The organism is Bacillus sp. LH1 (genome assembly GCF_057924895.1).
In genome coordinates, this window is sequence record NZ_CM175007.1 from 90,001 (window position 1) to 146,736 (window position 56,736).

General features: G+C 39.6%; 69 protein-coding genes, 2 rRNA genes and 2 other annotated features (1 of these 73 only partly in view). All 71 genes read left to right on the forward strand.

Annotation, left to right across the window (positions count from 1 at the left end; all coding sequences use genetic code 11):
• Positions 1-2,263, forward strand: a 23S ribosomal RNA gene (locus ACX9TM_RS00500); it begins 659 nt to the left of the window's first position.
• 49 nt (positions 2,264-2,312) lie between these two features.
• A 5S ribosomal RNA gene (rrf, locus tag ACX9TM_RS00505) occupies positions 2,313-2,428 on the forward strand.
• 208 nt (positions 2,429-2,636) lie between these two features.
• Positions 2,637-3,098: a transcriptional regulator CtsR gene (gene ctsR / locus ACX9TM_RS00510; protein ID WP_001244565.1), complete on the forward strand. Its 462-nt coding sequence runs from the start codon at positions 2,637-2,639 to the stop codon at positions 3,096-3,098.
• A gap of 170 nt (positions 3,099-3,268) precedes the next feature.
• Entirely contained in the window at positions 3,269-3,817 is a 549-nt protein-coding gene (gene mcsA, locus ACX9TM_RS00515; RefSeq protein WP_000128399.1) for a protein-arginine kinase activator protein McsA, read from the forward strand.
• Positions 3,818-3,821: 4 nt separating this feature from the next.
• A complete protein-coding gene (mcsB, locus tag ACX9TM_RS00520) occupies positions 3,822-4,886 on the forward strand; it encodes a protein-arginine kinase McsB (protein WP_000050842.1) in 1,065 nt (354 codons plus the stop codon).
• A 22-nt stretch (positions 4,887-4,908) separates the two neighbouring features.
• Positions 4,909-7,344 carry an ATP-dependent protease ATP-binding subunit ClpC gene (clpC, locus tag ACX9TM_RS00525; RefSeq protein ID WP_000971183.1) on the forward strand — a complete coding sequence of 812 codons (2,436 nt, stop codon included), beginning with the start codon at positions 4,909-4,911 and terminating at the stop codon, positions 7,342-7,344.
• 95 nt (positions 7,345-7,439) lie between these two features.
• Entirely contained in the window at positions 7,440-8,816 is a 1,377-nt protein-coding gene (radA, locus tag ACX9TM_RS00530; protein ID WP_001085202.1) for a DNA repair protein RadA, read from the forward strand.
• Positions 8,817-8,819: 3 nt separating this feature from the next.
• Complete coding sequence (gene disA, locus ACX9TM_RS00535; RefSeq protein ID WP_000392163.1) at positions 8,820-9,893, forward strand: DNA integrity scanning diadenylate cyclase DisA; 1,074 nt, start codon at positions 8,820-8,822, stop codon at positions 9,891-9,893.
• A gap of 160 nt (positions 9,894-10,053) precedes the next feature.
• Positions 10,054-11,163: a PIN/TRAM domain-containing protein gene (locus ACX9TM_RS00540; RefSeq protein WP_000919677.1), complete on the forward strand. Its 1,110-nt coding sequence runs from the start codon at positions 10,054-10,056 to the stop codon at positions 11,161-11,163.
• A 16-nt stretch (positions 11,164-11,179) separates the two neighbouring features.
• Positions 11,180-11,860 carry a 2-C-methyl-D-erythritol 4-phosphate cytidylyltransferase gene (ispD, locus tag ACX9TM_RS00545; RefSeq protein WP_000288284.1) on the forward strand — a complete coding sequence of 227 codons (681 nt, stop codon included), beginning with the start codon at positions 11,180-11,182 and terminating at the stop codon, positions 11,858-11,860.
• Between the two features lie 116 nt (positions 11,861-11,976).
• Complete coding sequence (ispF, locus tag ACX9TM_RS00550; RefSeq protein ID WP_000488386.1) at positions 11,977-12,453, forward strand: 2-C-methyl-D-erythritol 2,4-cyclodiphosphate synthase; 477 nt, start codon at positions 11,977-11,979, stop codon at positions 12,451-12,453.
• Positions 12,454-12,542: 89 nt separating this feature from the next.
• Positions 12,543-14,000, forward strand: coding sequence for a glutamate--tRNA ligase (gene gltX / locus ACX9TM_RS00555; RefSeq protein ID WP_000415143.1), 1,458 nt, complete (start codon positions 12,543-12,545; stop codon positions 13,998-14,000).
• Between the two features lie 47 nt (positions 14,001-14,047).
• Positions 14,048-14,294: a binding site (T-box leader), on the forward strand.
• Between the two features lie 150 nt (positions 14,295-14,444).
• Positions 14,445-15,110, forward strand: coding sequence for a serine O-acetyltransferase (gene cysE / locus ACX9TM_RS00560; protein WP_000476497.1), 666 nt, complete (start codon positions 14,445-14,447; stop codon positions 15,108-15,110).
• Positions 15,091-16,488, forward strand: coding sequence for a cysteine--tRNA ligase (gene cysS, locus ACX9TM_RS00565; protein ID WP_000152276.1), 1,398 nt, complete (start codon positions 15,091-15,093; stop codon positions 16,486-16,488). Before cysE ends, cysS begins: the two co-directional genes overlap by 20 nt.
• A 2-nt stretch (positions 16,489-16,490) precedes the next feature.
• Positions 16,491-16,898 carry a Mini-ribonuclease 3 gene (locus ACX9TM_RS00570; protein WP_000564261.1) on the forward strand — a complete coding sequence of 136 codons (408 nt, stop codon included), beginning with the start codon at positions 16,491-16,493 and terminating at the stop codon, positions 16,896-16,898.
• A complete protein-coding gene (rlmB, locus tag ACX9TM_RS00575) occupies positions 16,895-17,638 on the forward strand; it encodes a 23S rRNA (guanosine(2251)-2'-O)-methyltransferase RlmB (RefSeq protein WP_000200237.1) in 744 nt (247 codons plus the stop codon). The genes ACX9TM_RS00570 and rlmB overlap by 4 nt, the downstream gene beginning before the upstream one ends.
• Positions 17,639-17,641: 3 nt before the next feature.
• A complete protein-coding gene (locus ACX9TM_RS00580) occupies positions 17,642-18,154 on the forward strand; it encodes an NYN domain-containing protein (protein ID WP_000997886.1) in 513 nt (170 codons plus the stop codon).
• Positions 18,155-18,221: 67 nt separating this feature from the next.
• Positions 18,222-18,881 carry an RNA polymerase factor sigma-70 gene (locus tag ACX9TM_RS00585; protein WP_000387193.1) on the forward strand — a complete coding sequence of 220 codons (660 nt, stop codon included), beginning with the start codon at positions 18,222-18,224 and terminating at the stop codon, positions 18,879-18,881.
• Between the two features lie 136 nt (positions 18,882-19,017).
• On the forward strand, positions 19,018-19,164 hold the full coding sequence (gene rpmG / locus ACX9TM_RS00590; protein WP_014481927.1) for a 50S ribosomal protein L33: 147 nt from the start codon (positions 19,018-19,020) through the stop codon (positions 19,162-19,164).
• A gap of 32 nt (positions 19,165-19,196) precedes the next feature.
• On the forward strand, positions 19,197-19,376 hold the full coding sequence (gene secE, locus ACX9TM_RS00595; RefSeq protein ID WP_001241323.1) for a preprotein translocase subunit SecE: 180 nt from the start codon (positions 19,197-19,199) through the stop codon (positions 19,374-19,376).
• Between the two features lie 131 nt (positions 19,377-19,507).
• Positions 19,508-20,041, forward strand: coding sequence for a transcription termination/antitermination protein NusG (gene nusG / locus ACX9TM_RS00600; protein WP_000415794.1), 534 nt, complete (start codon positions 19,508-19,510; stop codon positions 20,039-20,041).
• 167 nt (positions 20,042-20,208) lie between these two features.
• On the forward strand, positions 20,209-20,634 hold the full coding sequence (rplK, locus tag ACX9TM_RS00605) for a 50S ribosomal protein L11 (RefSeq protein WP_001085872.1): 426 nt from the start codon (positions 20,209-20,211) through the stop codon (positions 20,632-20,634).
• A gap of 175 nt (positions 20,635-20,809) precedes the next feature.
• On the forward strand, positions 20,810-21,502 hold the full coding sequence (rplA, locus tag ACX9TM_RS00610; protein ID WP_001987630.1) for a 50S ribosomal protein L1: 693 nt from the start codon (positions 20,810-20,812) through the stop codon (positions 21,500-21,502).
• 49 nt (positions 21,503-21,551) lie between these two features.
• Positions 21,552-21,696: a sequence feature (ribosomal protein L10 leader region), on the forward strand.
• A gap of 39 nt (positions 21,697-21,735) precedes the next feature.
• Positions 21,736-22,236, forward strand: a complete 501-nt coding sequence (rplJ, locus tag ACX9TM_RS00615) for a 50S ribosomal protein L10 (RefSeq protein ID WP_000048716.1) — start codon at positions 21,736-21,738, stop codon at positions 22,234-22,236.
• 67 nt (positions 22,237-22,303) lie between these two features.
• Complete coding sequence (gene rplL / locus ACX9TM_RS00620; RefSeq protein WP_000159736.1) at positions 22,304-22,663, forward strand: 50S ribosomal protein L7/L12; 360 nt, start codon at positions 22,304-22,306, stop codon at positions 22,661-22,663.
• Positions 22,664-22,739: 76 nt separating this feature from the next.
• On the forward strand, positions 22,740-23,339 hold the full coding sequence (locus tag ACX9TM_RS00625; protein WP_000763268.1) for a class I SAM-dependent methyltransferase: 600 nt from the start codon (positions 22,740-22,742) through the stop codon (positions 23,337-23,339).
• Between the two features lie 291 nt (positions 23,340-23,630).
• Positions 23,631-27,164 carry a DNA-directed RNA polymerase subunit beta gene (gene rpoB, locus ACX9TM_RS00630; RefSeq protein WP_000147552.1) on the forward strand — a complete coding sequence of 1,178 codons (3,534 nt, stop codon included), beginning with the start codon at positions 23,631-23,633 and terminating at the stop codon, positions 27,162-27,164.
• 37 nt (positions 27,165-27,201) lie between these two features.
• Entirely contained in the window at positions 27,202-30,813 is a 3,612-nt protein-coding gene (gene rpoC, locus ACX9TM_RS00635; protein ID WP_000567939.1) for a DNA-directed RNA polymerase subunit beta', read from the forward strand.
• A 113-nt stretch (positions 30,814-30,926) separates the two neighbouring features.
• Positions 30,927-31,175: a 50S ribosomal protein L7ae-like protein gene (locus ACX9TM_RS00640; RefSeq protein ID WP_000121836.1), complete on the forward strand. Its 249-nt coding sequence runs from the start codon at positions 30,927-30,929 to the stop codon at positions 31,173-31,175.
• A gap of 114 nt (positions 31,176-31,289) precedes the next feature.
• Positions 31,290-31,712: a 30S ribosomal protein S12 gene (rpsL, locus tag ACX9TM_RS00645; RefSeq protein WP_001142341.1), complete on the forward strand. Its 423-nt coding sequence runs from the start codon at positions 31,290-31,292 to the stop codon at positions 31,710-31,712.
• A 29-nt stretch (positions 31,713-31,741) separates the two neighbouring features.
• Positions 31,742-32,212, forward strand: coding sequence for a 30S ribosomal protein S7 (rpsG, locus tag ACX9TM_RS00650; protein WP_001137491.1), 471 nt, complete (start codon positions 31,742-31,744; stop codon positions 32,210-32,212).
• 208 nt (positions 32,213-32,420) lie between these two features.
• Positions 32,421-34,499 carry an elongation factor G gene (fusA, locus tag ACX9TM_RS00655; RefSeq protein WP_000090370.1) on the forward strand — a complete coding sequence of 693 codons (2,079 nt, stop codon included), beginning with the start codon at positions 32,421-32,423 and terminating at the stop codon, positions 34,497-34,499.
• Between the two features lie 117 nt (positions 34,500-34,616).
• Positions 34,617-35,804 carry an elongation factor Tu gene (gene tuf / locus ACX9TM_RS00660; RefSeq protein ID WP_001029614.1) on the forward strand — a complete coding sequence of 396 codons (1,188 nt, stop codon included), beginning with the start codon at positions 34,617-34,619 and terminating at the stop codon, positions 35,802-35,804.
• Positions 35,805-36,202: 398 nt separating this feature from the next.
• Positions 36,203-36,511: a 30S ribosomal protein S10 gene (rpsJ, locus tag ACX9TM_RS00665; protein ID WP_001040596.1), complete on the forward strand. Its 309-nt coding sequence runs from the start codon at positions 36,203-36,205 to the stop codon at positions 36,509-36,511.
• 34 nt (positions 36,512-36,545) lie between these two features.
• A complete protein-coding gene (rplC, locus tag ACX9TM_RS00670) occupies positions 36,546-37,178 on the forward strand; it encodes a 50S ribosomal protein L3 (protein ID WP_000160207.1) in 633 nt (210 codons plus the stop codon).
• Between the two features lie 25 nt (positions 37,179-37,203).
• Complete coding sequence (rplD, locus tag ACX9TM_RS00675) at positions 37,204-37,827, forward strand: 50S ribosomal protein L4 (protein ID WP_001127258.1); 624 nt, start codon at positions 37,204-37,206, stop codon at positions 37,825-37,827.
• Complete coding sequence (rplW, locus tag ACX9TM_RS00680) at positions 37,827-38,117, forward strand: 50S ribosomal protein L23 (protein ID WP_001205558.1); 291 nt, start codon at positions 37,827-37,829, stop codon at positions 38,115-38,117. Before rplD ends, rplW begins: the two co-directional genes overlap by 1 nt.
• Before the next feature lie 28 nt (positions 38,118-38,145).
• A complete protein-coding gene (gene rplB, locus ACX9TM_RS00685; protein WP_000511583.1) occupies positions 38,146-38,976 on the forward strand; it encodes a 50S ribosomal protein L2 in 831 nt (276 codons plus the stop codon).
• A gap of 60 nt (positions 38,977-39,036) precedes the next feature.
• Positions 39,037-39,315, forward strand: coding sequence for a 30S ribosomal protein S19 (gene rpsS / locus ACX9TM_RS00690; RefSeq protein WP_000124454.1), 279 nt, complete (start codon positions 39,037-39,039; stop codon positions 39,313-39,315).
• 17 nt (positions 39,316-39,332) lie between these two features.
• Complete coding sequence (rplV, locus tag ACX9TM_RS00695) at positions 39,333-39,674, forward strand: 50S ribosomal protein L22 (RefSeq protein ID WP_001148024.1); 342 nt, start codon at positions 39,333-39,335, stop codon at positions 39,672-39,674.
• 3 nt (positions 39,675-39,677) lie between these two features.
• A complete protein-coding gene (rpsC, locus tag ACX9TM_RS00700) occupies positions 39,678-40,337 on the forward strand; it encodes a 30S ribosomal protein S3 (RefSeq protein WP_000529956.1) in 660 nt (219 codons plus the stop codon).
• Position 40,338: 1 nt separating this feature from the next.
• Complete coding sequence (gene rplP / locus ACX9TM_RS00705; protein ID WP_000928969.1) at positions 40,339-40,773, forward strand: 50S ribosomal protein L16; 435 nt, start codon at positions 40,339-40,341, stop codon at positions 40,771-40,773.
• Entirely contained in the window at positions 40,763-40,963 is a 201-nt protein-coding gene (rpmC, locus tag ACX9TM_RS00710) for a 50S ribosomal protein L29 (protein ID WP_000855718.1), read from the forward strand. Before rplP ends, rpmC begins: the two co-directional genes overlap by 11 nt.
• A gap of 20 nt (positions 40,964-40,983) precedes the next feature.
• On the forward strand, positions 40,984-41,247 hold the full coding sequence (gene rpsQ / locus ACX9TM_RS00715; RefSeq protein ID WP_000004106.1) for a 30S ribosomal protein S17: 264 nt from the start codon (positions 40,984-40,986) through the stop codon (positions 41,245-41,247).
• A gap of 43 nt (positions 41,248-41,290) precedes the next feature.
• The gene (gene rplN, locus ACX9TM_RS00720) at positions 41,291-41,659 is read left to right on the forward strand and encodes a 50S ribosomal protein L14 (RefSeq protein WP_000615912.1); all 369 of its coding nucleotides are present in this window, start codon (positions 41,291-41,293) and stop codon (positions 41,657-41,659) included.
• A gap of 38 nt (positions 41,660-41,697) precedes the next feature.
• Positions 41,698-42,009 (forward strand): 50S ribosomal protein L24, encoded by a 312-nt coding sequence (gene rplX, locus ACX9TM_RS00725; protein WP_000558200.1) that lies wholly within the window; start codon positions 41,698-41,700, stop codon positions 42,007-42,009.
• 26 nt (positions 42,010-42,035) lie between these two features.
• Positions 42,036-42,575 (forward strand): 50S ribosomal protein L5, encoded by a 540-nt coding sequence (rplE, locus tag ACX9TM_RS00730; RefSeq protein WP_001080831.1) that lies wholly within the window; start codon positions 42,036-42,038, stop codon positions 42,573-42,575.
• 33 nt (positions 42,576-42,608) lie between these two features.
• Positions 42,609-42,794 (forward strand): 30S ribosomal protein S14, encoded by a 186-nt coding sequence (gene rpsN, locus ACX9TM_RS00735; RefSeq protein ID WP_001085700.1) that lies wholly within the window; start codon positions 42,609-42,611, stop codon positions 42,792-42,794.
• A gap of 29 nt (positions 42,795-42,823) precedes the next feature.
• Positions 42,824-43,222: a 30S ribosomal protein S8 gene (rpsH, locus tag ACX9TM_RS00740; RefSeq protein WP_000245511.1), complete on the forward strand. Its 399-nt coding sequence runs from the start codon at positions 42,824-42,826 to the stop codon at positions 43,220-43,222.
• Between the two features lie 32 nt (positions 43,223-43,254).
• Complete coding sequence (gene rplF, locus ACX9TM_RS00745; protein ID WP_000086558.1) at positions 43,255-43,794, forward strand: 50S ribosomal protein L6; 540 nt, start codon at positions 43,255-43,257, stop codon at positions 43,792-43,794.
• Positions 43,795-43,825: 31 nt separating this feature from the next.
• Positions 43,826-44,188 carry a 50S ribosomal protein L18 gene (rplR, locus tag ACX9TM_RS00750; protein WP_000628816.1) on the forward strand — a complete coding sequence of 121 codons (363 nt, stop codon included), beginning with the start codon at positions 43,826-43,828 and terminating at the stop codon, positions 44,186-44,188.
• A gap of 21 nt (positions 44,189-44,209) precedes the next feature.
• Positions 44,210-44,710, forward strand: a complete 501-nt coding sequence (gene rpsE, locus ACX9TM_RS00755) for a 30S ribosomal protein S5 (protein WP_000554646.1) — start codon at positions 44,210-44,212, stop codon at positions 44,708-44,710.
• Between the two features lie 13 nt (positions 44,711-44,723).
• On the forward strand, positions 44,724-44,906 hold the full coding sequence (gene rpmD, locus ACX9TM_RS00760) for a 50S ribosomal protein L30 (protein ID WP_001085234.1): 183 nt from the start codon (positions 44,724-44,726) through the stop codon (positions 44,904-44,906).
• A gap of 33 nt (positions 44,907-44,939) precedes the next feature.
• A complete protein-coding gene (gene rplO, locus ACX9TM_RS00765; protein WP_000766081.1) occupies positions 44,940-45,380 on the forward strand; it encodes a 50S ribosomal protein L15 in 441 nt (146 codons plus the stop codon).
• Positions 45,380-46,681 (forward strand): preprotein translocase subunit SecY, encoded by a 1,302-nt coding sequence (gene secY / locus ACX9TM_RS00770; protein WP_000490117.1) that lies wholly within the window; start codon positions 45,380-45,382, stop codon positions 46,679-46,681. The genes rplO and secY overlap by 1 nt, the downstream gene beginning before the upstream one ends.
• A gap of 56 nt (positions 46,682-46,737) precedes the next feature.
• Positions 46,738-47,388, forward strand: a complete 651-nt coding sequence (locus ACX9TM_RS00775) for an adenylate kinase (RefSeq protein ID WP_001048989.1) — start codon at positions 46,738-46,740, stop codon at positions 47,386-47,388.
• Positions 47,388-48,134 (forward strand): type I methionyl aminopeptidase, encoded by a 747-nt coding sequence (gene map / locus ACX9TM_RS00780; RefSeq protein WP_000582539.1) that lies wholly within the window; start codon positions 47,388-47,390, stop codon positions 48,132-48,134. The genes ACX9TM_RS00775 and map overlap by 1 nt, the downstream gene beginning before the upstream one ends.
• A gap of 68 nt (positions 48,135-48,202) precedes the next feature.
• Positions 48,203-48,421, forward strand: a complete 219-nt coding sequence (gene infA / locus ACX9TM_RS00785) for a translation initiation factor IF-1 (RefSeq protein ID WP_001029884.1) — start codon at positions 48,203-48,205, stop codon at positions 48,419-48,421.
• 35 nt (positions 48,422-48,456) lie between these two features.
• On the forward strand, positions 48,457-48,570 hold the full coding sequence (gene rpmJ, locus ACX9TM_RS00790; RefSeq protein WP_000868344.1) for a 50S ribosomal protein L36: 114 nt from the start codon (positions 48,457-48,459) through the stop codon (positions 48,568-48,570).
• 21 nt (positions 48,571-48,591) lie between these two features.
• Positions 48,592-48,957: a 30S ribosomal protein S13 gene (rpsM, locus tag ACX9TM_RS00795; RefSeq protein WP_000090788.1), complete on the forward strand. Its 366-nt coding sequence runs from the start codon at positions 48,592-48,594 to the stop codon at positions 48,955-48,957.
• 24 nt (positions 48,958-48,981) lie between these two features.
• A complete protein-coding gene (rpsK, locus tag ACX9TM_RS00800) occupies positions 48,982-49,371 on the forward strand; it encodes a 30S ribosomal protein S11 (protein ID WP_000101798.1) in 390 nt (129 codons plus the stop codon).
• 180 nt (positions 49,372-49,551) lie between these two features.
• Positions 49,552-50,496, forward strand: a complete 945-nt coding sequence (locus ACX9TM_RS00805) for a DNA-directed RNA polymerase subunit alpha (protein WP_000569643.1) — start codon at positions 49,552-49,554, stop codon at positions 50,494-50,496.
• Positions 50,497-50,531: 35 nt separating this feature from the next.
• A complete protein-coding gene (rplQ, locus tag ACX9TM_RS00810) occupies positions 50,532-50,894 on the forward strand; it encodes a 50S ribosomal protein L17 (protein WP_000331490.1) in 363 nt (120 codons plus the stop codon).
• A gap of 103 nt (positions 50,895-50,997) precedes the next feature.
• Positions 50,998-51,840 carry an energy-coupling factor ABC transporter ATP-binding protein gene (locus ACX9TM_RS00815; protein WP_000711757.1) on the forward strand — a complete coding sequence of 281 codons (843 nt, stop codon included), beginning with the start codon at positions 50,998-51,000 and terminating at the stop codon, positions 51,838-51,840.
• On the forward strand, positions 51,816-52,697 hold the full coding sequence (locus tag ACX9TM_RS00820) for an energy-coupling factor ABC transporter ATP-binding protein (RefSeq protein ID WP_000406535.1): 882 nt from the start codon (positions 51,816-51,818) through the stop codon (positions 52,695-52,697). Before ACX9TM_RS00815 ends, ACX9TM_RS00820 begins: the two co-directional genes overlap by 25 nt.
• A complete protein-coding gene (locus tag ACX9TM_RS00825) occupies positions 52,685-53,479 on the forward strand; it encodes an energy-coupling factor transporter transmembrane component T family protein (RefSeq protein WP_001186526.1) in 795 nt (264 codons plus the stop codon). The genes ACX9TM_RS00820 and ACX9TM_RS00825 overlap by 13 nt, the downstream gene beginning before the upstream one ends.
• 14 nt (positions 53,480-53,493) lie before the next feature.
• Entirely contained in the window at positions 53,494-54,237 is a 744-nt protein-coding gene (gene truA / locus ACX9TM_RS00830) for a tRNA pseudouridine(38-40) synthase TruA (protein ID WP_002164804.1), read from the forward strand.
• Positions 54,238-54,389: 152 nt separating this feature from the next.
• Positions 54,390-54,827 (forward strand): 50S ribosomal protein L13, encoded by a 438-nt coding sequence (rplM, locus tag ACX9TM_RS00835; protein WP_001260793.1) that lies wholly within the window; start codon positions 54,390-54,392, stop codon positions 54,825-54,827.
• Positions 54,828-54,848: 21 nt separating this feature from the next.
• Positions 54,849-55,241, forward strand: a complete 393-nt coding sequence (gene rpsI / locus ACX9TM_RS00840) for a 30S ribosomal protein S9 (RefSeq protein WP_000079986.1) — start codon at positions 54,849-54,851, stop codon at positions 55,239-55,241.
• A gap of 161 nt (positions 55,242-55,402) precedes the next feature.
• On the forward strand, positions 55,403-55,831 hold the full coding sequence (locus tag ACX9TM_RS00845; RefSeq protein ID WP_001101005.1) for a DUF2521 family protein: 429 nt from the start codon (positions 55,403-55,405) through the stop codon (positions 55,829-55,831).
• A gap of 66 nt (positions 55,832-55,897) precedes the next feature.
• The gene (gene cwlD, locus ACX9TM_RS00850) at positions 55,898-56,611 is read left to right on the forward strand and encodes an N-acetylmuramoyl-L-alanine amidase CwlD (protein WP_000822439.1); all 714 of its coding nucleotides are present in this window, start codon (positions 55,898-55,900) and stop codon (positions 56,609-56,611) included.
• Positions 56,612-56,736: the final 125 nt, after the last annotated feature.

A 56,736-nucleotide genomic window follows, 5' to 3' on the forward strand; every position in this document is an offset into this window, starting at 1 on the left:
GAGGCGGAGCCGCAGCGAAAGCGAGTCTGAATAGGGCGTTTAGTACGTGGTCGTAGACCCGAAACCAGGTGATCTACCCATGTCCAGGGTGAAGTTCAGGTAACACTGAATGGAGGCCCGAACCCACGCACGTTGAAAAGTGCGGGGATGAGGTGTGGGTAGCGGAGAAATTCCAATCGAACCTGGAGATAGCTGGTTCTCCCCGAAATAGCTTTAGGGCTAGCCTTAAGTGTAAGAGTCTTGGAGGTAGAGCACTGATTGGACTAGGGGTCCTCATCGGATTACCGAATTCAGTCAAACTCCGAATGCCAATGACTTATCCTTAGGAGTCAGACTGCGAGTGATAAGATCCGTAGTCAAAAGGGAAACAGCCCAGACCGCCAGCTAAGGTCCCAAAGTGTGTATTAAGTGGAAAAGGATGTGGAGTTGCTTAGACAACTAGGATGTTGGCTTAGAAGCAGCCACCATTTAAAGAGTGCGTAATAGCTCACTAGTCGAGTGACTCTGCGCCGAAAATGTACCGGGGCTAAATACACCACCGAAGCTGCGGATTGATACCAATGGTATCAGTGGTAGGGGAGCGTTCTAAGGACAGTGAAGTCAGACCGGAAGGACTGGTGGAGTGCTTAGAAGTGAGAATGCCGGTATGAGTAGCGAAAGACGGGTGAGAATCCCGTCCACCGAATGCCTAAGGTTTCCTGAGGAAGGCTCGTCCGCTCAGGGTTAGTCAGGACCTAAGCCGAGGCCGACAGGCGTAGGCGATGGACAACAGGTTGATATTCCTGTACCACCTCTTTATCGTTTGAGCAATGGAGGGACGCAGAAGGATAGAAGAAGCGTGCGATTGGTTGTGCACGTCCAAGCAGTTAGGCTGATAAGTAGGCAAATCCGCTTATCGTAAAGGCTGAGCTGTGATGGGGAAGCTCCTTATGGAGCGAAGTCTTTGATTCCCCGCTGCCAAGAAAAGCTTCTAGCGAGATAAAAGGTGCCTGTACCGCAAACCGACACAGGTAGGCGAGGAGAGAATCCTAAGGTGTGCGAGAGAACTCTGGTTAAGGAACTCGGCAAAATGACCCCGTAACTTCGGGAGAAGGGGTGCTTTCTTAACGGAAAGCCGCAGTGAATAGGCCCAAGCGACTGTTTAGCAAAAACACAGCTCTCTGCGAAGCCGTAAGGCGAAGTATAGGGGGTGACACCTGCCCGGTGCTGGAAGGTTAAGGAGAGGGGTTAGCGTAAGCGAAGCTCTGAACTGAAGCCCCAGTAAACGGCGGCCGTAACTATAACGGTCCTAAGGTAGCGAAATTCCTTGTCGGGTAAGTTCCGACCCGCACGAAAGGTGTAACGATTTGGGCACTGTCTCAACCAGAGACTCGGTGAAATTATAGTACCTGTGAAGATGCAGGTTACCCGCGACAGGACGGAAAGACCCCGTGGAGCTTTACTGTAGCCTGATATTGAATTTTGGTACAGTTTGTACAGGATAGGCGGGAGCCATTGAAACCGGAGCGCTAGCTTCGGTGGAGGCGCTGGTGGGATACCGCCCTGACTGTATTGAAATTCTAACCTACGGGTCTTATCGACCCGGGAGACAGTGTCAGGTGGGCAGTTTGACTGGGGCGGTCGCCTCCTAAAGTGTAACGGAGGCGCCCAAAGGTTCCCTCAGAATGGTTGGAAATCATTCGTAGAGTGCAAAGGCATAAGGGAGCTTGACTGCGAGACCTACAAGTCGAGCAGGGACGAAAGTCGGGCTTAGTGATCCGGTGGTTCCGCATGGAAGGGCCATCGCTCAACGGATAAAAGCTACCCCGGGGATAACAGGCTTATCTCCCCCAAGAGTCCACATCGACGGGGAGGTTTGGCACCTCGATGTCGGCTCATCGCATCCTGGGGCTGTAGTCGGTCCCAAGGGTTGGGCTGTTCGCCCATTAAAGCGGTACGCGAGCTGGGTTCAGAACGTCGTGAGACAGTTCGGTCCCTATCCGTCGTGGGCGTAGGAAATTTGAGAGGAGCTGTCCTTAGTACGAGAGGACCGGGATGGACGCACCGCTGGTGTACCAGTTGTTCTGCCAAGGGCATAGCTGGGTAGCTATGTGCGGAAGGGATAAGTGCTGAAAGCATCTAAGCATGAAGCCCCCCTCAAGATGAGATTTCCCATAGCGTAAGCTAGTAAGATCCCTGAAAGATGATCAGGTTGATAGGTTCGAGGTGGAAGCATGGTGACATGTGGAGCTGACGAATACTAATAGATCGAGGACTTAACCATATAATATGTAGCAAATGTTATCTAGTTTTGAAGGAATATGCCTTCATAGTTTGGTGATGATGGCAGAGAGGTCACACCCGTTCCCATACCGAACACGGAAGTTAAGCTCTCTAGCGCCGATGGTAGTTGGGACCTTGTCCCTGTGAGAGTAGGACGTCGCCAAGCAACTAAACACGAGTCAAATGACTCGTGTTTTTTCGTGTTTTCTTTTATAATCCATAGTAATTAAAAAAATATGCTTAAATAATTACTATTTTGATTAAATGCAGGGGAATGTGGCTAGGATAGTGAATAAGCAAAAGAGTTGCAAATTTTATTAATACGTATATAATTAAAGTCAAAGATAGTCAAAGTCAATAAAGGTGGCGGATAAATGAGAAATATATCTGATATCATTGAGCAATATCTAAAGCAAGTTATTGACTTAAGTAATAATAATGTGATTGAAATCAAAAGAAATGAGATTGCGGATCGATTCGAGTGCGTACCATCTCAAATCAATTATGTAATCAATACCCGTTTTACATTAGAAAGAGGATTTGTAGTAGAAAGTAAACGTGGTGGAGGAGGTTACATTCGCATTATAAAAGTCAAACTGCATGATGATATAGACATTATTGATCAAATGCTTCATATGATTGATCATAGCGTTGCACAAGGGAATGCAGAGAGTATGATTATACGTTTATTAGAAGAGGGAATCATAACAGGCCGTGAAGCAAAATTAATGTTAAGTGTACTAGATCGTTCTGTATTATCAATGGATATTCCTTCTCGAGATGAACTTAGGGCTCGAATATTATGCGCAATGTTAAGAACACTGAAATATAAATAAATACAGCTTTTGTAAAAGAATGATAATTAAGATAGGGCAGTTAAATATTGTAGAAGTTTTGAAAAAGAGCATGTACTTTTATCTGAGTGGATTAAGGAAAGAGGACAATCTAGTAATGTATGAAAAGTATCATGAGGTAGATCGTTCCTGTTGTAAAGGTGGGGATATTGATGACTTGTCAAAACTGTAATATAAGACCAGCAACTTTACATTATACAAAAGTAATCAACGAGAAGAAGGCGGAAGTTCATCTTTGTGAGCAATGTGCGGAGCAAAGTGGCTATACGTCTTTCTTTCAATCATCACAGTCTAACTTTTCATTTCATGATGTATTTGCTGGTTTATTACACGGTGAATCAACAATGTTTGGAGAAGGAAAAAACGGGTTTTCAAATACAAATACAGTAAGATGTCCAGATTGTAAGATGACATATGAACATTTTACAAAAGTGGGACGCTTTGGTTGTGCTTCTTGTTACGATACATTTAAAGGACACTTAAACCCATTGTTAAAGCGACTTCATGGTGGACATACAGAACATTGTGGAAAAATTCCGGAACGAATGGAAGGAAATATCCACTTAAAGAAAGAATTAGATGAACTAAAACTTATTCTGAAACAATATGTACAGAATGAGGAGTTTGAGAAAGCTGCTGAGGTAAGAGATGAAATTCGAGGGCTTGAAACTCAGCTTAGTGAGCATAGAGAGGGGGAGTAGTTCTATGTCACTGGACAAAATTATGAATGAAGCGATTAGTCCATGGATGAAGGGGGATGGCCCTGATTCTGATATTGTTTTAAGTAGTCGAATTCGTTTGGCTCGTAATTTTAAGCAATATCAATTTTCTACTATGCAAAACGAAGAGGAAGCTCAAAAGGTTCAAGAATTATTTAAAAAGAAATTTATAAATAAAGCGGTAGAGCCCTTTGGGAAGTTTGGACTATTAAAAATGAATGAACTAACTCCTCTTCAAAGGAGAGTTTTAGTCGAAAAGCATTTAATTAGTCCAAATCTAGCAGGGACCGAATATGGAGCATGTCTGTTATCAGAAAGCGAACACATTAGTGTGATGCTTAATGAGGAAGACCACATTAGGATTCAGTGCCTATTTCCAGGACTACAGTTATCAAAGGCTCTTCAAAGCGCCAATCAAATAGATAATTGGATTGAGAAAGAGGTTGAATATGCTTTTGATGAATCACTTGGATATATTACGAGTTGTCCTACTAACGTTGGTACAGGATTAAGAGCTTCTGTAATGATTCATTTACCAGGGCTGGTTTTAACAAAAAGAATTAGCCGTATTATACAAGTAATTCAAAAATTAGGTTTAGTAGTAAGAGGAATATACGGTGAAGGTAGCGAAGCGTTAGGTAATATATTTCAAGTATCAAATCAAATGACGTTAGGGAAATCCGAAGAAGATATTATTGCAGATTTAAAGAGTGTCATGCAGCAAATTATACAACAAGAAAAATTGGCCAGAGAATTAATTGTACAAAATTCGAGCATTGAGCTTGAAGATAAGGTTTATCGTTCTTACGGTATACTAGCAAACAGTCGTTTAATTCAATCTGCAGAAGCGGCAACTTGCTTATCGGATGTACGACTCGGTATTGATCTAGGATATATAAAAGGTATATCGAGAAATATTTTGACTGAGCTAATGGTTCTTACGCAACCTGGTATTTTACAACAATATGCAGGAGGACCTTTAGGACCAGAAGAAAGAGATTATCGAAGAGCAACCTTAATCCGTGAGCGATTACGTATTGAAAAAAACTAAGCGCAAGTAGGAGGCGATTTCTATGATGTTTGGAAGATTTACAGAAAGAGCACAGAAAGTATTAGCTTTATCTCAAGAGGAAGCAATTCGCATTGGGCATAATAACATTGGAACAGAACATATTTTACTTGGGCTTGTACGCGAAGGTGAAGGAATTGCAGCAAAAGCGTTAATTGCTCTTGGATTGAGCCCGGAGAAAGTGCAAAAAGAGGTAGAAGCGTTAATTGGACGTGGAACAGAAGCTTCTCAAACTGTACATTATACACCTCGTGCTAAAAAAGTTATTGAATTGTCTATGGATGAAGCGCGTAAGCTAGGACATTCTTACGTTGGAACAGAACATATTTTACTTGGCTTAATCCGTGAAGGTGAAGGTGTAGCGGCACGTGTATTAAATAATTTAGGTGTAAGCCTCAACAAAGCAAGACAACAAGTGTTACAACTTCTTGGAAGTAACGAAGCAAGTTCAGGTCACCAAGGTGGTTCATCGACAAATGCAAATACACCGACACTAGACAGTTTAGCGCGCGACTTAACAGTTGTTGCACGTGAGAATCGTTTGGATCCTGTTATTGGACGTAGTAAAGAAATTCAACGTGTAATTGAAGTGTTAAGCCGTAGAACAAAAAACAATCCAGTGTTAATTGGAGAGCCTGGTGTAGGTAAAACAGCAATTGCTGAAGGGTTAGCACAGCAAATCGTAAATAATGAAGTTCCTGAAACGTTAAGAGATAAGCGTGTTATGACACTAGATATGGGGACAGTGGTAGCTGGGACGAAATATCGTGGTGAGTTTGAAGATCGTTTAAAGAAAGTAATGGATGAAATACGTCAAGCAGGGAATATTATTCTATTTATTGATGAACTTCATACATTAATCGGTGCAGGTGGAGCAGAAGGTGCAATCGATGCATCGAATATTTTAAAACCATCTTTAGCACGCGGAGAATTACAATGTATTGGTGCGACAACTTTAGATGAGTATCGTAAATATATTGAAAAGGATGCAGCTTTAGAGAGACGTTTCCAGCCAATTCATGTTGATGAGCCGAGTCTAGAAGAATCAACTCAAATCTTGAAAGGGTTACGCGATCGTTATGAGGCGCATCACCGTGTGTCTATTACAGATGATGCAATTGATGCAGCTGTAAAACTTTCTGATCGTTATATTACGGATCGTTTCTTACCGGATAAAGCAATTGATTTAATTGATGAAGCTGCTTCAAAAGTTCGCTTGCGTTCTTATACAACACCACCAAACTTAAAAGAGCTTGAAGTGAAGCTTGAGGAAATTCGAAAAGAAAAAGATGCGGCTGTACAAAGTCAAGAGTTTGAAAAGGCTGCTTCCTTACGTGATATGGAACAACGCTTACGTGAGAAATTGGAAGATACAAAACGTCAGTGGAAAGAGCAACAAGGAAAAGAAAATTCAGAGGTTACGGTAGAAGATATTGCAAATGTCGTTTCTACATGGACACGTATCCCTGTTTCTAAACTTGCACAAACAGAGACTGATAAATTATTAAACTTAGAATCCATTCTTCATGATCGTGTCATCGGTCAGGATGAAGCTGTAGTGGCTGTAGCGAAAGCTGTTCGTCGTGCAAGAGCAGGATTGAAAGATCCGAAACGTCCAATTGGTTCATTTATTTTCTTAGGGCCAACAGGTGTAGGTAAAACAGAATTAGCAAGAGCATTGGCAGAATCTATGTTCGGTGATGAGGATGCAATGATTCGCATTGATATGTCTGAGTATATGGAGAAACATTCAACTTCTCGCTTAGTTGGTTCTCCTCCAGGATATGTTGGGTATGAAGAAGGCGGACAATTAACAGAGAAGGTTCGTCGTAAGCCTTATTCAGTTGTCCTATTAGATGAAGTAGAGAAGGCACATCCTGATGTATTTAATATTCTACTACAGGTATTGGAAGATGGTCGTTTAACTGATTCTAAAGGACGTACAGTTGATTTCCGTAATACGATTGTTATTATGACGTCTAACGTTGGTGCTGAGGCGTTAAAACGTAACAAACATCTTGGATTTAACGTACAAGATGAAAGCCGTGATTATTCGGATATGAAAGGTAAAGTAATGGATGAGCTGAAAAAGGCATTTCGTCCAGAATTCTTAAACCGTATTGATGAAATTATCGTATTCCATATGCTTGAGAAAAAACATATTCAAGAAATTGTGACTCTTATGGTAAATCAGTTAGTGAATCGCTTAAAAGAACAAGAAATTGAATTGCACTTAACAGAAGGAGCGATTGCAGCTATTGCTGATAAAGGGTTTGATCGTGAATATGGTGCTCGTCCACTACGTAGAGCAATTCAGAAGCATGTAGAAGATAGACTATCGGAAGAACTTTTAAAAGGTGCTATTGAGAAAGGTCAAAAAGTTATCTTTGATGTAGAAGGGGAAACATTTGTCATTCATAGTGCTGAAAAGGTAAAATAAGTATAGACAAACTAAGAGGGCTACGAGATAGCCCTCTTTCTTGTACGAGAAGGTCAAATGTTTATAGATGAAAGCGAAGTGAAATATAAAAAGATATGGCTAAAAAGAAAACAAAATTCACATGTCAAGAGTGTGGTTATCAATCACCAAAATATATGGGTAAATGTCCAGGGTGTGGTCAATGGAATTCGCTTGTTGAAGAGATGGAACCCGTTGTATCATCCAGACGCCTAAATTATGCAAATGCAATTCAAACAGAAGTAACAAAACCAAGACGTCTTACAGAAGTAGAAACAAAGTCTGAGGCACGTATTGAAACAAAATTTCAAGAGTTTAACCGTGTACTAGGTGGCGGAATTGTAGATGGATCTTTAGTACTTATTGGTGGGGACCCTGGGATTGGAAAATCAACGTTATTATTACAGATTTCCTCGCAATTAGCAGATGCTTCATATGATGTATTGTATATATCAGGTGAGGAGTCAGCAAAGCAGATTAAACTTCGTGCAGATCGTTTACATGTAAATGGTAGTAATCTATTTGTTGTATCAGAGACAGATTTACAGCGTATTGCAGCACATATTGAAGAGATGAATCCTGCTTTTGTTGTTATTGATTCTATTCAAACGATACATTTACCTGAGGTGACATCAGCTCCTGGTAGTGTGGCGCAAGTACGTGAATGTACAGCAGAATTAATGAAACTTGCAAAAACAAAGGGAATCCCAATTTTCATCGTAGGACATGTGACAAAAGAAGGTGCAATTGCGGGACCGCGTATGCTAGAACATATGGTCGATGCAGTTCTTTACTTTGAAGGAGATCGACACCATACATATCGTATTTTACGAGCTGTAAAGAATCGTTTTGGTTCTACGAATGAAATGGGTATCTTTGAAATGAAAGAACTTGGCCTTGCAGAAGTCTTAAATCCTTCTGAAATTTTCCTTGAGGAAAGACCAGTTGGAGTTGCAGGTTCAACAGTAGTTGCCTCAATGGAAGGAACAAGACCAGTTTTAGTAGAAATACAGGCATTAATTTCCCCTACTAGTTTTGGAAATCCTCGAAGAATGGCGACAGGAATTGATCATAATCGTGTCTCGCTTATTATGGCGGTACTAGAGAAAAGAACAGGTTTACTATTACAAAATCAAGATGCGTATTTAAAAGTAGCTGGTGGTTTGAAATTAGACGAACCGGCAATTGATTTAGCTGTCGCCTTAAGTATAGCTTCAAGTTTTAGAGATAAATCTACGGCACCAACTGATGCGGTAATAGGAGAAGTTGGATTAACTGGAGAAATAAGAAGAGTATCAAGAATTGAACAACGTGTACAAGAAGCAGCTAAATTAGGATTTCAACGTGCTATCATTCCTAGAAAAAATTTAGGGGGATGGACAATTCCAGAGGGGATTGAGGTTGTAGGTGTTTCTAATTTGGGAGAAGCGCTTCGTTTGACATTAGGAGGCTAGGCTATGGAAGAAAATAAGCAACGTGTCAAAAGTATGATTAACATTTTACAGCTCGTGGCCCCAGGAACACCACTGCGCGAAGGGATAGATAATGTACTTCGCGCACAAACGGGGGGACTAATTGTTCTTGGGTATAATGAGCAGATTAAAAGCATTGTTGATGGTGGTTTTCATATTAATTGCGCATTCTCTCCTGCTAGTTTATATGAATTAGCAAAAATGGATGGAGCACTTATTTTAAATGAAACTGGAAGTAAAATTTTAATTGCAAACGCACAGTTAGTTCCAGATTCATCTATTGATTCTATTGAAACAGGTATGCGTCACCGAACAGCAGAGCGTGTAGCAAAGCAGACGGGCAGCCTTGTTGTGGCCATTTCACAAAGACGTAATGTAATTACGCTATATCAAGGGAACTTACGTTATACATTAAAAGATATAGGTGTCATTTTAACGAAGGCAAATCAAGCAATTCAAACGCTAGAAAAATATAAGGCTGTATGGAATGACGGCATTACGAATTTGGGTATTCTAGAATTTGAAGAGGTCGTTACAATGTCCGAGGTGGTTCACGTTTTACATAGTGTTGAAATGGTGCTGCGTATTAAAAATGAAATATTGAGCTATATTCATGAGTTAGGAACAGAAGGTAGGTTAATTCGTTTACAGCTTACAGAATTACTAGCTGATTTAGAGGCAGAGGCAGCATTGTTAATTAAAGATTATCACCAGGAGAAAACACAAGACCATCATCAAATCTTGAAAAAGTTACAAGATCTTGCAAATACACAACTTTTAGAGGATAGTGATTTAGTTAAATTGCTTGGCTATCCAGGACAAACAAGTTTAGAAGAAAGTGTGACACCTAGAGGGTACCGAATCACAAGCAAGATTTCTCGTGTTCCGCCACTTATTATCGAGAATTTAATTAATCGATTTAAAACATTGCAAGGTGTTTGCCGAGCAACTATTAATGAATTGGATGATGTGGAAGGAATTGGAGAAGTGAGAGCGAAGAAAATACGAGAAGGTCTAAAAAGAATTCAAGAGCATCTCTATATGAGTAGACACAATTAAGAATATTACATTGATTCTATAATATAACGACACTAGAACATTTTTGGTATATGATATGATATATTGGTAAATAAAACTATTTACAAAAAAACACGTCCGCTTTTGCATTCGGCGTTTTGATTAGCGAAACAATGGTTAATAATGAGTAGGAGGTGGTTGGATGTTAAAACGGATTGTACAGCTCTTCTTTTTAGTGATCGGGGGAGCGTTAGGGATTTACTTAATCCCAAAAATTATTAATGTATTAGATATCGGTGCGGTTCCTTTGTTGGAAGGATCGTATGTTCGTGCAATTATTGGTGCAATTATTTTATTTTTAACAACATTTTGGCTTGTAGATTATATTGTTCAACTTATTAAGCATATTGAAGAGGCTCTGGTAAAGGCGCCTGTAGCAGATGTTTTATTTGGTACATTAGGATTAATCTCTGGTCTTATTGTTGCATATTTAATTTTGATACCAATTCGTGAATTTACAATTCCAGTTATTAGTACGGTGTTGCAAGTGTTCTTCACCCTTTTACTTGGATATTTAGGATTCCAAGTAGGATTTAAAAAGAGGAATGAATTGCTAGGATTATTTACATTACCCCAACGCGGAGGTAAGAAGAAAAACAATAGTGAGAATGAAGAGGTAGAGGTCGAAGCAGAAAAATCTACGACTCATTGGAAAATTCTCGATACGAGTGTAATTATTGACGGACGTATTGCAGATATTTGCCAAACAAAGTTTTTAGAAGGAACAATTGTCATTCCGCAATTCGTATTAGAAGAGCTTCAGCATATTGCCGATTCTTCAGATGCTTTAAAGCGTAATCGTGGCCGCAGAGGGCTAGACATTTTAAATCGTATTCAAAAGGAGATGCCAATTCCGGTAGAAATTTATGAAGGCGATTTCGATGATATCCAAGAAGTAGATAGCAAGCTTGTAAAGTTGGCAAAAATCACTGGTGGAACTGTAGTAACAAACGATTTCAATTTAAACAAAGTTTCTGAATTACAAGGGGTTACGGTGTTAAACATTAATGATTTAGCTAATGCGATTAAACCAGTCGTACTCCCTGGTGAAGAATTAAGTGTTTATGTTGTGAAAGATGGTAAAGAACAAAATCAAGGTGTTGCATACTTAGATGATGGTACGATGATTGTAGTAGAAGATGGTAGAGAGTATGTGGGTTCACAACTTGACGTACTTGTTACTAGCGTATTACAAACATCGGCTGGTCGTATGATTTTCGCAAAACGTAAATTGCTAGAAAAAGCATTATAAGTAGAGGATTATTAATATGTATACATTAATTATTCCGGCAGCGGGCCAAGGAAAACGAATGGGTGCTGGTAAAAATAAGTTATTTTTACTTATAGATGAAGTACCAATTATTGTGCACACATTGCGTGCTTTTGAAAAAGATAAAGCGTGCAAAAGTATTATTATGGCAATTAACGAAGAAGAACGCCCGTATTTTGAAGAGTTAATGCAGAAGTACCAGATTGAAAAGCACGTACAATTCATTCAGGGTGGAGCCGAAAGACAAGATAGCGTCTATAACGCACTTCAGTATGCGAGTGGTGTCGAATATGTTCTTGTGCATGACGGGGCGCGCCCGTTCGTAACGAATAAAGTGATTCGCGATGTATTAACTGCAGCAGAAAAATATGGAGCTTCCATTTGTGCAGTGCCAGTAAAAGATACTGTTAAGAAAGTAGAGCAGGGTGTTGTTGTAGAAACGGTAGAGCGATCTCAACTTAACGCTGTACAAACACCACAAGGATTCTCTGTTTCTCTTTTGCTAGAAGCTCATAGAAGCGCAAAGCAAAGTTGTTTTCTTGGCACAGATGATGCAAGTCTTGTAGAACGTGTTGGGAAGCAAGTAGGTGTAGTAGAGGGGAGTTACTATAATATTAAAGTGACGACTCCGGAAGATCTATTAATTGCTGAAAGTTTCCTACGTGTTCAAAAGAAATAACATTGATGACGTGTTAATAAAGAAAAGCTCGGCAACAGCCGGGCTTTTCTTTATAAGGATAGCGATATAATATAGAGTCATAAAGCTCAGTAGTTTAGCTTAAGGAGGAAGTAAGGATGTTTCGAATTGGACAAGGTTTTGATGTACATGAATTTGCGGAAGGGCGACCGTTGATTATCGGTGGAATTACAATTCCACACGAGAAAGGATTAATCGGCCATTCAGATGCAGATGTATTGTTACATACGATTGCTGATGCATGTTTAGGTGCGATTGCAGCAGGAGATATCGGAAAGCATTTTCCTGATACAGACCCAGCTTTTAAAGATGCAGATTCAGCTGTATTGTTACAAAAAGTTTGGGAATTTGTGCGTGAACAAGGTTACGAGTTAGGAAATTTAGATTGTACAATTATTGCTCAAAAACCAAAAATGGCACCACATATTGAGAGTATGCGTAAGCGCATTAGTGAACTGTTAGAAACGTCTATCGATAACATTAATGTAAAGGCAACAACAACAGAAAAATTAGGATTTACAGGTAGAGAAGAAGGGATTGCTTCTCAAGCGGTTGTTTTATTACAGAAAAAATAATGGTTTTTAATTCGTAAGATGGATAATCACATTTTTTTGGTGTACAATTATAGAATGTGTTGACATTAAGAATGGAAGGTGTACCAATTATGGAAAAGCAAGTGAGAGTGCGCTACGCGCCAAGTCCAACAGGACACTTACATATCGGAAATGCGCGTACGGCATTATTTAATTATTTATTTGCTCGTCATTTAGATGGCAAATTTATTATTCGTATTGAAGATACTGATGTAAAACGTAACGTGGCTGGTGGAGAAGAAAGCCAATTAAAATACTTGAAATGGCTCGGTATGGACTGGGATGAAGGTGTTGATGTTGGTGGTGAATTTGGACCATATCGCCAAACAGAGCGTTTAGATATTTATAAAAAATTATATGAAGATTTATTAGAGCGTGGTCTAGCTTATAAATGTTATATGACAGAAGAAGAGCTAGAAGCAGAGCGTGAAGGACAAATCGCTCGCGGTGAAACACCTCGTTACGCAGGTAACCACCGTGAATTAACTGAAGAACAAGTGAAAGAATTTGAAGCTGAGGGACGTATTCCAAGTATTCGTTTCCGTGTACCAGCTGATCGTGACTACACATTCAAAGATATTGTAAAAGATGAAGTTGCGTTTCATTCAAATGATTTCGGTGATTTTGTTATTGTGAAAAAGGATGGAATTCCAACTTATAACTTTGCAGTAGCAGTAGATGATCATCTAATGGAAATTACACATGTACTTCGTGGTGATGATCATATTTCAAATACACCGAAACAAATGATGATTTATGAAGCTTTCGGCTGGGATATTCCACAATTCGGTCATATGACTCTAATTGTTAATGAAAGTCGTAAAAAGTTAAGTAAGCGTGATGAATCTATTATTCAATTTATTGAGCAATATAAAGAGCTTGGGTATCTTCCAGAAGCAATCTTTAACTTTATTGCACTACTAGGTTGGTCTCCGGTAGGAGAAGAAGAAATCTTCTCTAAAGATGAGTTTATCAAAATGTTCGATGCAGCTCGTTTATCAAAATCACCTGCATTATTTGATTCTCAAAAACTAAAATGGATGAACAACCAGTATATGAAAAAGCAAGATTTAGATACGGTTGTAGAGTTAAGCTTACCGCATTTAGTGAAAGCTGGACGTGTGGGAGAAACTTTAAGCGAACAAGACCAAGCTTGGATTCGTGATGTAATTGCTTTATACCATGAACAAATGAGTTTTGGAGCTGAAATTGTAGAGCTTTCTGAAATGTTCTTTAAAGATCATGTTGATTATGAAGAAGAAGGACAAGAAGTATTAAATGGTGAACAAGTACCTGAAGTACTTCGTGCATTTGCTGGTCAAATAGAAGCTCTAGAAGCAATGGAGCCAGCAGCAATTAAGGCAGCGATTAAAGCAGTTCAAAAGGAAACAGGACATAAAGGTAAAAATTTATTTATGCCAATCCGTGTTGCAACTACAGGACAAACGCATGGTCCAGAGCTTCCGAATGCTATTGCACTTCTTGGAAAAGAAAAAGTTTTAAATCGTCTTCAAAAAGTAATTGGTTAACATTTTCTAGGTTTAGAAATATAATAAGTATACCTAAAACCTAATAAGGAAAAGCGACGAGAAGGAGAAGTAGAAAATCAGGCTTTTTACAGAGAGAACCACCTTTAGGCTGGGAGTGGTTTATAAGCGGATTTTTGAAATGCCCCTTCGAGTCTTCTGCTGAACAGCGAATTGCTTCGTGGGATGTCTTAGGCCGCAAAGTAAGCAGAAGCGGTTTACACCGTTATCATGGATGAGTTTGAGGCTTTTTTAAGCCTAAACAGAGTGGAACCGCGCTTAAAAGGCGTCTCTGTCAATATGACAGAGACGCCTTTTTTTTATACCGTGTAAATAGGTATGAATATAGAATTTATCTCCTTATATAAAGAATTAGGGGAGAAGTGATGAGTTAGGGGAGTTAGTTCGCTCGACAAAAAAGCAGCCCATAAAGGGGAGGGAACACCGATGTTTAAGAGGCTTCGGGAAGATATTGAAGTCGTTTTTGAACAGGATCCAGCGGCAAGAGGTTATTTCGAAGTCATTTTAACTTACTCTGGATTACATGCAGTTTGGGCCCATCGAATTGCACATGCTTTTTATAAAAGAAATTTTTTCTTTCTTGCACGTTTTGTTTCACAAGTGAGCCGCTTTTTTACTGGCATTGAGATCCATCCAGGAGCAACAATTGGTCGACGTTTTTTCATAGATCATGGAATGGGAGTTGTAATCGGAGAAACTTGTGAAATTGGTGATAATGTAACGATTTATCAAGGGGTTACATTAGGTGGTACAGGAAAAGAAAAAGGAAAGAGGCATCCAACAATTCAGGATAATGTATTAATTGCGACGGGTGCTAAAGTTCTTGGTTCTATTACTGTGGGAGAGAATTCTAAAATCGGAGCAGGGTCTGTCGTATTAAAAGAAGTTCCTGCACATTCTACAGTTGTAGGTATACCTGGCCGTGTCGTTATTCAAAATGGAGTAAAGATTGGTCAAGAATTAAATCACTCTGACCTTCCGGATCCGATTTTTGATAAATTAAAGGCTATGGAAGTAGAACTTGATAAATTGAAGAAACAATTGGAATTAAAGGTAGAAAGGAAGGATAAAAATGACTATTCACATTTATAATACGTTAACACGTCAAAAAGAAGAGTTTGTTCCATTAGAAGAAAATAAGGTAAAGATGTATGTATGCGGACCTACAGTTTATAACTACATTCATATTGGGAATGCAAGGCCTCCTATGGTATTCGATACAGTGCGTCGTTATTTAGAATACAAAGGATACGATGTGCAATATGTATCTAACTTTACGGATGTAGATGATAAATTAATTAAAGCGGCAAATGAATTAGGTGAAGATGTACCGACAATTGCTGATCGTTTTGTTGAAGCGTACTTTGAAGATGTAACAGCACTAGGTTGCAAACACGCAACAGTTCATCCTCGTGTAACAGAAAATATGGATATCATTATTGAATTTATTCAAGAACTTGTGAATAAAGGGTATGCATATGAATCAGAGGGTGATGTGTACTTTAAGACGAAGGAATTCGAAGGTTACGGTAAATTATCACATCAACCAATCGCAGATTTACGTCACGGTGCTCGTATTGAGGTAGGGGAAAAGAAACAAGACCCTCTTGATTTTGCTTTATGGAAAGCTGCGAAAGAAGGAGAAATCTTCTGGGAAAGCCCTTGGGGGCAAGGACGTCCAGGATGGCATATTGAATGCTCAGCAATGGCGCGTAAGTACTTAGGGGATACAATTGACATTCATGCTGGTGGTCAAGACTTGGCTTTCCCACATCATGAAAATGAAATTGCGCAGTCAGAGGCATTGACTGGAAAAACGTTTGCACGTTACTGGATGCATAATGGATATATTAATATTAATAATGAGAAGATGTCTAAATCGCTTGGTAACTTTATTTTAGTTCACGATATTATTAAGCAATACGACCCGCAGTTAATTAGATTCTTTATGTTATCAGTACACTATCGTCACCCGATTAACTTTAGTGAAGAGTTATTACAAAGTACGAATAATGGACTGGAAAGAATTAAAACAGCTTATGGAAACTTAAAGCATCGTATGGAGAGTAGTACGGATTTAACGGATCATAATGAGAAATGGTTAGCTGAAATAGAGAAATTCCAGACTGCATTTGAAGAGGCAATGAATGATGACTTTAACACTGCAAATGCAATTACCGAATTATACAACGTAGCAAATCATGCAAATCAATATTTACTTGAAGAGCATACATCTAAAGTTGTGATTGAAGCATACGTAAAACAACTGGAAACGTTATTTGATATTTTAGGATTAGAATTATCAAAAGAAGAATTACTGGATGAAGAAATTGAAGAGCTTATCCAAAAGCGCATTGAAGCTCGTAAAAATCGTGATTTTGCATTGTCTGATCAAATTCGTGACGATTTAAAAGAACGTAATATTATTTTAGAAGATACCGCTCAAGGTACAAGATGGAAAAGAGGATAAGGATGATCGATGCAAAGCAATTAAACAGCTTGGCGTTAGCGTATATGGGTGATGCGGTATATGAACAATATATCCGCTATCACCTCCTTCAAAAAGGAAAAGTTCGCCCTAATCAATTACACCGCTTAGGGACGAGCTTTGTTTCAGCAAAAGCACAGGCGAAAGTTGTTTATCATTTATTAGAGACGGCATTTTTGACAGAGGAAGAAGAGGCGGTATTAAGAAGAGGGCGTAATGCAAATTCAGGTACAGTTCCGAAAAATACGGATGTACAAACATATCGACATAGTACAGCCTTTGAAGCGCTAATTGGTTATCATCATTTATTAAATAATCGTGAAAGATTAGACGAAATTGTATATAAGGCAATTGCAGTTTTAGAAGAAAAGGAAGGGGGCACATCATCATGACTAGTGAATATATTATCGGACGTAACCCTGTAATTGAAGCGTTAAGATCAGGGAGAGATATTAATAAAATTTGGATCGCAGAAGGTGCTGCCAAAGGACAAGTACAAATTGTACTAGCGTTAGCGAAAGAAAATAAGATTATTTTACAACATGCACCAAAGAAAAAGTTAGATCAATTAGTTGAGGGTAATCATCAAGGTGTAATTGCTCAAGTAGCTGCATATCAGTATGCAGAGTTAGAAGATTTATTCAAAGTGGCAGAAAAACGTAATGAAGATCCATTCTTCTTGATTTTAGATGAGATTGAAGATCCGCATAACCTAGGTTCTATTATGCGTACTGCTGATGCAACAGGAGCTCATGGAATTATTATTCCGAAGAGAAGAGCTGTGGGACTTACAGCATCAGTTGCGAAAGCATCAACAGGAGCGATTGAATACATTCCTGTTGCGCGCGTAACAAACTTATCTCGTACAATTGATGAATTAAAAGAGCGTGGACTTTGGATTGCTGGTACAGATGCTAAAGGGAAAACGGATTACCGTAATTTAGATGGTACAATGCCGATTGGGTTAGTAATTGGTAGTGAAGGAAAAGGTATGAGTCGTATTATTGGTGAAAAGTGTGATTTCTTAATCACTTTACCGATGGTTGGTAAAGTTACATCCTTAAATGCTTCAGTAGCCGCAAGTTTGTTAATGTATGAGGTATATCGTAAACGTCACGAAATTGGTAAATAAAAAATGAACGATATTTTAATCGTTGACGGTTACAACATTATCGGAGCTTGGGGAGATTTGAAGAAACTGCGGGATGTAGATTTACAATCATCAAGAGATGCGCTTATTGATAAGATGGCGGATTATCAAGGTTATACAGGTACAAAAGTGATGATAGTCTTTGATGCCTATACAGTCCATGGTATTGAAAAAAAGATGAAACAATCTCGTGTAGAAGTAATATTCACACGAAAGAATCAAACTGCAGACGAAAAGATAGAGCAACTTGCGATAGAGCTTAGAAATATAAATACACAAATATATGTTGCGACTTCGGATTATACAGAACAATGGGTTATATTTGGGCAAGGTGCCCTTCGAAAATCTGCGCGTGAATTAGAGTTGGAAGTACAAGCGATGGAACAACAAGTAAGAAGGCGCACAAAAGACACGAAAGAACAGCAGCCCGCCATGCGAAAGATATTTAGTAAAGATATTACAGAAAAATTAGAAAAATTAAGAAGAGGAGAGCGTTGAAGCATTGACGCTCTTTATCTTTTTACTGTATAATATTGCTAAATAAATAGCGGTCGGAGGGATCAAGGTGGAAGCAGGCTTCGTAAGTATAGGCGACGTTACATTTCGTGATTTAGAGGATGAGGCAATCGTTGAGTTAGTTCGAAAAGGTAATACTGACGCTCTAGAATATTTAATTCACAAGTATAAGAACTTTGTTCGTGCGAAATCAAGATCTTACTTTTTAGTGGGTGCCGATCGAGAAGACATTGTTCAAGAAGGTATGATAGGGTTGTTTAAAGCAATTCGTGATTATAAAGAGGACAAGCTGTCTTCATTCAAAGCATTTGCTGAACTATGTATCACTCGACAAATTATTACCGCTATTAAAACGGCAACAAGACAAAAACATATTCCTTTAAATTCGTATGTGTCTTTAGATAAGCCGATTTACGATGAGGAATCTGATCGAACGTTATTGGATGTTATTTCTGAAGCGAAGGTGACTGATCCTGAAGAGATGATCATTAGCCAGGAAGAATATACAGACATAGAATCAAAAATATCTGAATTATTAAGCGATTTAGAAAGGAAAGTGCTTTCTTTATATTTAGATGGTCGTTCTTATCAAGAGATTTCAGAACAGTTAAACAGGCATGTGAAATCTATTGATAACGCTTTACAAAGAGTAAAGAGAAAATTGGAACGATATATGGAAATGAGAGAAAGTACAACTTTAAATTCATAAGAAGTAACAAGTGCTACAGGTGTAAAATAAATCACCTGTTTTCTTTTGTAGAGAGTACAAAATGCATGTCATTGACATTGTCTTTTATTGTATGATACATTTTTAGGGACATAATGTTACAAGGTTGGTGTAACTAATGAGGAAAAAAGTTGTACTCTCATGTGAAGAGTGTAAAAATCGAAACTACTCTACTATGAAAGATACGAGCTCAATAGAGCGACTTGAAATAAAAAAGTTTTGTAAAACATGCAATCAGCATACAGTTCACAAGGAAACAAAATAAATAATTGAAATAATACACTGGAGGTCCCGCAGATGCGTTTAACGAACTTTTTCGGCGATGTAGGTCGCGAAATGAAAAAAGTAAGTTGGCCTAAAAAAGATGAATTACTCCGCTCAACAGCGACTGTTGTTGCTACAGTTGTGTTCTTTGCGATTTTCTTCGCAGTAGTTGATATGGGCATTTCTTCTTTAATTCGGTTAATTCTTGGTTAATTCTTGAATAAGAAGCACTTATCCATGATATAATGTTATTTATAAGAACTGTGTAAAAGCCCGGTGAACGGGTTTTTTCATTTGCGCAAAAAAATGTACGTCAGGGAGGGAAGGACGCTCGTCCTAAATGAATGGAAAAAAGTTGGTATGTTGTCCATACTTATTCTGGATATGAAAATAAAGTAAAAGCAAACCTAGAGAAACGTGTAGAATCAATGGGTATGCAAGATAAAATTTTCCGTGTTGTTGTCCCGGAAGAAGTAGAAGTAGAAATGAAAAACGGAAAAGAAAAATTAATGAAAAGAAAAGTGTTCCCAGGTTATGTATTAGTAGAATTAATCATGACTGATGACTCTTGGTATGTTGTACGTAACACGCCGGGTGTAACTGGGTTCGTTGGTTCTTCTGGTTCTGGATCTAAACCATCACCTCTATTAGAAGAGGAAGTTGTTACCATTATGAAACATATGGGAATGGACAACGAAGTGGTTGATTTCGACTTTGAACTTCATGAGACAGTACGTGTAAATGAGGGGCCATTCGCAGATTATACAGGTGCTATTGAAGAAATTGATGTGGAGAAGAAAAAGGTTAGCGTGCTTGTGGACATGTTTGGTCGCGAGACTCCAGTTGAACTTGACTTCCATCAAATTGAAAAATTATAAAATGAAACTTGAAATGAATTGTAAAAAGTGATAATATCTTTTAAGTCAGTACGTCTTCGTTATCGGAGACGTTTTTTGAAAGATTTTATCCTTACAGATAAAATATGACGTGGGAGGGCAAATCACTGTCCAATTGACCACATCACGGACTTAAGGAGGTGTGTCTCGTGGCTAAAAAGGTAATTAAAATGGTAAAGCTTCAAATTCCTGCAGGTAAAGCTAACCCAGCTCCACCAGTTGGTCCAGCATTAGGACAAGCAGGTGTTAACATCATGGGCTTCTGTAAAGAGTTTAACGCTCGTACAGCAGATCAAGCTGGTCTTATCATCCCTGTTGAAATTACGGTATTTGAGGACCGTTCATTCACTTTCATTACTAAAACTCCTCCTGCTGCTGTTCTTCTTAAGAAAGTAGCTGGTATTGAGTCTGGTTCTGGTGAACCAAACCGTAATAAAGTGGCAACTGTTAAGCGTGATAAAGTACGCGAAATCGCTGAAACTAAAATGCCTGACCTAAACGCTGCTAGCGTAGAAGCTGCAATGCGTATGGTTGAAGGTACTGCACGCAGTATGGGCATCGTTATCGAAGACTAATTCGATTTGTTTTAAAAAAGGTTGCGGGTCTGGAATTCCAATTCGCAACCTTTATTATCGTAAATGATTATCGTTTTTAAATAAATGGATGGCGCTCATCCTCAGGTTATACCTGAAAACAGGCGTAAACGTGGGAGGTTATTCCGCTAAAACCACATTCGAGGAGGAAATAAAAATGGCTAAAAGAGGTAAAAAGTACGTAGAAGCTGCAAAGCTTGTTGATCGTGCAGCTGCTTACTCTGCAACAGAAGCAGTAGAATTAGTAAAGAAAACAAACACAGCTAAATTTGATGCAACTGTAGAAGCTGCATTCCGTTTAGGTGTTGACCCTAAGAAAGCTGACCAACAAATCCGTGGCGCAGTTGTTCTTCCACACGGTACTGGTAAAGTACAACGTGTATTAGTATTTGCTAAAGGTGAAAAAGCTAAAGAAGCTGAAGCTGCTGGAGCTGACTTCGTAGGCGATACTGATTACATCGGTAAAATCCAACAAGGTTGGTTCGATTTCGATGTAGTAGTAGCAACTCCTGACATGATGGGTGAAGTTGGTAAACTTGGTCGCGTATTAGGACCTAAAGGTTTAATGCCAAACCCTAAAACTGGAACAGTTACTTTCGATGTAACTAAAGCTGTTAACGAAATCAAAGCTGGTAAAGTTGAATACCGCGTTGATAAAGCTGGTAACATCCACGTTCCAATCGGTAAAGTATCTTTCGAAGATGCTAAATTAGTAGAAAACTTCAAAACAATTGCTGACACTTTACAAAAAGTTAAGCCAGCTGCTGCAAAAGGTACTTACATGAAGAACGTAACAGTTGCTTCTACAATGGGACCTGGCGTACGTGTAGACGTTTCTACATTAGCGTAAATTTTGGAAGTTGACTTCATAAAGAAGTTTTAATATAATCATTTATGTTGTGAATTTAATTAGTGTACCGTAGACAGTAGGTGTCAATAGACTTAATTTCCTACCTAGGTGTTAATATACGAAGCGGAATCTTTTTTCTGTGACTATATGCCTCCATGTCTACAAGTTGGGCATGGAGGTTTTTAGTGCACTTTCGGTACATCTTCTATATAATCTACAGGAGGTGTAATAACATGAGCAAAGTAATCGAAACTAAACAACAAGTTGTAACTGAAATCGCGGACAAACTTCGCGCTAGTAAATCTACAATCGTTGTTGACTACCGTGGTTTAACAGTTTCTGAAGCAACAGAATTACGTAAGCAATTACGTGAAGCTGGCGTTGAGTTCAAAGTTTACAAAAACTCTCTAACTCGTCGTGCTGCAGAATCTGCTGAAATGGCTGAGTTAAATGAATTCTTAACAGGACCAAACGCAATCGCGTTCAGTAACGAGGATGTAGTTGCTCCTGCGAAAGTATTAAACGACTTCGCTAAAGATCATGAAGCTTTAGAAATTAAAGCGGGCGTAATCGAAGGTAAACTTGTAACACTTGATGAGGTTAAAGCAATCGCTACTCTTCCATCACGTGAAGGCTTACTTTCTATGCTTCTTAGCGTTCTTCAAGCTCCAATCCGTAACCTTGCACTTGCTACTAAAGCAGTTGCAGACCAAAAGGAAGAGCAAGGCGCTTAATTTTTTAAAAGATAATTACGTATTATCGATAAAACAATACAAACCTATTTAAGGGAGGATATTTACAATGACTAAAGAACAAATCATTGAAGCAGTTAAATCTATGACTGTATTAGAACTTAACGACTTAGTAAAAGCTATCGAGGAAGAATTCGGCGTAACTGCTGCTGCTCCTGTAGCTGTTGCTGGTGGCGCTGGAGAAGCTGCTGCTGAGAAAACTGAATTTGATGTGGAACTAACTAGCGCTGGTGCACAAAAAATCAAAGTTATCAAAGTTGTTCGTGAAATCACTGGTCTTGGCTTAAAAGAAGCTAAAGAATTAGTTGACAACACTCCAAAAGTAATCAAAGAAGCTGCTGCTAAAGAAGAAGCTGAAGAAATCAAAGCTAAACTTGAAGAAGTTGGCGCTGCTGTAGAAGTTAAGTAATTAACTTTTGATGCTTTAAAAAAAGCTCGCTCTCATGCGAGCTTTTTTTTTAACTGTAAAGAAAAGAGGTGGCCATATGGCAGACCATTATTTTTCTAACGACCCTTCTAGTAAAAGTGATCGTAAGCGATGGGAGTTTGACCTTCGTGGATCTCGATTTACTTTCTTATCTGACCATGGGGTGTTCTCGAAAAACGAAGTGGACTTTGGTTCCCGTCTTTTAATTGAAGCGTTTCAAATGCCAGATATTAAAGGTAATATATTAGACGTAGGTTGCGGATACGGTCCTATTGGTTTGTCGTTAGCGAAAGAGTTTCAAGGTCGTGAAGTTCACATGGTGGATGTGAATGAGAGGGCACTTGGGCTTGCGAAAGAAAACGCCGCTAATAACAAAATCGAGAATATACGTATTTTTCAAAGTAGCGTCTATGAAAATGTAGATGGTAAGTATGCTGCTATTCTATCTAACCCTCCAATTCGTGCGGGTAAAGATATCGTACATGAGATTTTAGAAAAAGCTGTGGAGTATTTAGTTCCAGGTGGAGAACTTTGGATTGTTATTCAAAAGAAACAAGGTGCACCGTCTGCGCTAAAAAAACTAGAAGAAGTATTTTCTGAGGTTGAGGTTGTAGAAAAGAAAAAAGGATATTATATCATAAAATCAAAAAAACGTTGACGGTTATTTTTGGCTATGTTAACATTATACAATGCCAATATATGATTTTCTGCGTTGAGAAAGATGTATATTTTTGTTTCTCTTGGAAAAGATAGTAAAATCAGCAGATTATGAAACAGAATGATGGTTTTCTTATAGAAGCCATTTTTCTTTTTTGAGCAGGTAGAAAGACTCAACGTATTTATCTTTAAGAGAAAGAGACTACGCTAATAGCAGTAGTTGTATTTATTTGTGATTTTGCACAAATTTTTTTGTGCATTTATAATACTCATGATTTGAGGGGTGAAGCAGTTGACAGGTCAACTAGTTCAATACGGACGCCACCGCCAACGAAGAAGTTATGCCCGTATTAGTGAAGTATTAGAGTTACCAAATCTTATCGAAATTCAAACCTCTTCTTATCAGTGGTTTCTTGATGAGGGTTTGCGAGAAATGTTCCAAGACATTTCTCCGATTGAAGACTTTACGGGAAATCTATCGCTTGAATTTATCGACTACAGCTTAGGTGAACCTAAATACTCTGTAGACGAATGCAAAGAGCGTGATGTGACGTATGCAGCACCACTTCGTGTAAAAGTGCGTCTAATCAACAAGGAAACTGGTGAAGTAAAAGAACAAGATGTGTTCATGGGAGATTTCCCACTCATGACAGAGACTGGAACATTCGTAATTAACGGTGCAGAACGTGTTATCGTTTCCCAGTTAGTTCGCTCTCCAAGCGTATACTATAGTGGCAAAGTGGATAAAAACGGAAAACGTGGTTTTACTGCTACTGTAATTCCAAACCGCGGAGCTTGGTTAGAGTATGAGACAGATGCTAAGGATGTTGTATATGTGCGTATTGACCGTACGCGTAAACTTCCTGTAACTGTTTTGTTACGCGCATTAGGGTTTGGCTCTGATCAAGAAATCACCGAGCTTTTAGGTGATAACGAATACTTAAGCAACACATTAGAAAAAGACAACACAGATAGCACAGAAAAAGCATTGCTTGAAATTTATGAGCGTCTACGTCCTGGTGAACCACCAACAGTAGAAAATGCTAAGAGCTTACTTGTGTCTCGTTTCTTTGATCCAAAGCGCTACGATTTAGCAAATGTAGGTCGCTATAAGATCAACAAGAAGTTACACATTAAAAACAGATTGTTTAATCAACGTTTAGCTGAAACATTAGTGGATCCAGAAACTGGTGAAATTTTAGCGGCAGAAGGAACAATCTTAGATCGTCGTACACTTGATCGCATTTTACCTTACTTAGAGAAAAACATTGGATTCAAAACAGCGAAACCAATGGGTGGAGTGGTAGAAGGCGATGTTGAGCTGCAATCTATTAAGATTTATGCTCCTGAGTCGGAAGGCGAACGCGTAATTAATGTAATTGGTAATGCAAACATTACTCGTGATGTGAAACACATCACACCAGGTGATATCCTTGCTTCTATCAGTTACTTCTTCAACCTACTATACAAAGTAGGGGATACAGATGATATTGACCATTTAGGAAACCGTCGTCTGCGTTCTGTTGGAGAACTGTTACAAAATCAATTCCGTATCGGTCTTTCTCGTATGGAACGTGTTGTTCGTGAGAGAATGTCGATCCAAGATACAAATGCAATTACACCACAGGCACTAATTAATATTCGTCCTGTTATTGCATCTATTAAAGAGTTCTTCGGAAGTTCTCAGTTATCTCAGTTTATGGACCAAACAAACCCATTAGCAGAGTTAACTCACAAACGAAGACTATCTGCATTAGGACCTGGTGGTTTAACGCGTGAGCGCGCAGGCTTTGAAGTGCGTGACGTTCATTACTCTCACTACGGTCGTATGTGTCCGATTGAAACACCAGAGGGACCAAACATCGGTTTGATTAACTCATTATCTTCGTTCGCGAAAGTAAATGAGTTTGGTTTCATTGAAACACCATACCGTCGTGTTGACCCAGAAACTGGTCTTGTAACAGGGCATGTTGATTACTTAACAGCAGATGAAGAAGATAACTATGTTGTAGCCCAAGCGAATATGAAATTATCTGACGAAGGTGAATTCCTAAGTGAAGATATCGTAGCTCGTTTCCGTGGTGAAAACATTGTCACAAATAGAGAACGCATCGACTACATGGATGTATCTCCAAAACAAGTAGTGTCGGCAGCGACAGCTTGTATTCCGTTCTTAGAAAACGATGACTCTAACCGCGCACTTATGGGAGCGAACATGCAACGTCAGGCGGTTCCGTTAATGAATCCGGAATCTCCGATTGTAGGTACAGGTATGGAGTACGTATCAGCAAAAGACTCAGGTGCTGCAGTAATCTGTAAACATCCTGGTGTTGTTGAGCGCGTAGAAGCACGTGAAGTTTGGGTACGTCGCTATGTAGAAGTTGACGGTCAAATAGTAAAAGGCGACTTAGATCGCTACAAAATGCAAAAATTCATTCGTTCTAACCAAGGAACTTGTTACAACCAACGTCCAATCGTAAGTGTTGGAAATGAAGTTGTAAAAGGTGAAATCCTTGCGGATGGTCCTTCTATGGAATTAGGTGAACTAGCACTTGGACGTAACGTGCTTGTTGGCTTCATGACTTGGGACGGTTATAACTACGAGGATGCGATCATCATGAGTGAGCGCCTTGTAAAAGATGATGTGTACACTTCTATTCATATTGAAGAATATGAATCAGAAGCTCGTGATACGAAGCTTGGACCAGAAGAAATTACACGTGACATTCCAAACGTTGGGGAAGACGCATTACGTAACCTTGACGAGCGCGGTATCATTCGCGTTGGTGCTGAAGTAAAAGATGGAGATTTACTTGTTGGTAAAGTAACACCTAAAGGTGTAACAGAATTAACAGCTGAAGAACGTCTATTACATGCTATCTTTGGAGAAAAAGCGCGTGAAGTACGTGATACATCACTACGTGTACCACACGGTGGTGGCGGTATTATCTTAGACGTAAAAGTATTCAACCGTGAAGATGGCGATGAATTGCCACCAGGCGTGAATCAACTTGTACGTGCATATATCGTTCAAAAACGTAAAATTTCTGAAGGTGACAAGATGGCCGGACGTCACGGTAACAAAGGTGTTATTTCTCGTATTTTACCAGAAGAAGATATGCCTTACCTACCAGACGGTACGCCAATCGATATCATGTTAAACCCATTAGGGGTACCATCTCGTATGAATATCGGTCAGGTATTAGAGCTTCATCTTGGTATGGCAGCAAGATACCTTGGCATTCACATTGCAACACCAGTATTCGATGGTGCTCGTGAGGAAGATGTTTGGGGCACAATTGAAGAAGCTGGTATGGCAAATGACGCGAAAACAATCCTGTATGACGGACGTACTGGTGAACCATTCGATAACCGCGTATCTGTTGGTGTCATGTATATGATCAAACTTGCGCACATGGTTGACGATAAACTTCATGCTCGTTCTACTGGACCATACTCACTTGTAACGCAGCAACCTCTTGGAGGTAAAGCTCAGTTCGGTGGACAGCGTTTCGGTGAGATGGAGGTTTGGGCACTTGAAGCTTACGGTGCTGCTTATACTCTTCAAGAAATCTTAACAGTGAAGTCTGATGATGTTGTTGGACGTGTTAAGACTTATGAAGCAATTGTTAAAGGCGAAAATGTTCCAGAACCAGGCGTTCCTGAATCATTCAAAGTATTGATTAAAGAGCTGCAAAGTTTAGGTATGGACGTTAAAATGATGTCTAGCGACGATACAGAAATTGAAATGCGTGATACAGAAGATGACGATGATCATCAATCAGCAGATAAATTGAATGTCGAAGTTGAGACAACTAAGGAATAATTGGGATAACCTGTAGACTAAAAGGGAGGTAGGCCCCTTGATAGATGTAAATAACTTTGAATATATGAAGATTGGACTTGCTTCACCTGACAAGATTCGTTCTTGGTCATACGGTGAAGTTAAGAAACCAGAAACTATTAACTATCGTACGTTAAAGCCTGAAAAAGATGGCTTATTCTGTGAGCGTATTTTCGGACCACAAAAGGACTGGGAATGTCATTGCGGAAAATACAAACGTGTACGTTATAAAGGTGTAGTTTGTGATCGATGTGGCGTTGAAGTAACGCGTGCAAAAGTACGTCGTGAACGTATGGGTCATATCGAATTAGCTGCTCCTGTATCTCATATTTGGTATTTCAAAGGTATCCCGAGCCGCATGGGACTTGTCTTAGACATGTCCCCTCGCGCGCTTGAAGAAGTAATTTATTTCGCTTCTTATGTTGTAACAGAAAGTGGAGATACACCACTTGATAAGAAGCAATTACTTTCTGAAAAAGAATACCGTGCATATCGTGATCGATATGGTAGCACATTCCAAGCTGCTATGGGTGCAGAAGCAATTAAAAAGCTACTACAAGACATCGATTTAGATAAAGAAGTAGACTTCTTAAAAGAAGAATTAAAAACAGCACAAGGACAACGCCGTACTCGTGCTATTAAACGTCTAGAAGTATTAGAAGCATTCCGTAACTCTGGAAATGAACCGTCTTGGATGATCTTAGATGTTCTACCAGTAATCCCACCAGAACTACGCCCAATGGTACAGTTAGACGGTGGACGTTTTGCTACTTCTGACTTAAACGACTTATACCGTCGTGTAATTAACCGTAACAACCGTTTAAAACGTCTATTGGACTTAGGTGCACCAAGCATCATTGTTCAAAACGAAAAACGTATGTTACAAGAAGCTGTAGACGCATTAATCGATAATGGTCGTCGTGGCCGTCCAGTTACTGGGCCAGGTAACCGTCCATTAAAATCACTATCTCACATGCTTAAAGGTAAACAAGGACGTTTCCGTCAAAACTTATTAGGTAAACGTGTTGACTACTCTGGTCGTTCTGTAATCGTTGTAGGACCGAACTTAAAGATGTATCAATGTGGATTGCCAAAAGAAATGGCGCTTGAACTGTTCAAACCTTTCGTAATGAAAGAGTTAGTTGAAAAAGGATTAGCACATAACATTAAGAGTGCGAAACGTAAAATCGAGCGTGTACAACCTGAAGTTTGGGACGTTTTAGAGTCTGTGATTAAAGAACATCCAGTACTTCTAAACCGCGCACCAACACTTCACCGTCTTGGTATCCAGGCGTTTGAACCTACATTAGTAGAAGGTCGCGCAATCCGTCTTCACCCACTTGTATGTACTGCATACAACGCGGACTTTGACGGTGACCAAATGGCCGTTCACGTACCTTTATCATCAGAAGCTCAAGCTGAAGCTCGTCTTCTTATGTTAGCGGCACAAAACATCTTGAACCCGAAAGACGGTAAACCAGTTGTTACTCCATCTCAGGATATGGTATTAGGTAACTATTACTTAACACTTGAGCGTGAAGGTGCAATCGGTGAAGGTATGGTCTTCAAAGATGCAAACGAAGCATTGCTTGCATATCAAAATGGATATGTTCATCTTCATACACGTGTTGCAGTAGCTGCAAGTGCAGTAAACAACGCAACATTTACTGAAGAGCAAAAGAGTATGCTTCTATTAACAACAGTTGGTAAATTAATATTTAACGAAATCTTACCAGAGTCGTTCCCTTATATTAATGAACCAACAAATTCAAACCTTGAAAAAGAAACACCAGCGAAATATTTCGTTGAAAAAGGTGCGAACATTAAAGAAATTATTGCTAGTCGCGAAGAAGTGGCGCCATTTAGTAAGAAGATCCTTGGTAACATCATTGCGGAAGTGTTCAAACGTTTCCAAATTACAGAAACGTCTCGCATGCTTGACCGTATGAAAAACTTAGGATTCAAGTACTCTACAAAAGCTGGTATTACAGTTGGGGTATCTGACATTCTTGTATTAGGCGAAAAAGATGAAATTCTCCACGAAGCACAAGCAAAAGTAGATAATGTAATTAAACAATTCCGTCGCGGTTTAATCACGGAAGAAGAACGTTACGATCGCGTTATCTCTATTTGGAGTAATGCAAAAGATGTTATCCAAGGAAAACTGATGAAATCCTTGAATAAACGCAACCCAATCTTCATGATGAGTGACTCAGGTGCCCGTGGTAACGCATCTAACTTTACTCAGCTTGCTGGTATGCGTGGTCTTATGGCCAATCCATCTGGTCGTATCATCGAACTTCCAATCAAATCGAGTTTCCGTGAAGGTTTAACAGTACTTGAGTACTTCATCTCTACGCATGGTGCGCGTAAAGGTCTTGCCGATACAGCACTTAAAACTGCCGATTCTGGTTACTTAACACGTCGTCTTGTTGACGTTGCACAAGATGTAATCGTTCGTGAAGATGATTGTGGAACAGATCGCGGTTTATTAATTGGTGCGATTAAAGAGGGTAATGAAGTTATCGAGTCATTATATGATCGTCTTGTTGGACGTTTTGCAAGAAAAACTGTAAAACATCCTGAAACAGGTGAAGTATTAGTTGCTGAAAATCAATTAATTACTGAAGATATCGCTCATATCGTTGAAAATTCGGGTGTTGAAACTGTAAACATTCGTTCAGCGTTTACGTGTAACACTCGCCACGGTGTATGTAAGAAGTGTTACGGTCGTAACTTAGCAACTGGAACAGACGTAGAAGTAGGAGAAGCGGTAGGTATTATCGCAGCTCAATCTATCGGTGAGCCAGGTACACAGTTAACGATGCGTACATTCCATACAGGTGGGGTTGCCGGAGATGATATTACTCAAGGTTTACCTCGTATCCAAGAGATCTTCGAAGCTCGTAATCCGAAAGGTCAGGCAGTTATCAGTGAAATCGACGGTGTTATCGCAGCGATCAACGACGTTAAAGATCGCCAAGAAGTAGTTGTACAGGGTGAAGTTGAAGCTCGTACGTATGCTATTCCTTACGGTGCTCGTCTGAAAGTAACTCCAGGACAGCCAATTAGCCACGGTAAAGAGTTAACAGAAGGTTCTATTGATCCGAAAGAATTACTAAAAGTAACGGACATTACGGCGGTTCAAGAATACTTATTACGTGAAGTTCAAAAAGTATACCGTATGCAAGGGGTAGAAATTGGTGACAAACACGTAGAGGTAATGGTACGTCAAATGTTACGTAAAGTTCGTGTAAGTGATGCAGGTGAAACAGATGTATTACCAGGAACATTACTAGATATCCATCAGTTTACTGATGCGAATGCTAAGGTCTTACTGCAAGGTAAGCAACCAGCAACAGCTAGACCTGTTCTACTTGGTATTACAAAAGCTTCACTTGAAACAGATTCATTCTTATCTGCAGCATCGTTCCAAGAAACAACTCGTGTCTTAACTGATGCAGCAATTAAGGGTAAACGCGATGAACTTCTAGGATTAAAAGAAAATGTTATTATCGGTAAACTTGTTCCTGCTGGAACAGGTATGAATCGTTATCGCAAAGTGGATCTTGTAAAAACAACACAAGATGACATGAACGTAGAAAACGATGAGGTTTATGTGGAACAGTAAAATTTTCCGTCATAAATTTTGTATAAAAACAATTAATCTTAGTTGACATTGTATGAGTCAAAATGTTACTATAATCAAGGTTGCTCCTGAACGATGCTTTGGAGGATATTTATATGTCTTATCAAAAAGTATCAACTGCTGAAAATGTAGTCGTTGGTCATAAACGCACATTGGAAGCAATCAAAAATGGTACAGTTAAAGAAGTTGTCATCGCAGAGGATGCTGACATGCGGTTAACCCATGCTATCATTCGTATTGCAATGCAATATAACGTGCCCATAACAAAAGTTGAATCAGTTCGTAAGCTTGGTAAAGCTTCGGGGATTCAAGTGGGAGCTTCAGCAATAGGAATAATAAGTTAAAACTGTTTTTGTGAGGAGAGAGCATTTGCTCTTCCTTGCAAAAACTTTGTTTTCAACTAATAATGAACCACCTGGATATGTGGTCATACAAACATGCGAAGGGAGGATAATCAAATGCCTACTATTAACCAATTAGTGAGAAATGGTCGTACTGATAAAGTATGGAAATCTAAATCACCTGCGTTAAACAAAGGTTTTAACTCTTTAAAGAAAAAATCAACTGATATCTCTGCACCTCAAAAACGTGGTGTATGTACTCGTGTTGGTACAATGACTCCAAAGAAACCTAACTCAGCGTTACGTAAATACGCTCGTGTACGTTTAACAAACGGTATCGAGGTTACAGCTTACATCCCAGGTATCGGTCATAACCTACAAGAGCATAGCGTAGTATTAATTCGCGGTGGTCGTGTAAAGGATTTACCGGGGGTACGTTACCACATCGTTCGTGGTGCGCTTGACACAGCTGGTGTTGACAAACGTATGCAAGGACGTTCTAAATATGGTACTAAGAGACCAAAACCTGCTAAAAAATAATAACTTTAAAATGAAAGGAGGAACTCAATATGCCTCGTAAAGGACCTGTTGCGAAACGTGACGTGTTACCAGATCCAATGTACAATTCGAAGCTAGTAACACGCCTTATCAACAAAATGATGGTTGACGGTAAAAAAGGTAAATCTCAAACAATTCTTTATAATGCGTTCGATATCGTAAACGAACGTACTGGTAAAGAGCCAATGGAAGTATTCGAGCAAGCTCTTAAGAACATCATGCCTGTTCTTGAAGTACGCGCTCGTCGTGTTGGTGGTGCTAACTACCAAGTTCCAGTTGAGGTTCGTCCAGAACGCCGTACAACTTTAGGTCTTCGTTGGTTAGTAAACTACGCTCGTCTTCGTGGTGAAAAAACTATGGAAGAGCGTCTTGCTAACGAAATCTTAGATGCAGCTAACAACGCTGGTGCATCTGTTAAGAAACGTGAAGACACTCATAAAATGGCAGAAGCTAACAAAGCATTTGCTCATTACCGTTGGTAGGATTCAACGTAAAATAAATGTAAGCATAAACCGCTTTATTTGTCGCTTATGGAAGTGTGGAGAGGGAGAATGCCTCTCCCTTTCATCGGGCGCTCGTTTTACATAATGAGAGTACTGGACATACTGACATGTGTAACAATATAAAGTGGCTTTTTTGCTACTTAAAATAAAAAAATCCAATCCATATATGGAAGGAGCAAGACACCAAATGGCAAGAGAGTTCTCTTTAGAAAACACTCGTAATATTGGTATCATGGCTCACATCGATGCTGGTAAAACAACAGCAACTGAGCGTATTCTGTACTACACAGGACGTATTCATAAAATCGGTGAAACTCACGAAGGTGCATCTCAGATGGACTGGATGGAGCAAGAGCAAGAGCGTGGTATCACAATTACTTCTGCTGCAACTACAGCACAATGGAAAGGTCATCGTGTAAACATCATTGATACTCCAGGACACGTAGATTTCACAGTAGAAGTAGAACGTTCTTTACGCGTACTTGATGGCGCTGTAGCAGTACTTGATGCGCAATCTGGTGTAGAACCACAAACAGAAACTGTTTGGCGTCAGGCTACTACTTACGGCGTACCTCGTATCGTATTCGTTAACAAAATGGATAAGATCGGTGCAGATTTCTTATACTCTGTAGGAACAATCCACGATCGTTTACAAGCAAACGCACATCCAATTCAGTTACCAATCGGTGCTGAAGATGAGTTCAATGGTATCATTGACCTTGTTGAAGAGTGTGCTTACATGTACGGTAACGATTTAGGAACAGACATTCAACGTGTTGAAATTCCTGAAGAGCACAAAGAATTAGCTGAAGAATACCGTGGAAAACTTATTGAAGCGGTAGCTGAGCTTGATGAAGAAATGATGATGAAGTACCTAGAAGGTGAAGAAATCACTGTAGAAGAGCTTAAAGCTGGTATCCGTAAGGCTACAACTTCTGTAGAATTCTTCCCAGTAATCTGTGGTTCTGCATTCAAAAACAAAGGTGTTCAAATTCTGTTAGACGCAGTTATCGACTACCTTCCATCTCCACTAGATGTACCTGCTATTAAAGGTACTCTACCGGATACAGATGAAGAAGTAGAACGTAAGTCTAGCGATGAAGAACCATTCGCAGCTTTAGCATTCAAAATCATGACTGACCCTTATGTTGGTAAGTTAACGTTCTTCCGTGTGTACTCTGGTGTGTTAAACTCTGGATCATACGTGAAAAACTCAACTAAAGGTAAGCGTGAGCGTGTAGGTCGTATCCTACAAATGCACGCTAACAGCCGTGAAGAGATTTCAACAGTTTACGCTGGTGATATCGCTGCTGCTGTAGGTTTAAAAGATACTACTACTGGTGATACTCTTTGTGACGAGAAGAGCCTTGTTATCCTTGAGTCTATGGAATTCCCAGAGCCAGTTATCTCTGTAGCTATCGAACCAAAATCTAAAGCTGACCAAGATAAAATGGGTACAGCATTATCTAAGCTTTCTGAAGAAGATCCAACATTCCGTGCTCACACTGACCAAGAAACTGGCCAAACTATCATCGCTGGTATGGGTGAACTTCACCTTGATATCATCGTTGACCGTATGCGCCGTGAATTCAAAGTGGAAGCAAACGTTGGTGCTCCTCAGGTAGCATACCGTGAGACTTTCCGCGCTGCTGCGAAAGTTGAAGGTAAGTTCGCTCGTCAATCTGGTGGTCGTGGACAATTCGGTCACGTTTGGATTGAGTTTGAACCTAACGAAGAAGGTAAAGGATTCGAATTCGAAAACAAGATCGTCGGTGGTGTAGTTCCTCGTGAATACATCCCAGCTGTTGGAGCAGGTCTTGAAGATGCACTTAAAAATGGTGTACTAGCTGGTTATCCACTAGTTGACATTAAAGCTGCATTAGTTGACGGATCTTACCATGATGTCGATTCATCTGAGATGGCGTTCAAAATCGCTGCATCTATGGCACTTAAAGCTGCGGTTTCTAAATGTAGCCCAGTAATTCTTGAGCCAATGATGAAAGTTGAAGTTGTAATTCCTGAAGAGTACATGGGTGACATTATGGGTGACGTAACATCTCGTCGTGGACGTGTAGAAGGTATGGAAGCTCGCGGTAACGCACAAGTTGTTCGCGCTATGGTTCCACTTTCTGAAATGTTCGGTTATGCAACGTCATTACGTTCTAACACTCAAGGACGCGGAACATTCTCTATGGTGTTTGACCACTATGAAGAAGTACCAAAGTCTGTTTCTGAAGAAATTATCAAAAAAAATAAAGGTGAATAATTGATTTTTATCGATTGTTCAAGTATAACTACTTATGTAAGCTTAGAAAGTGGGACGTAAGTTTCACTTTCTAGTCTAAATATAAAATAACCTATATAAACTAAGGAGGAATTTAGAATGGCTAAAGCTAAATTCGAACGTTCTAAACCCCATGTTAACATCGGTACAATCGGCCACGTTGACCATGGTAAAACTACATTAACTGCTGCGATCACTACAGTTCTTGCAAAAGCTGGTGGTGCTGAAGCACGCGGATACGATCAAATCGATGCTGCTCCAGAAGAAAGAGAGCGCGGTATCACAATCTCAACTGCACACGTTGAGTACGAAACTGAAACTCGTCACTATGCACACGTTGACTGCCCAGGTCACGCTGACTATGTTAAAAACATGATCACTGGTGCTGCTCAAATGGACGGCGGTATCTTAGTAGTATCTGCTGCTGATGGCCCAATGCCTCAAACACGTGAGCACATCCTTCTTTCTCGTCAAGTAGGTGTTCCTTACATCGTTGTATTCTTAAACAAATGCGACATGGTAGATGACGAAGAATTATTAGAATTAGTAGAAATGGAAGTTCGCGACCTATTATCTGAATACGGATTCCCAGGCGACGACATTCCTGTAATCAAAGGTTCTGCTCTTAAAGCTCTTCAAGGAGAAGCTGATTGGGAAGCAAAAATCATTGAATTAATGGCTGAAGTTGATGCTTACATCCCAACTCCAGAACGTGAAACTGACAAACCATTCTTAATGCCTGTAGAGGACGTATTCTCTATCACAGGTCGTGGTACAGTTGCTACTGGTCGTGTTGAGCGCGGTATCGTTAAAGTTGGTGACGTAGTAGAAATCATCGGTCTTGCTGAAGAAAATGCTTCTACAACTGTAACTGGTGTAGAGATGTTCCGTAAACTTCTTGACCAAGCTCAAGCTGGAGACAACATCGGTGCTTTACTTCGTGGGGTTGCTCGTGAAGACATCCAACGTGGACAAGTACTTGCAAAAAGCGGTTCTGTAAAAGCTCACGCTAAATTCAAAGCTGAAGTTTTCGTATTATCTAAAGAAGAAGGTGGACGTCACACTCCATTCTTCGCTAACTACCGTCCTCAGTTCTACTTCCGTACAACTGACGTAACTGGTATCATCCAATTACCAGAAGGTACTGAAATGGTAATGCCTGGTGACAACATCGAAATGACTATCGAACTTATCGCTCCAATCGCTATCGAAGAGGGAACTAAATTCTCTATTCGTGAAGGTGGACGTACAGTAGGTTACGGTGTAGTTGCTACTATCGTTGAGTAATCTTAACTGATATAAAAAAACCTAAGGGATTTTCCCTTAGGTTTTTTATTTGCGTTTATATAAGGAAGAAGAGGGTGTTTTTTGTTTTGACGAGTTTCTTCTATAGTATTATAAAAACGACAAAAGATAATCCAGAAACTGTAAAATGAATTCTGTTAGATGAAAACTTGAAATTCTTTAAAGTGCCATGTATAATAGCAAAAGTAGAGAAAAGCAGATGCAAACAAAAAGATGCTTGCATCTAGACGAATAACATTGTATAATAGACAATGTTGGTCTTTGACTGCGATGAAGTGGAAGGTTGCTGACACACCCGGCCGCTTTGCCATGGCATGGTGTGGGGAAATTTCCATGGAGAAGGTCTATTTTAGAAATAGGCGAACGAAGGAGGGAAAATAATGGCAAAAGAAAAAATTCGTATCCGTTTAAAAGCTTACGATCACCGTATTCTTGATCAGTCAGCTGAGAAAATTGTAGAAACAGCTAAGCGTTCTGGGGCAACAGTTTCTGGTCCGATCCCATTACCAACTGAAAAAACTGTTTACACAATTCTTCGTGCTGTTCATAAGTACAAAGATTCTCGTGAGCAATTCGAAATGCGCACGCACAAACGTCTAATCGACATCGTGAGTCCTACTCCACAAACAGTAGATTCATTAATGCGTTTAGACTTACCATCTGGTGTAGATATCGAAATCAAACTATAATTTATATAACTTAAAAATGTAGGAGGTGTAACTCATGACCAAAGGAATCTTAGGAAGAAAGATCGGTATGACTCAAGTATTTGCTGAGAACGGTGAGTTAATCCCAGTAACAGTTATCGCTGCTAATCCAAACGTTGTTCTTCAAAAGAAAACAACTGAAACTGATGGCTACAATGCAATCCAGTTAGGATTTGAAGATAAACGTGAAAAGTTAACTAACAAACCTGAACAAGGCCACACTGCTAAAGCATCTACAACTCCTAAGCGCTTCATTCGCGAAATCCGCGATGCAGACGTGGACGGATTAGAGGTTGGTCAAGAGGTAAAAGTTGACGTATTCGCTACAGGTGAAATCGTTGATGTAACAGGAATTTCTAAAGGTAAAGGTTTCCAAGGTGTTATCAAACGCCACGGACAATCTCGCGGACCTATGTCTCATGGTTCTCGCTATCACCGTCGTCCAGGTTCAATGGGCCCAGTTGCTCCGAACCGTGTATTCAAAGGCAAAAAACTTGCTGGACGTATGGGTGGAGACCAAGTTACTATCCAAAACTTAGAAATCGTTCAAGTTGACACTGAGCGCAACTTATTACTAGTAAAAGGTAACGTTCCAGGTGCTAAGAAATCTCTTGTAGTTGTTCAAGGCGCTGTGAAGGTTAGCAAATAATTCACAATAGGAAGGAGGAATTCCAATGCCAAAAGTTACTGTATATAACCAAACTGGTTCACAGGTTGGTGAAATCGAATTAGCTGAAGCTATTTTCGGTATCGAACCAAATGAAGCTGTACTTTTCGAAGCTGTAATGATGCAACGTGCATCTTTACGTCAAGGTACACACAAAGTAAAAACTCGCTCTGAAGTTCGCGGTGGTGGTCGTAAACCATGGCGTCAAAAAGGAACTGGACGTGCTCGTCAAGGGTCTATCCGCTCTCCTCAATGGCGTGGTGGTGGTACGGTATTCGGACCTACACCAAGAAGCTATGCGTACAAACTTCCTAAGAAAGTTCGTCGTTTAGCAATCAAATCTGCATTAGCTACTAAAGTAGTTGAGAACAACATTGTAGTTCTTGAAGACCTAGTGTTAAATGCACCAAAAACAAAAGACATGCTAGCAGTACTTAAAGGATTAACTGTTGAGAAGAAAGCTCTTATCGTAACTGCTGATGCAAACGAATCTGTAGAGTTATCTGCTCGCAATATCCCTGGAGTAACAGTAATCACTGCTGATGGCGTAAACGTTTTAGACGTGCTTCATCATGATAAGCTAATCATGACAAAAGCGGCAGTGGAAAAAGTAGAGGAGGTGCTTGCATAATGAGAGATCCTCGTGATATCATTAAGCGCCCAGTTATCACTGAACGTTCTATGGAAATGATGGCTGAAAAAAAATACACGTTCGATGTGGACGTTAAATCTAATAAAACAGAAGTTAAAGATGCTCTTGAAGCGATCTTTGGTGTTAAAGTAGAAAAAGTGAACATCATGAACTACAAGCCGAAAGCAAAACGCGTTGGTCGTCACGCTGGTTTTACTAGCCGTCGTCGTAAAGCAATCGTTAAGCTAACTGCTGACAGCAAAGAAATCGAAATCTTCCAAGGCGTTTAATTCTTACTAAAGAAGGAGGGAAATTGAGATGGGAATCAAAAAGTATAATCCAACTACTAACGGTCGTCGTAATATGACTACGAATGATTTCGCTGAAATCACGACTGATAGACCCGAAAAGTCATTACTTGCTCCTTTAAGCAAGAAGGCTGGTCGTAATAACCAAGGTAAAATCACTGTACGTCATCAAGGTGGCGGACATAAGCGTCAATACCGTATCATCGACTTTAAGCGTAACAAAGATGGAATTCCAGGACGCGTTGCTACGATCGAATACGATCCAAACCGCTCTGCGAATATCGCATTAATTAACTACGTTGACGGTGAAAAACGTTACATTCTTGCTCCTAAATCTTTAGAAGTAGGTATGGAAGTTATGTCTGGCCCAGAAGCTGACATTAAAATCGGTAACGCATTACCATTAATCAACATTCCAGTAGGTACTGTTGTTCATAACATCGAGCTTAAGCCTGGTCGTGGCGGACAATTAGTTCGTTCTGCTGGTACATCTGCTCAAGTACTTGGTAAAGAAGGTAAATACGTACTTGTACGTTTAACTTCTGGTGAAGTACGTCTTGTATTATCTGCTTGTCGCGCTTCAATCGGTCAAGTAGGTAACGAACAACACGAACTTATCAAAATCGGTAAAGCAGGTCGCTCTCGCTGGTTAGGTAAACGCCCAACAGTTCGTGGTTCTGTAATGAACCCTGTTGATCACCCACACGGTGGTGGTGAAGGACGTTCTCCAATCGGACGTAAGTCTCCAATGTCTCCATGGGGTAAACCAACTCTTGGATTCAAGACTCGTAAGAAAAACAAAGCGTCTGACAAATTTATCGTTCGTCGTCGTAAAAAATAATGGGATTGTAGTACGGTTCATTTCTAGAACCGTACGCCAATCACGAAGGGAGGCACCAAAATGGCTCGTAGCTTAAAAAAAGGACCATTTGTCGATGATCACTTAATGAGCAAAATGGAAAAATTAGTTGCATCTGAGCAAAAACAAGTTGTTAAAACTTGGTCTCGCCGTTCAACAATCTTCCCTCAGTTCATCGGACACACAATCGCTGTATATGATGGTCGTAAACACGTACCTGTGTACATCACTGAGGATATGGTTGGCCATAAGTTAGGTGAATTCGCACCAACTCGTACGTACAAAGGTCACCTTGCTGACGATAAGAAAACTAGAAGATAATGAGAGGAGGCACTTCAATGCAAGCTAAAGCAGTAGCGAGAACAGTTCGTATTGCTCCTCGTAAAGTTCGTTTAGTAGTAGACTTAATCCGAGGTAAGCAAGTGGGTGAAGCGATTGCTATCCTTAACCACACACCAAAAACTGCTTCTCCAGTTGTAGAAAAAGTTTTAAAATCTGCAATCGCAAATGCAGAGCACAATTATGAGATGGACATTAACAACCTAGTTGTAGAAAAAGTTTTCGTTGACGAAGGTCCAACGTTAAAACGTTTCCGTCCACGTGCAATGGGTCGTGCAAGCCAAATTAACAAACGCACAAGCCACATCACAGTTGTGGTATCAGAAAAGAAGGAGGGATAATCGATGGGTCAAAAGGTTAATCCAATTGGTCTTCGTGTCGGCGTTATCCGTGACTGGGAATCTCGTTGGTTCGCTGAGAAAGATTACGCTACATTATTACATGAAGACATCAAAATCCGTGAGTACATTAATGTACGCTTAAAAGATTCTGCTGTTGCTAAAGTAGAAATCGAACGTGCAGCAAATCGTGTAAATGTTACAATTCACACTGCAAAACCTGGTATGGTAATTGGTAAAGGTGGTACTGAAGTTGAAGCACTTCGTAAAGCTCTTAACCAATTAACAGGCAAGCGTGTACACATCAACATTTTAGAAGTTAAGAGAGCTGATCTTAACGCTAAATTAGTAGGCGAAAACATCGCTCGTCAATTAGAAAACCGTGTATCATTCCGTCGTGCACAAAAGCAAGTTATTCAACGTGCTATGCGTGCAGGTGCTAAAGGTATTAAAACACAGGTTTCTGGTCGTCTTGGCGGAGCTGATATCGCTCGTGCAGAATCTTACAGTGAAGGAACTGTTCCACTTCATACACTTCGCGCTGATATTGACTATGCAGCAGTTGAAGCTGATACAACATACGGTAAATTAGGCGTAAAAGTATGGATCTACCGTGGAGAAGTCCTTCCTACAAAAAAGAAAGCTTCTGAGGAAGGAGGAAAATAATATGTTAATGCCAAAACGCGTAAAATATCGTAGAGAGCATCGTGGTAAAATGCGTGGTCGTGCTAAAGGTGGAACTGAAATTGCTTTCGGTGAATTCGGTTTACAAGCACAAGCTGCTTCATGGATTACAAACCGTCAAATCGAAGCTGCTCGTCGTGCAATGACTCGTTACATGAAACGTGGCGGTAAAGTATGGATTAAAATTTTCCCTTCTAAACCTTACACTGCAAAACCTCTAGAAGTACGTATGGGTTCCGGTAAAGGGGCACCAGAAGGCTGGGTAGCAGTAGTAAAACCTGGGAAAATTATGTTCGAAATCGCGGGTGTATCTGAAGAGGTAGCACGCGAAGCATTACGTCTTGCAGCTCACAAGTTACCTGTGAAATGTAAATTCGTAAAACGTGAAGAAAATGGTGGTGAATCTAATGAAAACTAATGATATTCGTGAATTAACCACTGCCGAAATCGAAACAAAAGTTAAAGCTTTAAAGGAAGAGTTGTTTAATCTTCGCTTCCAACTTGCTACAGGACAATTAGAGAATCCAACTCGCATTCGTGAAGTGCGTAAAGCAATTGCTCGTATGAAAACTGTAGTTCGTGAAAGAGAGATCGGAATTAATCGATAAATTGAGGGGAGGTTTGCATAGTGAGCGAACGTAACCAACGCAAAGTTTATACTGGTCGTGTAGTGTCTGACAAAATGGACAAAACGATTACAGTTTTAGTTGAAACTTACAAAACTCATTCCTTGTACGGAAAACGTGTTAAGTATTCTAAGAAGTACAAAGCCCATGATGAGCAAAACCAAGCGAAACTTGGCGATATCGTTAAAATCATGGAAACTCGCCCGCTTTCTGCTACTAAGCGTTTCCGTTTAGTTGAAATCGTTGAAGAAGCGGTTATTATCTAAATAGACGAATCGGAATTTTTAGTCCGAAGGGAGGTTTCATAACATGATCCAACAAGAATCTCGTTTGAAAGTTGCTGACAACTCTGGTGCACGTGAACTTTTAACAATTAAAGTATTAGGCGGCTCTGGTCGTAAATATGCTAACATTGGTGACATTATCGTTGCTACGGTAAAACAAGCAACACCAGGTGGCGTTGTTAAAAAAGGTGACGTTGTTAAAGCAGTAGTAGTACGTACGAAGAGCGGAGCTCGTCGTCCGGACGGTTCTTACATCAAATTTGATGAAAACGCAGCGGTTATCATTAAAGACGATAAGAGCCCACGTGGTACTCGTATCTTCGGACCAGTAGCTCGTGAATTACGTGATAGCAACTTCATGAAGATCGTTTCTTTAGCTCCAGAAGTTCTATAATTTAAGGTATTGCCTTGCTAAGGAGGTGCAGAATTAAGATGCATGTAAAAAAAGGTGATAAAGTACAGGTAATCACTGGTAAAGACAAAGGAAAACAAGGCGTTATCCTTGTGGCTTTCCCAAAGCAAAACCGTGTTATCGTTGAGGGTGTCAATATCGTTAAGAAGCACTCTAAGCCATCTCAATTAAATCCACAAGGTGGAATTATTACTAAAGAAGCACCTATTCACGTTTCTAACGTTATGATTTTAGATCCGAAAACAGGTGAACCTACTCGCGTAGGCTTCAAAGTAGAAGATGGTAAAAAAGTTCGTATTGCAAAAAAATCTGGTGAATTATTAGATAAATAATTTTCTTAAGAAAGGAGGTCACTTCATTGAATCGCCTTAAAGAGAAGTTCCAAAAGGAAATTACTCCTGCTCTAGTGAGCAAGTTTAACTATAAATCTGTAATGCAGGTACCAAAAATCGAAAAGATCGTAATCAACACTGGTGTTGGTGACGCGGTATCTAACTCAAAAGCGTTAGACAACGCAGTAGAAGAATTAACACAAATCACAGGTCAAAAACCTGTTGTAACTCGTGCTAAAAAATCAATCGCTGGTTTCCGTCTTCGTGAAGGTATGCCAATCGGTGCGAAAGTAACTTTACGCGGCGAGCAAATGTATGAGTTCTTCGACAAATTAGTATCAGTTTCTTTACCACGTGTACGTGATTTCCGTGGTGTTTCTAAGAAATCATTCGATGGTCGTGGAAACTATACATTAGGTGTTAAAGAGCAACTTATTTTCCCTGAGATTGATTATGATAAAGTAAGCAAAGTCCGCGGTATGGACATCGTAATCGTTACTACAGCGAAAACTGATGAAGAAGCTCGTGAACTTTTAACACAATTCGGTATGCCATTCCAAAAATAATGGAAGCCAACGCTAAGTAGAGGAGGCGAAAACGTGGCTAAAAAATCTATGATAGCGAAACAAAAGCGTACTCCTAAGTTTAAAGTACAAGAGTATACACGTTGCGAACGCTGCGGTCGTCCGCATTCTGTATACCGCAAATTTAAACTTTGCCGTATTTGTTTCCGTGAACTTGCATATAAAGGTCAAATTCCTGGTGTTAAAAAAGCTAGTTGGTAAAACCCACAAATGGGAAGGAGGTAAAACACATGGTGATGACAGATCCAATTGCAGACATGCTTACTCGCATCCGTAATGCGAACATGGTACGTCATGAGAAATTAGAGGTTCCTGCTTCTAAAATCAAAAAAGAGATCGCTGAACTTTTAAAACGTGAAGGTTTCATTCGTGATGTAGAATACATCGAGGATAACAAACAAGGTATCCTTCGTATTTTCCTGAAATATGGTGCAAACAATGAACGTGTAATCACTGGATTAAAACGTATCAGTAAACCTGGCTTACGCGTTTACGCTAAAGCTGACGAAGTACCACGTGTACTTAACGGATTAGGTATCGCTCTTGTTTCTACATCTAAGGGAGTAATGACAGACAAAGACGCTCGTCAATTACAAACTGGTGGAGAAGTAGTAGCATACGTTTGGTAATATATATTTAAAACGAACGGAGGTGTGACCACATGTCTCGTATTGGTAAAAAGATTCTTGAAATCCCTGCAGGTGTTACTATTACAGTTGCAGAAGACAATACTGTAACAGTAAAAGGCCCTAAAGGTGAATTAACTCGTACTTTCAATGCTGATATGCTTATCAAAATTGAAGAGAATACATTAACAGTTGAGCGTCCATCTGAACAGAAGGAACACCGTGCATTACACGGTACAACTCGTGCTTTAATCGGAAACATGGTTGAAGGTGTAACTGAAGGTTTCGCACGCGGACTTGAATTAGTCGGTGTTGGTTACCGTGCTCAAAAACAAGGTGATAAACTTGTATTAAGCGTAGGTTATTCTCATCCAGTAGAAATGACTCCGGAAGCAGGTCTTGAAGTTGAAGTACCTGCACCAACTAAGATCGTAATTAAAGGTATCGACAAGCAACGTGTTGGCGAATTCGCTGCTAACATCCGTGCTGTACGTGCTCCTGAGCCTTACAAAGGTAAAGGTATTCGTTACGAAGGCGAAGTTGTTCGTCGTAAAGAAGGTAAAACTGCTAAGTAAACCCGTTAGGTGAGAGAAAGGAGTGACAAGAATGATCACTAAAGCTGATAAAAATGCGACTCGTAAGAAAAGACATGCACGTGTACGTGCTAAACTTACTGGTACTGCAGAGCGTCCACGTTTAAACGTGTTCCGTTCTAACCAACATATTTACGCTCAAGTTATTGATGATGTGAATGGTGTAACGTTAGTAAGTGCATCTACTCTTGATAAAGACCTTGCTCTTAACGGTACTAGCAATATTGAAGCTGCTACGAAAGTTGGAGAATCAGTTGCTAAGCGTGCTGTAGAGAAAGGCGTTAAAGAAGTAGTATTTGATCGCGGTGGTTACTTATACCATGGCCGTGTTAAAGCTCTAGCTGAAGCTGCTCGTGAGGCTGGATTACAATTTTAATGGTCAAAGGAGGGAAAATTGATGCATCGCATTGACCCAAGTAAATTAGAACTTGAAGAACGTGTAGTTACGATAAATCGTGTCGCGAAAGTTGTTAAGGGTGGTCGTCGTTTCCGCTTTGCTGCACTAGTTGTAGTTGGCGATAAAAACGGTCATGTTGGATTCGGTACTGGTAAAGCACAAGAGGTACCAGACGCAATCCGTAAAGCTATCGAAGACGCTAAGAAAAACTTAATCGCTGTACCATTAGTTGGTACAACAATTCCACACACAATCAACGGTCATTTTGGCGCTGGTGAAGTATTCTTAAAACCTGCTGCTGAGGGTACTGGTGTTATTGCTGGTGGACCTGTTCGTGCGGTCCTTGAATTAGCTGGTGTACAAGATATTCTTTCGAAATCTCTTGGTTCTAACACACCAATCAACATGATTCGCGCTACTGTGAACGGATTAAGCGAACTTAAGCGCGCTGAAGATGTTGCAAAATTACGCGGTAAATCTGTAGAAGAGCTACTAGGTTAAGGAGGGAAAACAAATGGCGAAAAAGTTAGAAATTACCCTCACTCGTAGTGTAATTGGTCGTCCACAAGATCAACGTGCGACGGTAGAAGCTTTAGGTCTTAAAAAGTTGAATTCAACTGTAGTTAAGGAAGAAACTCCTGCTATTCTTGGTATGATCAACAAAGTTTCTCACCTTGTAACTGTAAAAGAAGCTTAAGGATAACTCATTAATATAAGGAGGTGCCTGGGAATGAAACTTCATGAATTAAAACCTGCAGAAGGTTCTCGTAAAGTACGTAACCGTGTCGGTCGTGGTATCGGTTCTGGTAACGGTAAAACTGCTGGTAAAGGTCATAAAGGACAAAACGCACGTTCTGGCGGCGGTGTTCGTCTTGGCTTCGAAGGTGGTCAAACTCCATTATTCCGTCGTTTACCAAAACGCGGCTTCACAAACATTAACCGTAAAGAGTTTGCTATTGTAAACTTATCAACGTTAAATCGTTTTGAAGATGGTACAGAAGTAACACCTGAATTATTGCTGGAAACTGGCGTTATCAGCAAGTTAAACGACGGTGTTAAAGTTCTTGCAAGCGGAGCAGTAGAGAAAAAACTAACTGTTAAAGCGCACAAGTTCTCTTCAAGTGCTAAAGAAGCAATTGAAGCAGCTGGCGGATCAGTTGAGGTGATCTAATGTTTCGTACAATCTCCAACTTTATGCGCGTTGCTGAGATAAGACGTAAAATATTATTCACTTTAGCGATGTTAATCGTATTCAGGATTGGCACGTTTATCCCCGTGCCATTTACAAATGGAGACGTACTGAAGGCACAAGATCAATTAAATGCTTTAGGTATTCTAAATACATTTGGCGGTGGAGCCTTGAAAAACTTCTCCATCTTTGCGATGGGAATCATGCCGTATATTACAGCATCCATCATCGTGCAATTATTGCAGATGGATGTTGTTCCTAAATTTTCGGAATGGTCGAAGCAAGGTGAAATGGGCCGTCGTAAATTAACGCAATTCACGCGTTACTTTACAATTGTTCTTGCGTTTATTCAGGGGTTTGGTATGTCAATCGGTTTTAACGGTATGGTAGGTGGACAATTAATTTTGAATCCAGGTTGGAGCACTTATTTATACATTGCTACGGTACTGACTGCTGGTACTGCATTTTTAATGTGGTTAGGTGAACAGATTACAGCTAAAGGTGTAGGTAATGGTATTTCCATCCTTATCTTTGGCGGTATTGCCGCAGCGATCCCAAGTGTTATATCTCAAGTGTATCAGCAACAGTTTCAAAATATCGGAGATCAATTGTTCATGAGTATCGTTAAAGTTGCATTGATTTTACTAGCTGTGCTAGCAGTTATTGTGGGTGTTATTTTCATTCAACAGGCTGTTAGAAAGATCCCAATTCAATATGCGAAGCGTGTAACAGGAGGAAATGGTGGTTATGCTGGAGCACAAAACACACATTTACCGCTTAAGGTAAATAGTGCTGGTGTTATTCCAGTAATTTTTGCTGTTTCATTCTTAATTACGCCTCCGACTATTGCACAGTTCTTCCCGAAACATGATGTATCGCAGTGGATTATTGCAAACTTTAACTATTCTCACCCAGTGGGAATGATCATATATGTTGCGCTCATTGTAGCCTTCACATATTTCTATGCATTTGTTCAGGTTAATCCAGAGCAAATGTCAGAGAATCTAAACAAGCAAGGTGGATATGTTCCAGGTATTCGTCCGGGTAAGAATACGGAACAATATCTAACAAAAATCTTGTATCGTTTGACCTTTGTAGGATCAATTTTCCTAGCAGCGATTGCAATCTTACCAGTTATCTTTACGAAATTGGGAAATCTTCCTCCATCTGCACAGATCGGTGGAACGAGTATGTTAATCGTTGTCGGCGTTGCTTTAGAAACAATGAAGCAGCTAGAAAGCCAACTGGTAAAACGCCATTACAAAGGGTTTATCAAGCAGTGAGTAAGTGGGAAGAATTGTCTTCCCTACATGCTCATGTACTCTGAGGGGGAACAAGGATGAACTTAATTTTAATGGGGCTTCCTGGTGCTGGTAAAGGTACACAAGCCGAACAGATTGTTGCCAAGTATAACATCCCTCACATTTCAACAGGAGACATGTTCCGTGCAGCTATGAAGGCTGAAACTGAAATGGGTCTACAAGCAAAATCTTTTATTGATAAAGGTGCACTTGTTCCAGATGAAGTTACAATCGGAATCGTTCGTGAACGTTTAAGTCAAGACGACTGCGTAAGAGGTTTCTTACTAGACGGTTTCCCACGAACTGTTGCACAAGCATCAGCTCTTGAAGAAATTATGAAAGATCTTGGCAAAAAAATCGACTATGTTTTAAACATTAATGTGGATTCAGGGTTGTTATTAAAACGCCTTACAGGCCGTCGCATTTGTAAAGAGTGCGGTGCGACTTACCACTTAGAATTCAATCCACCAGCAAAAGCTGATGTGTGCGATAAATGTGGTGGCGAATTATATCAACGCTCTGATGACAATGAAGAAACTGTAGCAAATCGTTTAGATGTAAATATTAAGCAAACAAAACCTTTGCTTGATTTCTACGAAGAGCTTGGTTACTTACAAAGCATTAATGGTGAGCAAGATATCAATAAAGTATTTGCTGATATCGATGTTCTCATCGGAGGCTTAGCGTAATGATAATCTGCAAAACTCCTCGCGAGATAGAAATCATGCGAGAAGCTGGCAGGATCGTTGCTTTGACTCATCAAGAGTTGAAACAGCACATTACTCCAGGAATTACAACGAAAGAGCTCGATCAAATAGCGGAAAAGACGATTCAAAAATATGGTGCTACGCCATCTTTTAAAGGATACAACGGATTTCCGGGGAGCATATGTGCTTCTGTAAATGAAGAGCTTGTACACGGAATTCCAGGGAAGCGCAAGCTCAAAGAGGGCGATATCATCAGTATCGATATTGGTGCGAAATACAATGGGTACCATGGAGATTCTGCATGGACGTATCCAGTTGGAAACATTTCTGAATCTGTTCAAAAGCTACTTGATGTCACAGAAAAATCGTTGTATCTTGGTCTAGAACAAGTAAAACCAGGCGAGAGATTATCAAATATCTCACATGCGGTTCAAACCCATGCTGAAGAGAATGGATTCTCGATCGTTAGGGAGTATGTTGGTCACGGAATCGGGCAAGACTTACATGAGGACCCTCAAATCCCGCACTATGGTCCACCAAATAGAGGCCCTAGATTAAAGCCGGGAATGGTCATCTGTGTTGAGCCGATGGTGAATCAAGGAAGACGATATGTAAAAACACTATCTGATGACTGGACAGTGGTAACGGTAGATGGTAAATGGTGTGCCCATTTTGAGCACACGATTGCTCTTACAGAAGCAGGATACGAAATCCTTACCACTTTATAAGTAGCTGGCTCTCCGGGATTTCAGAGCAGTGTAAAATGTTACTGATTTGAAGAAGGGAGAACTATTGAATGGCTAAAGATGATGTAATTGAAGTCGAAGGTACCGTTCTTGAAACGTTGCCAAATGCTATGTTCAAAGTAGAATTAGAGAATGGGCATGTCGTATTGGCTCACGTTTCTGGTAAAATCCGTATGAACTTCATTCGTATTTTACCAGGAGACAAAGTTACGGTAGAATTATCTCCGTACGATTTAAATCGTGGTCGTATTACGTACCGTTTTAAATAATATAGCACTCCGTAATCTTTAAGGAGGTTCGAGACATGAAAGTAAGACCGTCAGTTAAACCAATCTGCGAAAAATGTAAAGTTATTCGTAGACGTGGAAAAGTAATGGTTATTTGTGAAAACCCTAAACATAAACAAAAACAAGGTTAATCAGAAGGAGGTGCATTCGTAATGGCACGTATCGCAGGTGTAGATATTCCTCGAGACAAACGCGTTGTTATTTCTTTAACTTACGTATTCGGCATTGGTCGCACAACTGCTGAAAAAATTCTTGCTGAAGCAGGTATTTCTGAAGAAACACGAGTTCGTGATTTAACGGAAGACGAATTAGGACGTATCCGTGATATCATCGATCGTATTAAAGTTGAGGGAGACCTTCGTCGTGAAGTATCTCTTAACATCAAACGTCTAATGGAGATCGGTTCTTACCGTGGTCTTCGTCACCGTCGTGGTTTACCAGTTCGTGGTCAAAACTCTAAAAACAATGCTCGTACACGTAAAGGTCCACGTCGTACAGTAGCAAATAAAAAGAAATAATAAGTAAAGGAGGTTGAACTAACAATGGCACGTAAAACAAACACTCGTAAAAAACGTGTGAAAAAGAATATTGAAGCTGGTATAGCTCATATTCGTTCTACTTTCAACAACACAATCGTAACACTTACAGATACTCACGGTAACGCACTTTCTTGGTCTAGTGCTGGTGCACTTGGTTTCCGTGGATCTCGTAAATCTACTCCATTCGCTGCGCAAATGGCTGCTGAAACTGCTGCTAAAGCTGCAATGGAACACGGTTTAAAAACTTTAGAGGTTACTGTTAAAGGTCCTGGTGCTGGTCGTGAAGCTGCAATTCGTGCTCTTCAAGCTGCAGGTCTAGAAGTAACAGCAATTAGAGATGTTACTCCAGTTCCTCATAATGGATGTCGTCCACCAAAACGTCGTCGTGTGTAATTTTTCTGTATAGAATTTTCCCTTTTGTCTATAATGGATATGATGCATTATCGAGAAATTTCGTACAGAAACATCGCTTGTTGTGCACAATCGGGAACTGCCTAAGGGGGACTTTCGGTTAGACAGGGGTTATACCTTTGTTTAACCGGGGTTTCGACGTTTTGAAGGAGGGTTTAGTTAATGATTGAAATCGAAAAGCCGAAAATCGAAACGGTTGAACTTAACGAAGATGCTAAATATGGTAAATTCGTAATTGAACCGCTTGAGCGTGGATATGGTACTACTTTGGGTAACTCCTTACGTCGTATTCTTTTATCCTCACTCCCTGGTGCCGCTGTTACTGCTATCCAAATCGATGGCGTATTACATGAATTTTCAACAGTTGAGGGCGTAGTAGAAGACGTTACGACGATCATCTTAAACTTGAAAAAGTTAGCTCTTAAAATCTACTCTGAAGAAGAGAAGACGTTGGAAATTGATGTACAGGGCGAAGGTATTGTCACAGCTGCTGATATTACTCACGATAGTGATGTAGAAATCTTAAATCCAGATTTACACATTGCAACGTTAGCAAAAGATGCGCATTTCCGCGTGCGTTTAACTGCAAAGCGTGGCCGTGGGTATACGCCAGCTGATGCAAATAAAAGCGAAGATCAACCAATAGGAGTAATTCCTATTGATTCTATTTATACTCCAGTATCACGTGTGACTTACCAAGTGGAAAAGACACGTGTCGGACAAGTGGCTAATTATGATAAGCTTACGCTTGATGTATGGACGGATGGAAGCATCGGGCCAAAAGAAGCTATCTCTTTAGGTGCCAAAATCTTAACTGAGCATTTAAATATCTTTGTTGGTTTAACTGATGAAGCACAAAATGCTGAGATTATGGTCGAGAAGGAAGAAGATCAAAAAGAGAAAGTTCTTGAGATGACTATCGAAGAACTAGACCTTTCTGTTCGTTCTTATAATTGCCTAAAACGTGCAGGAATTAATACTGTACAAGAGCTTGCGAACAAAACAGAAGAAGATATGATGAAAGTTCGTAACTTAGGACGTAAATCCTTAGAAGAAGTTAAACATAAACTTGAGGAATTAGGTTTAGGTTTACGTAAAGACGACTGAGGATTTAAACCCATCAACAAAGGAGGGAACTACGAATGGCATACAGAAAATTAGGCCGTACAAGTGCGCAACGTAAAGCTATGTTACGTGATTTAGCTACTGATTTAATTATCAACGAGCGCATCCAAACGACAGAAACTCGTGCAAAAGAACTTCGTTCTGTAGTGGAAAAAATGATCACTTTAGGTAAACGCGGAGATCTTCATGCTCGTCGTCAAGCAGCAGCTTTCATTCGCAATGAAGTAGCTAACGCTGAGACTGGTCAAGATGCACTTCAAAAACTATTCGCTGATGTAGCTCCACGCTATGCTGAGCGCCAAGGCGGATACACTCGTATTGCAAAAATTGGTCCACGTCGCGGAGACGCAGCACCAATGGTAATTATCGAGTTAGTATAATGATAATTAAAAGGGCAGGACAGTTCTTTTCAAGAAACTGGTCATGGCCCTTTTTTTTAAATATAAAAATAGGCTAACTTGGCGAAGGAAAGGGTGCCTTCTATTGAAAAAAGAGAAACTTCGGATAGAAAATATATCATTTCAATATCCTGGGGCAGCCACTTATGCATTAAAAGATGTTTCATTTTCCTTATATGAGGGAGAATGGGTATCTATTATTGGACAAAACGGTTCAGGAAAGTCTACACTTGCAAAATTATTGAATGGTTTGTTTTTGCCAGAAGCAGGGACTATTACAGTAAATGATACAATGGTTTTATCAGAGGAAACGGTATGGGATGTTCGAAAACAAATTGGAATGGTATTTCAAAATCCAGATAATCAATTTGTTGGAACGACAGTGCAAGATGATGTTGTATTTGGCTTGGAGAATATCGGAATGCCGAGAGAACAAATGATTGAAAGATTAGAACAGGCCTTGCAACTTGTCCGTATGGAAGATTTTCTTAATGATGAGCCTCATTCCTTATCTGGTGGGCAAAAGCAGCGAGTGGCAATAGCAGGCGTTTTAGCACTTCAACCATCTATTTTAATATTAGATGAAGCAACGTCAATGTTAGACCCTCAAGGGAGACGTGAAGTAGTAGAAACGGTTAGACAACTTGTTACTCAAAAAGGTATTACCGTGTTATCAATTACGCACGATTTAGAAGAAGCGGCACAGTCAGATCGTGTCATTATTTTAAATAAGGGAGAAATATTAGAGGAAGGGACTCCAGAAAAAATTTTCAAATCCTCTCATATGCTCCAAGAAATTGGCTTAGATGTACCGTTTTCGGTGAAAATAGCAGAATTATTAAAAAGAAATGAAATTCTCTTGCAAAATACGCATCTTACAATGGAAAGCTTGGTGAACGAACTTTGGAGATTACATTCCAAAAAGTAGAACATCGTTATCAATATAAAACTCCATTTGAAAGACGCGCACTTTATGATGTAGACGTGTCGTTTCCAAGTGGGGGCTATTATGCCATTATCGGTCATACTGGTTCAGGAAAGTCGACGATGATTCAACATTTAAATGGTTTATTGCAGCCGACAAATGGTACAGTTCAAATTGGTGAACATTTGATTTCGGCAGGAAAGAAAGAAAAAAAGCTAAAGCCACTACGTAAAAAAGTAGGGGTTGTCTTTCAATTTCCAGAACATCAGTTGTTTGAAGAGACTGTGGAGAAAGATATTTGTTTCGGCCCTACTAATTTTGGAGTATCTGTAGACGAAGCAAGGCAAAAGGCTAGAAAGGCAATTGAACTTGTAGGGCTAGAACCAGAACTGTTAACACGTTCTCCGTTCGAATTAAGTGGTGGACAAATGAGACGTGTTGCTATAGCGGGTGTACTGGCAATGGAACCTGAAGTGCTTGTATTAGATGAACCTACAGCAGGACTAGATCCAAAAGGGCAGAACGAACTTATGGAGATGTTTTATAAGCTGCACAAGGAGAAGGGTCTTACAGTCATCCTTGTAACGCATAATATGGAGGATGCTGCTCAGTATGCGGAGCAGATTGTAGTTATGCATAAAGGAACGGTCTTTTTGCAAGGAAGTGCAGAGGAAGTATTTTCACATGCTGATGAACTAGAGAAAATTGGTGTGGATCTTCCTATGTCATTAAAGTATAAACGTGCAATTGAAGAGAAGTTTGGTATTTCAATTCCAAAGGCTACCTTATCTTTAGAGGATCTTACTCATGAAGTTGTGCAGGTGTTACGAAAAGGTGGTCATGAATCATGCAGCAGTTGATTATTGGGAGATATATCCCGGGGAATTCACTTATTCATCAACTTGATCCACGTACGAAGCTGCTGATTGTCTTTTTATATGTATTTGTTGTTTTCTTAGCAAATAATGCGATTTCATATGGATTTTTATTTTTATATGCACTCATTGCTTTATTTTTTGCAAAAGTGCCGATTCGTTATGTACTTTCGGGCTTAAAACCAATTTTATGGATTTTTCTTTTTACATTTTTCCTGCATATTTTTACAAATAAAGAGGGGGATGTACTATTCCAGCTTGGTTGGTTTTCGATATATGAAAAAGGATTAGAGCAAGGGATATACATTTCTGTACGATTCTTCGTTATTATTTTAATGACGACATTATTAACGTTAACGACGACACCTATTGAAATTACAGATGGTTTGGAGACGTTATTAAAGCCGTTGAAGCGTATAAAGGTTCCTGTTCATGAAATCGCATTAATGATGTCAATTTCTCTTCGTTTTATCCCGACATTAATGGATGAAACGAGTAAAATAATGAAAGCACAAGCGTCACGTGGTATTGATTTTGCCGGGGGACCGATAAAAGATAGAATGAAAGCTATTATTTCACTGCTCGTTCCTCTGTTTATCAGCGCTTTTAAGCGTGCAGAGGACTTAGCCATTGCGATGGAAGCTCGTGGATATCAAAGTGGTGAAGGACGTACTAAATTTAGGCAACTACGCTGGAAAACAAGCGATACAGTAACGATTGTCAGCTTATTTTGTTTAGCTTGTATTTTGGCATGGGTGCGATCGTAATGGAGAATAGAGAAATGGATAGAATAAAATGTACGGTTGCATATGATGGCATGCATTTTTGTGGTTATCAAATTCAGCCGAACCATCGTACTGTTCAACAGGAGATAGAAAAAGCATTGCAGAAATTGCATAAGGGAGAACTTGTTCGTGTTCAGGCATCTGGTAGAACAGATTCTACAGTTCATGCAAAAGGACAAGTAATACACTTTGATACTCCTTTGTCTCTTGAAGAGTGGCAATGGAGTAATGCTTTAAACACAATGTTGCCAGATGATATTGTTATTAGGCAAGTAGAGAAAAAAACAGAAGAATTTCATGCACGTTACGGTGTTGAGAAAAAAGAATATCGTTATCGTGTATTATTATCAAAGACTGCGGATGTATTCCGTAGAAATTACGTATATCAATATCCATACCCGCTCGAAATCAACTCTATAAGAAAAGCAATTCCTTATTTTATTGGAACGCATGATTTTACTTCTTTTTGTTCGGCAAAAACTGACAAAAAAGATAAAGTGCGAACAATTTATGAAATCGAGTTAATTGAACAAGATGATGAAATAATTTTTCGTTTTGTAGGTAATGGATTTTTATATAATATGGTCAGAATTATTGTTGGTACGTTACTTAGCGTAGGGCAAGGAAAGCTTGATCCTGATAGCATTCCAGAGATTTTAGCGAAACAAAATCGTCAGTTTGCTGGAAAGATGGCTCCAGGTCATGGGCTTTACTTGTGGGAGGTAAACTATAACAACTAATCCTGGTGTAACATTTGCTTGACATTAGAAACTCAAAAGTATATCATAACATATGGTATTGTTTCTAAAACCACGATTAGCCCCGGAAGGAAATCGTGTTTAAGATAAACAATAGATTTTTTCTATGGAAAAGATAACGAGGAGGGAAACACATGCGTACGACTTTTATGGCAAAAGCTAACGAAGTTGAGCGTAAATGGTATGTGGTTGATGCTGAAGGTCAAACTTTAGGTCGCCTTGCTAGTGAAGTAGCATCCATTTTACGTGGTAAAAACAAACCTACATTTACACCACACGTTGACACGGGTGATCATGTAATTATTATTAACGCTGAGAAAATTCATTTAACAGGTAATAAATTAAACGATAAAATTTACTACCGTCACACTAACCACCCAGGTGGACTTAAGCAAAGAACAGCTCTTGAAATGCGTACAAACTACCCTGTACAAATGTTAGAGCTTGCAATTAAAGGCATGCTTCCAAAAGGACGCTTAGGCCGTCAAGTTTCTAAGAAACTTAACGTGTATGCTGGAGCAGAGCATCCACACCAAGCACAAAAACCAGAAGTTTACGAACTTCGCGGATAATTAATTAAAGGAGGGCTTACTTTGGCACAGGTTCAATACTATGGCACTGGACGTCGTAAGAGTTCAGTAGCGCGCGTACGCCTAGTTCCAGGCGAAGGACGCGTTATCATTAACGGTCGTGATTTTGAAAACTATATCCCATTTGCTGCATTACGTGAAGTAGTGAAACAACCTCTAGTTGCAACAGAAACTTTAGGTAACTACGATGTACTTGTAAACGTAAATGGTGGTGGATACACTGGTCAAGCTGGTGCTATTCGTCACGGTATTTCTCGCGCTTTATTAAAAGCTGATCCAGAATACCGTCTAACACTAAAACGTGCAGGTCTATTAACTCGTGACGCACGTATGAAAGAGCGTAAAAAATACGGTCTTAAAGGCGCACGTCGTGCACCTCAGTTCTCAAAACGTTAATTTTTGCGAACTACAAACCCCAACCATTTTGGTTGGGGTTTTTTATGTTTCATTCCTCTTTTGCAATTTTTATAGCTTGGAATATTTTAGTGCTACCGCCGCGCGTATGCTTCTTCTTTAGAAGTTTAGACTAATACGTATTAGGGAGGTTTATAAGTACTATGAATGTCATTGTCAGCTTACAAGAAAAACAAAAAGAAAAGCAGTTAAAATACGAGCGGAAGATGTTGCGGGAATTATCATTAAAAACATTGCGTTCAAATATTCGTGATGCCTTTCAAATGCAAGAGCTTCATCGTCAGTATGAAGATTACTGTATTGAATTAGGGATAGAATCTTATTTATTAGGAGCGAGATACAGTAAATTTGGTTATTATGGTGAATCGTTTTTTGATGTGAAATATAGAGCTTTAGAAGAAGAACAACAATTAACTGAAACGCTATTTCAATTTTTAACGAGTATGACTATGCGAGAAATAAAGTTGAAAGATGAGGAATTACTTTTTGAATCTTGTCAGCAGTTTATAGGATTGTGGTGGCAAGAAGGGTATGAAAAAGGTGAAAGAAGATATCGATTAAAGCTTCATTAAGACAAGCATAAACTTTCCTCTTGTCCCATATAAGTAATTAGAGGGACTAGCTGGAGGAGGAAAGGTATGAAGAGAATTCGAATTATCTCTTTTGCACTCGCTGCGGTTGTATTGTTTTTTTTAGTCAAGCAAGAATTTCAAATTACAAAATCGTGGCGAGCTTGGAATTTACCCTTATCAGGGAAAGTAATTGTATTAGATGCTGGGCATGGTGGACCAGATGGAGGGGCTGTTGGTGGAAAGGATATTATAGAAAAGGATATTACGCTTGAAATTACAAAAAAGGTACAAGACTATTTACAAGAACAAGGTGCACTAGTTATTTTAACGCGTGAGGGAGATTATGATTTAGCTAACAAAGATACAAAGTCATATAGTAGACGTAAAGCAGAGGATTTAAAAAAACGTGTAGAAATCATCAATAAACCTGATGTAGACTTTTTTGCAAGTATTCATTTAAATGCTTTAACTAGTAGTGGATCGAAAGGCGCACAAACGTTCTATTACCGCTCTTCGATTGAAAATGAACGTGCTGCAAAATTTATACAGGCTGAATTGAGAACAAGTTTAGAGAACACGAATCGTTCTGCTAAGACAATTTCGCATGTGTATTTATTAAAGTATTCTAAAACACCAGGTGCTTTAATTGAAGCCGGCTTTTTATCGAATGTGAACGAAAGGTATATGTTAAATTCGGAGAAATATCAGCAAAAGGTAGCAGCTGCAATATACCGTGGTATATTACGTTATTTCACGGAAAAAGGAAATCCTCCAGAATAAGGAGGATTTTTTTGAGCTTCTCTCGTTAACGAAGTTTTCGGAAAATATGTTATACTGGAAATGTAAACGCATTTATTTCAAGAATACGCAGAGATAAATTCAATTAACATTACGTTATTTTTCAT

Coding starts and splice junctions, on each gene's coding strand:
- rplR (WP_000628816.1), top strand. CDS start 43,826: ATGATCACTAAAGCTGATAAAAATGCGACTCGTAAGAAAAGACATGCA.
- rpsE (WP_000554646.1), top strand. CDS start 44,210: ATGCATCGCATTGACCCAAGTAAATTAGAACTTGAAGAACGTGTAGTT.
- ctsR (WP_001244565.1), top strand. CDS start 2,637: ATGAGAAATATATCTGATATCATTGAGCAATATCTAAAGCAAGTTATT.
- secE (WP_001241323.1), top strand. CDS start 19,197: ATGCGTTTAACGAACTTTTTCGGCGATGTAGGTCGCGAAATGAAAAAA.
- clpC (WP_000971183.1), top strand. CDS start 4,909: ATGATGTTTGGAAGATTTACAGAAAGAGCACAGAAAGTATTAGCTTTA.
- rplO (WP_000766081.1), top strand. CDS start 44,940: ATGAAACTTCATGAATTAAAACCTGCAGAAGGTTCTCGTAAAGTACGT.
- rplV (WP_001148024.1), top strand. CDS start 39,333: ATGCAAGCTAAAGCAGTAGCGAGAACAGTTCGTATTGCTCCTCGTAAA.
- rplA (WP_001987630.1), top strand. CDS start 20,810: ATGGCTAAAAGAGGTAAAAAGTACGTAGAAGCTGCAAAGCTTGTTGAT.
- rplX (WP_000558200.1), top strand. CDS start 41,698: ATGCATGTAAAAAAAGGTGATAAAGTACAGGTAATCACTGGTAAAGAC.
- ispD (WP_000288284.1), top strand. CDS start 11,180: ATGTATACATTAATTATTCCGGCAGCGGGCCAAGGAAAACGAATGGGT.
- fusA (WP_000090370.1), top strand. CDS start 32,421: ATGGCAAGAGAGTTCTCTTTAGAAAACACTCGTAATATTGGTATCATG.
- infA (WP_001029884.1), top strand. CDS start 48,203: ATGGCTAAAGATGATGTAATTGAAGTCGAAGGTACCGTTCTTGAAACG.
- ACX9TM_RS00805 (WP_000569643.1), top strand. CDS start 49,552: ATGATTGAAATCGAAAAGCCGAAAATCGAAACGGTTGAACTTAACGAA.
- rplL (WP_000159736.1), top strand. CDS start 22,304: ATGACTAAAGAACAAATCATTGAAGCAGTTAAATCTATGACTGTATTA.
- rplN (WP_000615912.1), top strand. CDS start 41,291: ATGATCCAACAAGAATCTCGTTTGAAAGTTGCTGACAACTCTGGTGCA.
- mcsB (WP_000050842.1), top strand. CDS start 3,822: ATGTCACTGGACAAAATTATGAATGAAGCGATTAGTCCATGGATGAAG.
- ACX9TM_RS00625 (WP_000763268.1), top strand. CDS start 22,740: ATGGCAGACCATTATTTTTCTAACGACCCTTCTAGTAAAAGTGATCGT.
- cysS (WP_000152276.1), top strand. CDS start 15,091: ATGACTATTCACATTTATAATACGTTAACACGTCAAAAAGAAGAGTTT.
- ACX9TM_RS00825 (WP_001186526.1), top strand. CDS start 52,685: ATGCAGCAGTTGATTATTGGGAGATATATCCCGGGGAATTCACTTATT.
- ACX9TM_RS00540 (WP_000919677.1), top strand. CDS start 10,054: ATGTTAAAACGGATTGTACAGCTCTTCTTTTTAGTGATCGGGGGAGCG.
- ACX9TM_RS00775 (WP_001048989.1), top strand. CDS start 46,738: ATGAACTTAATTTTAATGGGGCTTCCTGGTGCTGGTAAAGGTACACAA.
- tuf (WP_001029614.1), top strand. CDS start 34,617: ATGGCTAAAGCTAAATTCGAACGTTCTAAACCCCATGTTAACATCGGT.
- rpsK (WP_000101798.1), top strand. CDS start 48,982: ATGGCACGTAAAACAAACACTCGTAAAAAACGTGTGAAAAAGAATATT.
- rplB (WP_000511583.1), top strand. CDS start 38,146: ATGGGAATCAAAAAGTATAATCCAACTACTAACGGTCGTCGTAATATG.
- truA (WP_002164804.1), top strand. CDS start 53,494: ATGGATAGAATAAAATGTACGGTTGCATATGATGGCATGCATTTTTGT.
- rpmJ (WP_000868344.1), top strand. CDS start 48,457: ATGAAAGTAAGACCGTCAGTTAAACCAATCTGCGAAAAATGTAAAGTT.
- rpmD (WP_001085234.1), top strand. CDS start 44,724: ATGGCGAAAAAGTTAGAAATTACCCTCACTCGTAGTGTAATTGGTCGT.
- rplC (WP_000160207.1), top strand. CDS start 36,546: ATGACCAAAGGAATCTTAGGAAGAAAGATCGGTATGACTCAAGTATTT.
- rpsH (WP_000245511.1), top strand. CDS start 42,824: ATGGTGATGACAGATCCAATTGCAGACATGCTTACTCGCATCCGTAAT.
- rplQ (WP_000331490.1), top strand. CDS start 50,532: ATGGCATACAGAAAATTAGGCCGTACAAGTGCGCAACGTAAAGCTATG.
- rlmB (WP_000200237.1), top strand. CDS start 16,895: ATGACTAGTGAATATATTATCGGACGTAACCCTGTAATTGAAGCGTTA.
- gltX (WP_000415143.1), top strand. CDS start 12,543: ATGGAAAAGCAAGTGAGAGTGCGCTACGCGCCAAGTCCAACAGGACAC.
- rpsC (WP_000529956.1), top strand. CDS start 39,678: ATGGGTCAAAAGGTTAATCCAATTGGTCTTCGTGTCGGCGTTATCCGT.
- disA (WP_000392163.1), top strand. CDS start 8,820: ATGGAAGAAAATAAGCAACGTGTCAAAAGTATGATTAACATTTTACAG.
- rplM (WP_001260793.1), top strand. CDS start 54,390: ATGCGTACGACTTTTATGGCAAAAGCTAACGAAGTTGAGCGTAAATGG.
- ACX9TM_RS00640 (WP_000121836.1), top strand. CDS start 30,927: ATGTCTTATCAAAAAGTATCAACTGCTGAAAATGTAGTCGTTGGTCAT.
- ACX9TM_RS00570 (WP_000564261.1), top strand. CDS start 16,491: ATGATCGATGCAAAGCAATTAAACAGCTTGGCGTTAGCGTATATGGGT.
- rpmC (WP_000855718.1), top strand. CDS start 40,763: ATGAAAACTAATGATATTCGTGAATTAACCACTGCCGAAATCGAAACA.
- rplP (WP_000928969.1), top strand. CDS start 40,339: ATGTTAATGCCAAAACGCGTAAAATATCGTAGAGAGCATCGTGGTAAA.
- rplW (WP_001205558.1), top strand. CDS start 37,827: ATGAGAGATCCTCGTGATATCATTAAGCGCCCAGTTATCACTGAACGT.
- rpsG (WP_001137491.1), top strand. CDS start 31,742: ATGCCTCGTAAAGGACCTGTTGCGAAACGTGACGTGTTACCAGATCCA.
- map (WP_000582539.1), top strand. CDS start 47,388: ATGATAATCTGCAAAACTCCTCGCGAGATAGAAATCATGCGAGAAGCT.
- rpsJ (WP_001040596.1), top strand. CDS start 36,203: ATGGCAAAAGAAAAAATTCGTATCCGTTTAAAAGCTTACGATCACCGT.
- rplJ (WP_000048716.1), top strand. CDS start 21,736: ATGAGCAAAGTAATCGAAACTAAACAACAAGTTGTAACTGAAATCGCG.
- ACX9TM_RS00580 (WP_000997886.1), top strand. CDS start 17,642: ATGAACGATATTTTAATCGTTGACGGTTACAACATTATCGGAGCTTGG.
- rpsL (WP_001142341.1), top strand. CDS start 31,290: ATGCCTACTATTAACCAATTAGTGAGAAATGGTCGTACTGATAAAGTA.
- nusG (WP_000415794.1), top strand. CDS start 19,508: ATGGAAAAAAGTTGGTATGTTGTCCATACTTATTCTGGATATGAAAAT.
- rpsS (WP_000124454.1), top strand. CDS start 39,037: ATGGCTCGTAGCTTAAAAAAAGGACCATTTGTCGATGATCACTTAATG.
- mcsA (WP_000128399.1), top strand. CDS start 3,269: ATGACTTGTCAAAACTGTAATATAAGACCAGCAACTTTACATTATACA.
- cysE (WP_000476497.1), top strand. CDS start 14,445: ATGTTTAAGAGGCTTCGGGAAGATATTGAAGTCGTTTTTGAACAGGAT.
- rpsM (WP_000090788.1), top strand. CDS start 48,592: ATGGCACGTATCGCAGGTGTAGATATTCCTCGAGACAAACGCGTTGTT.
- secY (WP_000490117.1), top strand. CDS start 45,380: ATGTTTCGTACAATCTCCAACTTTATGCGCGTTGCTGAGATAAGACGT.
- rplF (WP_000086558.1), top strand. CDS start 43,255: ATGTCTCGTATTGGTAAAAAGATTCTTGAAATCCCTGCAGGTGTTACT.
- ispF (WP_000488386.1), top strand. CDS start 11,977: ATGTTTCGAATTGGACAAGGTTTTGATGTACATGAATTTGCGGAAGGG.
- radA (WP_001085202.1), top strand. CDS start 7,440: ATGGCTAAAAAGAAAACAAAATTCACATGTCAAGAGTGTGGTTATCAA.
- cwlD (WP_000822439.1), top strand. CDS start 55,898: ATGAAGAGAATTCGAATTATCTCTTTTGCACTCGCTGCGGTTGTATTG.
- rplD (WP_001127258.1), top strand. CDS start 37,204: ATGCCAAAAGTTACTGTATATAACCAAACTGGTTCACAGGTTGGTGAA.
- ACX9TM_RS00845 (WP_001101005.1), top strand. CDS start 55,403: ATGAATGTCATTGTCAGCTTACAAGAAAAACAAAAAGAAAAGCAGTTA.
- rpmG (WP_014481927.1), top strand. CDS start 19,018: ATGAGGAAAAAAGTTGTACTCTCATGTGAAGAGTGTAAAAATCGAAAC.